Source organism: Massilia sp. YIM B02769 (assembly GCF_030411995.1).
In the GTDB taxonomy this organism is placed as follows: Bacteria; Pseudomonadota; Gammaproteobacteria; order Burkholderiales; family Burkholderiaceae_D; genus Telluria.
In genome coordinates this window covers 170,167-225,416 of the sequence record NZ_JASNRC010000010.1, presented here as the reverse complement: position 1 = coordinate 225,416, position 55,250 = coordinate 170,167, and the positions used below count along the sequence as shown (strand labels likewise).

The 55,250-nt window shown below is 65.9% G+C and carries 53 protein-coding genes and 2 tRNA genes (2 of these 55 only partly in view); 30 read left to right on the top strand and 25 right to left on the bottom strand.

Features of this window, described 5'->3' with window-relative positions:
* Nucleotides 1-747: the 5' portion of a GNAT family N-acetyltransferase gene (locus QPK31_RS17810; RefSeq protein ID WP_313174885.1), read on the bottom strand. It extends 417 nt beyond the left edge of the window; 747 of the gene's 1,164 nt are visible here — the first part of the coding sequence; its start codon is at nucleotides 745-747; the stop codon falls past the left edge of the window.
* A 62-nt stretch (nucleotides 748-809) separates the two neighbouring features.
* Here QPK31_RS17810 and QPK31_RS17805 point away from each other — a divergent pair, with 62 nt between their 5' ends.
* Together QPK31_RS17805 and QPK31_RS17800 are read left to right on the top strand one after the other, a co-directional pair.
* Entirely contained in the window at nucleotides 810-2,867 is a 2,058-nt protein-coding gene (locus QPK31_RS17805; RefSeq protein ID WP_290424235.1) for an NAD(+) synthase, read from the top strand.
* Nucleotides 2,868-2,951: 84 nt separating this feature from the next.
* Nucleotides 2,952-3,290, top strand: a complete 339-nt coding sequence (locus tag QPK31_RS17800; protein ID WP_229434918.1) for a P-II family nitrogen regulator — start codon at nucleotides 2,952-2,954, stop codon at nucleotides 3,288-3,290.
* A 36-nt stretch (nucleotides 3,291-3,326) separates the two neighbouring features.
* Here the strand turns inward: QPK31_RS17800 and QPK31_RS17795 are convergent, their stop codons facing one another.
* On the bottom strand, nucleotides 3,327-3,935 hold the full coding sequence (locus QPK31_RS17795) for a trimeric intracellular cation channel family protein (protein ID WP_290424234.1): 609 nt from the start codon (nucleotides 3,933-3,935) through the stop codon (nucleotides 3,327-3,329).
* Between the two features lie 312 nt (nucleotides 3,936-4,247).
* Between QPK31_RS17795 and QPK31_RS17790 the strand changes: the two genes are divergently transcribed.
* On the top strand, nucleotides 4,248-4,880 hold the full coding sequence (locus tag QPK31_RS17790) for a PEP-CTERM sorting domain-containing protein (RefSeq protein WP_290424233.1): 633 nt from the start codon (nucleotides 4,248-4,250) through the stop codon (nucleotides 4,878-4,880).
* A gap of 145 nt (nucleotides 4,881-5,025) precedes the next feature.
* Here the strand turns inward: QPK31_RS17790 and QPK31_RS17785 are convergent, their stop codons facing one another.
* The 3 genes from QPK31_RS17785 to trxB form a co-directional block, all read right to left on the bottom strand.
* Nucleotides 5,026-7,257 carry an ATP-binding protein gene (locus QPK31_RS17785; RefSeq protein ID WP_290424232.1) on the bottom strand — a complete coding sequence of 744 codons (2,232 nt, stop codon included), beginning with the start codon at nucleotides 7,255-7,257 and terminating at the stop codon, nucleotides 5,026-5,028.
* A 172-nt stretch (nucleotides 7,258-7,429) separates the two neighbouring features.
* On the bottom strand, nucleotides 7,430-8,098 hold the full coding sequence (locus QPK31_RS17780; protein WP_290424231.1) for a Smr/MutS family protein: 669 nt from the start codon (nucleotides 8,096-8,098) through the stop codon (nucleotides 7,430-7,432).
* Nucleotides 8,099-8,110: 12 nt separating this feature from the next.
* Nucleotides 8,111-9,067 carry a thioredoxin-disulfide reductase gene (gene trxB, locus QPK31_RS17775; RefSeq protein WP_290424230.1) on the bottom strand — a complete coding sequence of 319 codons (957 nt, stop codon included), beginning with the start codon at nucleotides 9,065-9,067 and terminating at the stop codon, nucleotides 8,111-8,113.
* A 217-nt stretch (nucleotides 9,068-9,284) separates the two neighbouring features.
* On the opposite strand from trxB, the gene QPK31_RS17770 reads away from it, so the two are divergent.
* The 6 genes from QPK31_RS17770 to QPK31_RS17745 all read left to right on the top strand — a co-directional run bounded on the left by QPK31_RS17770 (nucleotide 9,285) and on the right by QPK31_RS17745 (nucleotide 16,067).
* Nucleotides 9,285-11,837, top strand: a complete 2,553-nt coding sequence (locus QPK31_RS17770) for a DNA translocase FtsK (protein ID WP_290424229.1) — start codon at nucleotides 9,285-9,287, stop codon at nucleotides 11,835-11,837.
* Between the two features lie 128 nt (nucleotides 11,838-11,965).
* Complete coding sequence (gene lolA / locus QPK31_RS17765) at nucleotides 11,966-12,598, top strand: outer membrane lipoprotein chaperone LolA (RefSeq protein WP_290424228.1); 633 nt, start codon at nucleotides 11,966-11,968, stop codon at nucleotides 12,596-12,598.
* 189 nt (nucleotides 12,599-12,787) lie between these two features.
* The gene (locus QPK31_RS17760; protein WP_290424227.1) at nucleotides 12,788-14,098 is read left to right on the top strand and encodes a replication-associated recombination protein A; all 1,311 of its coding nucleotides are present in this window, start codon (nucleotides 12,788-12,790) and stop codon (nucleotides 14,096-14,098) included.
* 123 nt (nucleotides 14,099-14,221) lie between these two features.
* Complete coding sequence (gene serS, locus QPK31_RS17755; protein ID WP_290424226.1) at nucleotides 14,222-15,517, top strand: serine--tRNA ligase; 1,296 nt, start codon at nucleotides 14,222-14,224, stop codon at nucleotides 15,515-15,517.
* Nucleotides 15,518-15,623: 106 nt separating this feature from the next.
* Nucleotides 15,624-15,713 (top strand) — tRNA-Ser (locus QPK31_RS17750).
* 264 nt (nucleotides 15,714-15,977) lie between these two features.
* Nucleotides 15,978-16,067 (top strand) — tRNA-Ser (locus QPK31_RS17745).
* A 201-nt stretch (nucleotides 16,068-16,268) separates the two neighbouring features.
* Here the strand turns inward: QPK31_RS17745 and QPK31_RS17740 are convergent.
* Nucleotides 16,269-17,186 carry a LysR family transcriptional regulator gene (locus QPK31_RS17740; RefSeq protein ID WP_290424225.1) on the bottom strand — a complete coding sequence of 306 codons (918 nt, stop codon included), beginning with the start codon at nucleotides 17,184-17,186 and terminating at the stop codon, nucleotides 16,269-16,271.
* 160 nt (nucleotides 17,187-17,346) lie between these two features.
* Here QPK31_RS17740 and QPK31_RS17735 point away from each other — a divergent pair, with 160 nt between their 5' ends.
* The 3 genes from QPK31_RS17735 to QPK31_RS17725 all read left to right on the top strand — a co-directional run bounded on the left by QPK31_RS17735 (nucleotide 17,347) and on the right by QPK31_RS17725 (nucleotide 21,469).
* The gene (locus tag QPK31_RS17735) at nucleotides 17,347-18,123 is read left to right on the top strand and encodes a sulfite exporter TauE/SafE family protein (protein ID WP_290424224.1); all 777 of its coding nucleotides are present in this window, start codon (nucleotides 17,347-17,349) and stop codon (nucleotides 18,121-18,123) included.
* Between the two features lie 132 nt (nucleotides 18,124-18,255).
* Nucleotides 18,256-20,316, top strand: coding sequence for a TonB-dependent receptor (locus QPK31_RS17730; protein WP_290424223.1), 2,061 nt, complete (start codon nucleotides 18,256-18,258; stop codon nucleotides 20,314-20,316).
* 10 nt (nucleotides 20,317-20,326) lie between these two features.
* Nucleotides 20,327-21,469, top strand: a complete 1,143-nt coding sequence (locus QPK31_RS17725) for a DUF1624 domain-containing protein (protein WP_290424222.1) — start codon at nucleotides 20,327-20,329, stop codon at nucleotides 21,467-21,469.
* A gap of 262 nt (nucleotides 21,470-21,731) precedes the next feature.
* Here QPK31_RS17725 and QPK31_RS17720 read toward each other — a convergent pair whose 3' ends face one another.
* Nucleotides 21,732-22,673 carry a class I SAM-dependent methyltransferase gene (locus QPK31_RS17720; protein ID WP_290424221.1) on the bottom strand — a complete coding sequence of 314 codons (942 nt, stop codon included), beginning with the start codon at nucleotides 22,671-22,673 and terminating at the stop codon, nucleotides 21,732-21,734.
* 212 nt (nucleotides 22,674-22,885) lie between these two features.
* Between QPK31_RS17720 and QPK31_RS17715 the strand changes: the two genes are divergently transcribed.
* From QPK31_RS17715 to QPK31_RS17695, 5 genes are all read left to right on the top strand, one after another.
* Nucleotides 22,886-23,062 carry a hypothetical protein gene (locus tag QPK31_RS17715; protein ID WP_290424220.1) on the top strand — a complete coding sequence of 59 codons (177 nt, stop codon included), beginning with the start codon at nucleotides 22,886-22,888 and terminating at the stop codon, nucleotides 23,060-23,062.
* Nucleotides 23,059-23,952 (top strand): neutral zinc metallopeptidase, encoded by an 894-nt coding sequence (locus QPK31_RS17710; protein WP_290424219.1) that lies wholly within the window; start codon nucleotides 23,059-23,061, stop codon nucleotides 23,950-23,952. The genes QPK31_RS17715 and QPK31_RS17710 overlap by 4 nt, the downstream gene beginning before the upstream one ends.
* Before the next feature lie 198 nt (nucleotides 23,953-24,150).
* The gene (locus QPK31_RS17705; RefSeq protein ID WP_290424218.1) at nucleotides 24,151-25,335 is read left to right on the top strand and encodes a zinc-dependent alcohol dehydrogenase; all 1,185 of its coding nucleotides are present in this window, start codon (nucleotides 24,151-24,153) and stop codon (nucleotides 25,333-25,335) included.
* 10 nt (nucleotides 25,336-25,345) lie between these two features.
* Complete coding sequence (locus QPK31_RS17700; RefSeq protein WP_290424217.1) at nucleotides 25,346-26,002, top strand: hypothetical protein; 657 nt, start codon at nucleotides 25,346-25,348, stop codon at nucleotides 26,000-26,002.
* Between the two features lie 153 nt (nucleotides 26,003-26,155).
* On the top strand, nucleotides 26,156-27,961 hold the full coding sequence (locus tag QPK31_RS17695; protein WP_290424216.1) for a M4 family metallopeptidase: 1,806 nt from the start codon (nucleotides 26,156-26,158) through the stop codon (nucleotides 27,959-27,961).
* 305 nt (nucleotides 27,962-28,266) lie between these two features.
* On the opposite strand, the gene QPK31_RS17690 is transcribed toward QPK31_RS17695, so the two are convergent.
* Nucleotides 28,267-28,980, bottom strand: a complete 714-nt coding sequence (locus QPK31_RS17690) for a M23 family metallopeptidase (protein WP_290424215.1) — start codon at nucleotides 28,978-28,980, stop codon at nucleotides 28,267-28,269.
* A 41-nt stretch (nucleotides 28,981-29,021) separates the two neighbouring features.
* Nucleotides 29,022-30,029: a L,D-transpeptidase gene (locus QPK31_RS17685; RefSeq protein ID WP_290424214.1), complete on the bottom strand. Its 1,008-nt coding sequence runs from the start codon at nucleotides 30,027-30,029 to the stop codon at nucleotides 29,022-29,024.
* Nucleotides 30,030-30,160: 131 nt separating this feature from the next.
* On the opposite strand from QPK31_RS17685, the gene QPK31_RS17680 reads away from it, so the two are divergent.
* Complete coding sequence (locus tag QPK31_RS17680; RefSeq protein ID WP_290424213.1) at nucleotides 30,161-30,457, top strand: 2Fe-2S iron-sulfur cluster-binding protein; 297 nt, start codon at nucleotides 30,161-30,163, stop codon at nucleotides 30,455-30,457.
* Here QPK31_RS17680 and QPK31_RS17675 read toward each other — a convergent pair.
* A complete protein-coding gene (locus QPK31_RS17675) occupies nucleotides 30,420-31,331 on the bottom strand; it encodes a S9 family peptidase (RefSeq protein WP_290424212.1) in 912 nt (303 codons plus the stop codon). The genes QPK31_RS17680 and QPK31_RS17675 overlap by 38 nt on opposite strands.
* Nucleotides 31,332-31,461: 130 nt before the next feature.
* On the opposite strand from QPK31_RS17675, the gene QPK31_RS17670 reads away from it, so the two are divergent.
* Both QPK31_RS17670 and QPK31_RS17665 read left to right on the top strand, forming a co-directional pair.
* Nucleotides 31,462-31,644, top strand: a complete 183-nt coding sequence (locus QPK31_RS17670) for a hypothetical protein (RefSeq protein WP_290424211.1) — start codon at nucleotides 31,462-31,464, stop codon at nucleotides 31,642-31,644.
* An 89-nt stretch (nucleotides 31,645-31,733) separates the two neighbouring features.
* The gene (locus tag QPK31_RS17665; protein WP_290424210.1) at nucleotides 31,734-31,907 is read left to right on the top strand and encodes a hypothetical protein; all 174 of its coding nucleotides are present in this window, start codon (nucleotides 31,734-31,736) and stop codon (nucleotides 31,905-31,907) included.
* A gap of 52 nt (nucleotides 31,908-31,959) precedes the next feature.
* Here the strand turns inward: QPK31_RS17665 and QPK31_RS17660 are convergent, their stop codons facing one another.
* Nucleotides 31,960-32,124 (bottom strand): hypothetical protein, encoded by a 165-nt coding sequence (locus QPK31_RS17660; RefSeq protein WP_290424209.1) that lies wholly within the window; start codon nucleotides 32,122-32,124, stop codon nucleotides 31,960-31,962.
* Nucleotides 32,125-32,335: 211 nt separating this feature from the next.
* On the opposite strand from QPK31_RS17660, the gene QPK31_RS17655 reads away from it, so the two are divergent.
* On the top strand, nucleotides 32,336-32,473 hold the full coding sequence (locus tag QPK31_RS17655) for a hypothetical protein (protein WP_290424208.1): 138 nt from the start codon (nucleotides 32,336-32,338) through the stop codon (nucleotides 32,471-32,473).
* A 96-nt stretch (nucleotides 32,474-32,569) separates the two neighbouring features.
* Entirely contained in the window at nucleotides 32,570-32,938 is a 369-nt protein-coding gene (locus QPK31_RS17650; RefSeq protein ID WP_290424207.1) for a hypothetical protein, read from the top strand.
* A 228-nt stretch (nucleotides 32,939-33,166) separates the two neighbouring features.
* On the opposite strand, the gene QPK31_RS17645 is transcribed toward QPK31_RS17650, so the two are convergent.
* From QPK31_RS17645 to QPK31_RS17635, 3 genes are all read right to left on the bottom strand, one after another.
* Nucleotides 33,167-33,376 carry a hypothetical protein gene (locus QPK31_RS17645; RefSeq protein ID WP_290424206.1) on the bottom strand — a complete coding sequence of 70 codons (210 nt, stop codon included), beginning with the start codon at nucleotides 33,374-33,376 and terminating at the stop codon, nucleotides 33,167-33,169.
* A gap of 89 nt (nucleotides 33,377-33,465) precedes the next feature.
* Entirely contained in the window at nucleotides 33,466-36,318 is a 2,853-nt protein-coding gene (locus QPK31_RS17640) for an EAL domain-containing protein (protein ID WP_290424205.1), read from the bottom strand.
* 125 nt (nucleotides 36,319-36,443) lie between these two features.
* Nucleotides 36,444-37,238, bottom strand: a complete 795-nt coding sequence (locus QPK31_RS17635; protein WP_290424204.1) for a fused MFS/spermidine synthase — start codon at nucleotides 37,236-37,238, stop codon at nucleotides 36,444-36,446.
* A gap of 142 nt (nucleotides 37,239-37,380) precedes the next feature.
* On the opposite strand from QPK31_RS17635, the gene QPK31_RS17630 reads away from it, so the two are divergent.
* The 4 genes from QPK31_RS17630 (at nucleotide 37,381) to QPK31_RS17615 (ending at nucleotide 40,752) form a co-directional block, all read left to right on the top strand.
* Nucleotides 37,381-37,656, top strand: a complete 276-nt coding sequence (locus QPK31_RS17630; RefSeq protein ID WP_290424203.1) for a hypothetical protein — start codon at nucleotides 37,381-37,383, stop codon at nucleotides 37,654-37,656.
* Between the two features lie 5 nt (nucleotides 37,657-37,661).
* Complete coding sequence (locus QPK31_RS17625) at nucleotides 37,662-38,822, top strand: GGDEF domain-containing protein (RefSeq protein ID WP_290424202.1); 1,161 nt, start codon at nucleotides 37,662-37,664, stop codon at nucleotides 38,820-38,822.
* 222 nt (nucleotides 38,823-39,044) lie between these two features.
* Nucleotides 39,045-40,022, top strand: a complete 978-nt coding sequence (locus QPK31_RS17620) for a hypothetical protein (RefSeq protein WP_290424201.1) — start codon at nucleotides 39,045-39,047, stop codon at nucleotides 40,020-40,022.
* A 40-nt stretch (nucleotides 40,023-40,062) separates the two neighbouring features.
* Complete coding sequence (locus tag QPK31_RS17615) at nucleotides 40,063-40,752, top strand: hypothetical protein (protein ID WP_290424200.1); 690 nt, start codon at nucleotides 40,063-40,065, stop codon at nucleotides 40,750-40,752.
* 74 nt (nucleotides 40,753-40,826) lie between these two features.
* Here the strand turns inward: QPK31_RS17615 and QPK31_RS17610 are convergent, their stop codons facing one another.
* The 6 genes from QPK31_RS17610 to QPK31_RS17585 form a co-directional block, all read right to left on the bottom strand.
* Nucleotides 40,827-41,114, bottom strand: a complete 288-nt coding sequence (locus QPK31_RS17610; RefSeq protein WP_229434978.1) for a hypothetical protein — start codon at nucleotides 41,112-41,114, stop codon at nucleotides 40,827-40,829.
* 169 nt (nucleotides 41,115-41,283) lie between these two features.
* Nucleotides 41,284-41,940 (bottom strand): ABC transporter ATP-binding protein, encoded by a 657-nt coding sequence (locus QPK31_RS17605; RefSeq protein ID WP_290424199.1) that lies wholly within the window; start codon nucleotides 41,938-41,940, stop codon nucleotides 41,284-41,286.
* A gap of 6 nt (nucleotides 41,941-41,946) precedes the next feature.
* A complete protein-coding gene (gene phnE, locus QPK31_RS17600; protein ID WP_290424198.1) occupies nucleotides 41,947-42,735 on the bottom strand; it encodes a phosphonate ABC transporter, permease protein PhnE in 789 nt (262 codons plus the stop codon).
* Nucleotides 42,732-43,559, bottom strand: a complete 828-nt coding sequence (locus QPK31_RS17595; protein ID WP_290424197.1) for an ABC transporter permease — start codon at nucleotides 43,557-43,559, stop codon at nucleotides 42,732-42,734. Before QPK31_RS17595 ends, phnE begins: the two co-directional genes overlap by 4 nt.
* A 3-nt stretch (nucleotides 43,560-43,562) precedes the next feature.
* Nucleotides 43,563-44,375 carry a phosphonate ABC transporter ATP-binding protein gene (locus QPK31_RS17590; protein ID WP_290424300.1) on the bottom strand — a complete coding sequence of 271 codons (813 nt, stop codon included), beginning with the start codon at nucleotides 44,373-44,375 and terminating at the stop codon, nucleotides 43,563-43,565.
* A gap of 21 nt (nucleotides 44,376-44,396) precedes the next feature.
* Nucleotides 44,397-45,275 (bottom strand): putative selenate ABC transporter substrate-binding protein, encoded by an 879-nt coding sequence (locus QPK31_RS17585; RefSeq protein WP_290424196.1) that lies wholly within the window; start codon nucleotides 45,273-45,275, stop codon nucleotides 44,397-44,399.
* Nucleotides 45,276-45,431: 156 nt separating this feature from the next.
* Between QPK31_RS17585 and egtD the strand changes: the two genes are divergently transcribed.
* The 4 genes from egtD to QPK31_RS17565 all read left to right on the top strand — a co-directional run bounded on the left by egtD (nucleotide 45,432) and on the right by QPK31_RS17565 (nucleotide 48,901).
* The gene (egtD, locus tag QPK31_RS17580) at nucleotides 45,432-46,391 is read left to right on the top strand and encodes an L-histidine N(alpha)-methyltransferase (protein WP_290424195.1); all 960 of its coding nucleotides are present in this window, start codon (nucleotides 45,432-45,434) and stop codon (nucleotides 46,389-46,391) included.
* Between the two features lie 10 nt (nucleotides 46,392-46,401).
* The gene (egtB, locus tag QPK31_RS17575; protein ID WP_290424194.1) at nucleotides 46,402-47,607 is read left to right on the top strand and encodes an ergothioneine biosynthesis protein EgtB; all 1,206 of its coding nucleotides are present in this window, start codon (nucleotides 46,402-46,404) and stop codon (nucleotides 47,605-47,607) included.
* Nucleotides 47,604-48,545, top strand: coding sequence for a YihY/virulence factor BrkB family protein (locus QPK31_RS17570; protein WP_290424193.1), 942 nt, complete (start codon nucleotides 47,604-47,606; stop codon nucleotides 48,543-48,545). Before egtB ends, QPK31_RS17570 begins: the two co-directional genes overlap by 4 nt.
* A 182-nt stretch (nucleotides 48,546-48,727) precedes the next feature.
* Nucleotides 48,728-48,901 carry a hypothetical protein gene (locus tag QPK31_RS17565; RefSeq protein WP_290424192.1) on the top strand — a complete coding sequence of 58 codons (174 nt, stop codon included), beginning with the start codon at nucleotides 48,728-48,730 and terminating at the stop codon, nucleotides 48,899-48,901.
* Between the two features lie 3 nt (nucleotides 48,902-48,904).
* Here QPK31_RS17565 and QPK31_RS17560 read toward each other — a convergent pair whose 3' ends face one another.
* The 5 genes from QPK31_RS17560 to QPK31_RS17540 all read right to left on the bottom strand — a co-directional run.
* Entirely contained in the window at nucleotides 48,905-50,074 is a 1,170-nt protein-coding gene (locus QPK31_RS17560; RefSeq protein ID WP_290424191.1) for a GGDEF domain-containing protein, read from the bottom strand.
* 183 nt (nucleotides 50,075-50,257) lie between these two features.
* A complete protein-coding gene (gene selD, locus QPK31_RS17555; protein ID WP_290424190.1) occupies nucleotides 50,258-51,307 on the bottom strand; it encodes a selenide, water dikinase SelD in 1,050 nt (349 codons plus the stop codon).
* Between the two features lie 25 nt (nucleotides 51,308-51,332).
* Nucleotides 51,333-52,313 carry a selenoneine biosynthesis selenosugar synthase SenB gene (gene senB / locus QPK31_RS17550; protein WP_290424189.1) on the bottom strand — a complete coding sequence of 327 codons (981 nt, stop codon included), beginning with the start codon at nucleotides 52,311-52,313 and terminating at the stop codon, nucleotides 51,333-51,335.
* A gap of 450 nt (nucleotides 52,314-52,763) precedes the next feature.
* Entirely contained in the window at nucleotides 52,764-54,314 is a 1,551-nt protein-coding gene (locus tag QPK31_RS17545) for a DEAD/DEAH box helicase (protein ID WP_290424188.1), read from the bottom strand.
* 419 nt (nucleotides 54,315-54,733) lie between these two features.
* Nucleotides 54,734-55,250 carry the 3' end of a transglycosylase SLT domain-containing protein gene (locus QPK31_RS17540; RefSeq protein ID WP_290424187.1) on the bottom strand. The gene runs 770 nt beyond the window's last position, so the window shows 517 of its 1,287 coding nt (coding positions 771-1,287); its start codon lies beyond the right edge, outside the window — the gene reads right to left on this strand; the stop codon is at nucleotides 54,734-54,736.

The window sequence follows — 55,250 nt, the reverse complement described above, 5'->3', positions numbered from 1 at the left end:
CAGGTTCAGGTAGGGCGTCGAGTAATGCGCCGCATACGTGTGGCGGTAGCAGCGGTTGAAGAAGCGCCATTCCTCATCGGTGATGTCGGCGCCGCGCACCCGGCGCAGCAGGACGCCGGCTTCCTTCACCTTGCGCCGCTCGGCGCGGATGTTCTTGCGCTTCTTTTGCTCCAGCGTCGCGAGAAAGGCCTCGAAATCGGCATAGCCCGGGTTCAGCCAGTGGAACTGTACGCCGCTGCGCAGCAGGAAGCCGGCATCCTGCAACTGGCGCGCGTGTTCTTCGGGCGGGAACAGGATGTGGGTCGACGAGACCTCGGTTGCCGCCTGGGTGGCGCGCAACACCTCGATCAGGGCGGCGCGCGCCGCGTCGTCGCGCGCCAGCAGGCGCGGGCCGGCCACCGGCGTGAACGGCACCGCCGACAACAGCTTCGGGTAGTAATCGAGGCCGTGACGCTGGTAGGCATCGGCCCAGGCCCAGTCGAACACGTATTCGCCGTAGGAGTGGCCTTTCACGTACAGGGGCAGGGCGGCGGCGAGCGCGTCGCTGCCGTCATAGAGCGCGATGTACTGCGGCTGCCAGCCGGTCTCGGGGCAGGCGCTGCCGGATTCGTGCAGCGCGTGCAGGAAGGCGTAGGACAGGAAGGGATTGGCTTCGCCCTGCAGGGCCAGCAAGCCGTCCCAGGCGGCCTGGCCTATTTCGGACAAGGATGAAACAATATGCGTGCGATAATTAAAAGTGGCGTTCAAGATGACGTCCAGATTGCTTCGATACGATGAGAAAGATGACTTGCCATGCGAAAGACCACGAGATGAACAAGCCATTCTATAACCTCTACTCGCACCAGTTCGCCCGCGTGGCGGTTGCCATCCCGCGTTGCCGCATCGCCGACCCGGCCTACAACGTCGAACAGACCCTCGCGCTGGCGCGCCAGGCGGCCGACGAAGGCGCGGCCCTGGTTGCGTTTCCGGAGCTGGGCCTGTCGGCCTACAGCTGCGAAGACTTGTTCCACCAGCGCGCGCTGCTCGATGCCTGCGAAGCGGCCCTGGCCGCCGTGGTCGAGGCTTCGACCTCGCTGCCCCTGGCGATGGTAGTGGGCCTGCCGCTACGGGTCAATCACCAGCTGTTCAATTGTGCGGCGGTGGTCGCGAACGGCCGCGTGCTCGGCCTGGTGCCGAAAAGCTTCCTGCCGAACTACGGCGAATTCTACGAATCGCGCCAGTTCTCGAACGCCGACAGCGCGAATGTCGATTACGTCGAGCTGTTCGGCGAAATGATTCCTTTCGGTGCGAACCAGGTGTTCGAGGTCGAGAACCTGCCGCTGCTGCGCTTCCACGTCGAGATCTGCGAAGACGTCTGGGTGCCGGTGCCGCCGTCCTCGTTCGCGGCGATGGCCGGCGCCACCGTGCTGGTGAATCTGTCGGCCTCGAACGTTTTGGTGGGAAAAAGCACCTACCGCCACCAGCTGGTGAGCCAGCAGTCGGCGCGCTGCATGGCGGCCTACCTCTACACCTCGGCCGGACGCGGCGAGTCGACCACCGACATGGCCTGGGACGGCCAGGCCATCATCTACGAAAAGGGAGAATTGCTGGCCGAGTCGCCGCGCTTCCTCGACGAGTCGCACATCATCTTCGCCGACGTCGACCTGGAACGCCTGTCGCAGGAGCGCATGCGCGCCACCACCTTTGCCCAGTCGGCGGCGCGCCATGGGGCCGAGGTGAGCAAGTTCCGCGTGCAGCGCTTCGAATTGGCGCTGCCGCTGGAGCGCACGCTTCTCCTGAATCGCGAGATCGAACGCTTCCCCTACGTGCCGGCCGACCGCGCCTTGCGCGACGAGCGCTGCACCGAGGTCTACAACATCCAGGTGCAGGCCCTGATCCAGCGCCTGTCGTCGAGCGGCATCCAGAAAGTGGTGATCGGCGTCTCGGGCGGCCTGGACTCCACGCATGCGCTGCTGGTGTGCGCCGCAGCCATGGACCGCCTCGGCCTGCCACGCACGAACATCCTGGCCTATACCATGCCGGGCTTCGCCACCAGCGGGCGCACCCTGAAGCAGGCGCACGACCTGATGCGCGTGGTCGGCTGCTCGGCCCAGGAAATCGACATCCGCCCGAGCTGCATCCAGATGCTGAAGGACCTGGGGCACCCGTTCGCGGAAGGGAAGGAGCAGTACGACATCACCTTCGAAAACGTGCAGGCGGGCGAGCGCACGAACCACCTGTTCCGGCTCGCGAACCACCTGGGCGCGATCGTGATCGGCACCGGCGACCTGTCCGAGCTGGCGCTGGGCTGGTGCACCTATGGCGTGGGCGACCACATGTCGCACTACAACGTGAACGCCAGCGTGCCGAAGACCCTGATCGCCCACCTGGTGCGCTGGGTGGCCGAAACCGAATCGGTGGTGGCCGGCGGCGCCGAGGTGCTGCTGAACATCCTGGGCACCGAGATCAGCCCGGAACTGGTGCCGGGCAAGACCGGCGAAGACGGCAACGAGCAGCCGGCGCAGGTGACGGAAAGCGTAATCGGACCCTACGAGCTGCAGGACTTCAATCTGTACTACATCCTGCGCTACGGCTTCGCGCCGACCAAGGTGGCCTTCCTGGCCTATAGCGCCTGGCGCTCGCGCCTGGAAGGGCGCTGGCCGGACGAACACGGTGCGCGCAACGAATACGACCTGGCCGCGATCAAGCGCAACCTCGGGATCTTCCTGTGGCGCTTCTTCAAGACCAGCCAGTTCAAGCGCAGCTGCGTGCCGAACGGACCGAAGGTCGGCAACGGCGGTTCGCTGTCGCCGCGCGGCGACTGGCGCGCGCCGAGCGATTCCGAGGCGACGGTCTGGCTCGACGACCTGGCCAGGATTCCAGATTGAATGCGCCAGATTGAATGCGCCAGATTGAATGCGCCGGATTGAAGCGCCGGACCGAACACCATTATTAGAAGAAAGGGAGTATCCATGAAGCAGATTACCTGCGTGATCAAGCCATTCAAGCTCGACGAAGTGCGCGAGGCGCTGGCGGACGTGAATGTTACCGGCCTGACCGTCACGGAAGTGAAGGGCTTTGGCCGCCAGAAAGGGCATACCGAGCTGTATCGCGGCGCCGAGTACGTGGTCGACTTCCTGCCGAAGGTGAAGATCGAAGTGGTGGTCGACGATGCCATCACGGACCAGGTGGTGGACGCCATCATCAAGGCCGCGCGCACCGGCAAGATCGGCGACGGCAAGATTTTTGTTCAGGATGTGCAGCAGGTGATCCGCATCCGTACCGGCGAGACCGGGCCGGACGCGGTGTAGCAGGGCGCGTTTCAACGGTGGGTTCGAGAACCCACCCTACCGTCCCATCTGGATATCGAACTTCCAGGTGATCAGGCGCAGCGCACTGATGAACAGCGCGCTCGTCCACAGCGCGAAGTCGTGCGACAGGTCGGTGTATAGCCCCATCATCAGGAACATCCAGTTGCCGAGGAAGGCGCACAGGGCATACGGCTTGCCGTCCCTGAACACCATCGGCACTTCGTTGCAGACGATGTCGCGCAGCACACCGCCGAAGATCCCCGTGATCACGCCCATCATCGAGGCGATGAAGATCGGCATGTTGGCGTCCAGCGCGGCCGAGGTGCCGGCAATCGAGAACAAGCCCAGTCCCACGGCGTCGGCGATCACGATCAGGCGTTCCGACACCATGTGGCGCAGCGTGCGGATCAGAGGAGAGGCGATCAAGGCCAGCACGAAGATGGCGATCGCGTATTCCTGGTGCGTGACCCAGAACAGCGGACGGCGGTCGAGCAGAATGTCGCGCAGCGTGCCGCCGCCAAATGCGGCGATGAAGGCCACCGTGAATACTCCCACCAGGTCCATGCGCTTGCGGCGCGCTTCGATGAAACCGGAAAAGGCGCCGACCAGGATTGCCACGATTTCGATGAACTTGATGAGGGTCATGCATGCACTGGGCTGTTGGTAAGTTGCTAGCCTAACATGCCAACAGCTTAAAGCGATAGGACGCTGCGTGCGGAGTGCGTGTGCAGGCTGTGCTTAAGAATATTTGCCGAATAACTTGCTTGAAATGTTCTTTTTGTGTCGATTCAGATACGTAACGAGCCACATTGATCACACGTATTTTAGTCGAGAATTTTTACACGTTAGACGGTGATGTAGTTTATAAGCTTGTAAGGGTTTGATTCATTGAAGAGTTTCTATCAGGCACGGTGATTGCTTATCCAAGGCGTTACTTACAAAACTAGGGATTCGACCATGATGAAGAATGTTATTGCACTCGCCGCTACGGCTTTGTTTTCACTAAACGCATCGGCCAGCTACACAATGTATGACATTGCTGGCGACGACAGGCTTTCCGGGTACTTTATCCAGAATGACGAAGATCTTTCCATTGCTGCCTACACGTTTATCATTCGCTCGTCGCAGATTTCACACTCCATGCAACCTGGCATGCATTACGGCAACGTTATGTGGGCACAGGCACGCTACAACAATCAGGGACCAACCCGATTCGGCGTATACGATGCACGATCGGAGGCATACTATAGTGAGATTTCGTTCAATTTCTCGGCTACGCAGACTCCGGGCACTTATAGCTTCACCTCGTATTTCACAGCAGTTGAAGATTTTACGTGGCCCGATTGGGCGGACGAACTCAAACCAGTTACTCACTACTTTAGCGGGACAGTATCCGGCTCGCCTTTGTCAGCTGGCTATGCCGACCTTCTTGATACTTCTTTGGCCTATGGTGACGGTTATTATTTAGACGGCGTCAATCACATCGCTCCGAAACTCAATGCGATTCCCGAACCTACTAGTCTTGCGCTATTCATCTGTGGCGCGGCTGGCCTCGTCAGCGGCGTGCGCCGGCGTAAGTCTTCGAAATAAGGAAGATGGCGTGCTGATTTACTCGACACGCAAATTTCCCGATCTCCGGCATGCAAATCGACTCTATTTAGTCCGGTTCGCAGACTTTGCCAATTCCTATTTCGGACGGAGATCGAGCAAGTTATCTCGCTGAAGTGCCGCCGGCTCAGGTCGGGCCGGCGCGTTCCATTTCCGCCAGCGGCAGGCGCACGCTGAAGATCACCTGGCCGCCGGCCTGCCCGCTTATTTGGCTGTCCTGATAGCGGTAGGCGATCTCGCCCTCGTGCTCGCGCACGATCTGCGCCGCGATGTACAGCCCCAGGCCCATGCCGGTGCGATTGCGCGGGTTGTGCAGCGAGGTGCGCTTGAAAGGATTGAACAGCGATGCCGCCACGTCCGGCGCAATCGGCGCGCCCGCATTCGACACCGTCAGCTCGGCCCAGCCATGTTCGCTGGCCAGGCTGGCCACGATCGGCCGGCCGACTTCGCCGTGGTGGCGTGCGTTGCTCAGCAAGTTGGTCAGCACCTGGGCCAGGCGCCCGCCGTCGGCGCGCACGAAGACCGGGCCCGGATTGGCGAACACGTAGTCGATGGTCGGATAGGCCATGCGCGACTCGTCGATCACGTCGTCCACCAGCGCCGACACGTCGAGCGGCGCCAGCGTCATGCCCAGGCCCATGCCGCCGTCGATGCGGCTCATGTCGAGCACTTGCCCGATCAGGCGCTGCATGCGGTTGCTGGACGACTGGATGCGCCGTCCCAGGGTCGACTGCGTGCTGCCGCGTTCGATCAGGGTGCCGGCCATGTTGATCGAGTGCAGCGGATCGCGCAGGTCGTGTCCCAGCATGGCCAGCAACTGGGCACGCGTAGACTCGGTCTGGGCGCGCCGTGCGTTCGAGGCGCGCAGCAGCTCCGATTGGGTCAGGCGCGCATTTTCCAGCACCGCTGCTTCCCACGGGTGCGAGCGGCCAAGCACGGTTTCATGCCAGGCGTCGAAGGAACCGCGCGGGGTCAGGCGCGCGCCCAGCGGGCCGTACCGGGTGGTCTTTTCCGGACGGCCGCCCCAGGACACGTGTTCGATCTGCTCGGTGCGCAGCAGCAGGCACCAGCCGCCGCCGGGCGGATCGAAGGGCAGGGCCAGCAGGCCGACCCACTTTCCCAGGCTGGCCTGCGCCACCAGCGGCCATTCGTCCAGCGCATCGTAGGTAAGGATGTCGCTCGCTTCCGCCGGCAGCGCGCGCACGATGGCTTCGGCGATGTCGCGCTCGATCGGACCGTGGCTGAAGACCTTGCCGTTGTGGACCGCCACCAGGGCCTGCGAGCGGGTTGCCGCCAGCAGGGCCCCGGCGTGGTGGGCCAGGGCGTCGAGCGGCTCTTCGTCGATCAGCAGCGACTCGACCAGGGCGGTGCGCACGCGCGCCGACTGCTCCACCAGTTCGGCGTCGGCGCGTGCCTCGATGCTTTGCACGGTCGAGGCCATGACCTGGGCCAGCACGTCAGCCGCCATGCGGATCGCATGCGGCACGCGCTTCGGCGTCATGTGGTGGCAGGCGATCAGGCCCCAGAGGCGGCCGTTGATCACGATCGACACGCTCATCGACGCGTGTATGCCCATGTTCTGCAGGTATTCGACGTGGATCGGCGAGACGCTGCGCAGCACGCCGAAGCTCATGTCGAGCGGTGCGCCGCCCGGCGCGCCGAGCAGCGGCACCGGCGTATAGCCGATGTCGGCGATCATGCGCAGGGTGTTCAGCACGTACAGACGGCGCGCCTGCGCCGGGATGTCGCCGGCCGGGTAGCGCTGGCCGAGGTAGGGCACCAGGTCGTCGCGGCGCGCCTCGGCCACCACGTCGCCGCTGTCGTCCTCGCGGAAGCGGTAGGCCATCACGCGGTCGAAGCCGGTGAAATCGCGCACCTGGCGCACCGCCGTCTCCAGCAGGCCGTCGATGCTGCGCTGGCGCCGCACGCGCTCGATCGAGCTGTGTGCGCGCACGGCGAACAAAGCGACTTCGTCGGCCGGCACGTCGCGCGATTCGAATTCGGCCACGATGCGCGTACCGGCGCCATGCACGATGGCGTCGTAGCCGCGGCCATCAACCGTGACCGCCACCACCATGGGCGCGCATTCGCAGTCGGCGAGCGCGCCGGCACATTCGTCGATCAGCTCGGCGCAGGCGGGGGGCAGGGGAAGTTCGGTGTACGGACGGCCGAGTTCGAGCGCCGCCATCAGCTCGGCGGGCACATTCGCGCTCCAGCCTTCGACGCGCCCTTGCGCATCCATGAACAGGAGGAAGCCATGCGGCTGGATCGATCCTGGAACGTGGATGGGCTCTTCTGCGCAGTTGGCCAGGTCGACCTGGGCAGGGACAGGCATCGGGACGGCCGCAATCGACTTCAATGTATTCCCTTCTATCTTAGGGGGGGGCTGGACAGCTACGCGCGCATTTTACAACGCGAATCGAAGGCAGAGCGCACTGGATTGTTTCAAGTGGTTATCAAAATGGACGAATCGTGAAAGATGACGCAATTTTGACACAATGCAGTGTCAGACCGAGTGCCGGTCAGCATAGTCAGCGATCCAGGGCGGGCTTGAGCAGCACGACCAGGGCGCCGTTGCCGCCGTCGGCGCGGTTCGCCACGCAGAAGGCGACGACTTCGTCCTTCTGCACCAGCCAGCTGTGCACCACCGAGCGCAGCACCGGTTCGCCGCCCGGCGAGCCATAACCGATGCCGTGAATGATGCGCACGCAGCGCACTCCGCGGCGCATGCTGCGGCGGATGAAGTCGCCCACCTGGCCGCGTGCGGTGTCGCGCGTCATGCCGTGCAGGTCGAGTTCGTCCTGCACCGGCCAATGGCGCTTGCGCAGCTTTTTCACCACATCGGGACCGACGCCTTCGCGCGCATAGCTGAGGGTCGGATCGTCGTCGAGCAGGCCGTCGACGTCGAACAGGTCCGACAGCGATTCCTGCAGCACCAGGGCGTCGTCTTCCTCCTGGCTCAGCCTGCGCTGTTCCGGCGTGGCGCGCAGCAGGGCTTCCTGCACGGGGCGGTAGACGTAGCGGTCGGACTCCGGCAGCTTGGTGACGCCTTCCATGGCGCCGCGGAACTCCACGGCACGCTCGCGCGCGATGCGTTCGCGCCGCTCGCGTGCGGCCTGTTCGATGGCGCGCAGGCGCTCTTCTTCCTTGAGCTGGTCGCGCAAGGATTTGAGGTCGGCAAAGTCCTTCATGCCCGCCATCGTCGCTACCGGTTAATCGCCCAGGGCTTCCAGATAACGCTGGGCGTCGAGCGCGGCCATGCAGCCGGTGCCCGAGCTGGTGATCGCCTGGCGGTAGATGTGGTCCTGCACGTCGCCGGCCGCAAACACGCCCGGCACGCTGGTGGCGGTGGCCATGCCCTCGGTACCGCTGCGGGTCTTGATGTAGCCGTTGTGCATGTCCAGCTGGCCTTCGAAGATCATGGTGTTCGGCTTGTGGCCGATCGCCACGAACAGGCCGTGCACGGTGACCTCCTTGGATTCGCCGTTCTCGGTCGATTTCAGCTTCAGGCCGGTCACGCCGCTGTTGTCGCCGACCACATGGTCGAGGGTGTGGTTCAGTTCCAGTGCAATCTTGCCTTCGGCAACCTTGGCCATCAGGCGGTCGACCAGGATCGGCTCGGCGCGGAACTTGTCGCGGCGGTGAATCAAGGTCACTTTCGAGGCGATGCCGGCCAGGTACAGGGCTTCCTCGACCGCCGTATTGCCGCCGCCGATGACCGCCACCTCCTGGTTACGGTAGAAGAAGCCGTCGCAGGTGGCGCAGGCCGACACGCCGCGGCCCATGAACTCCTGCTCGCTCGGCAGGCCGAGGTACTGGGCCGAGGCGCCGGTGGCGATGATCAGGGCGTCGCAGGTGAATTCGTGCGAGTCGCCGACCAGGCGGATCGGCTTTTCGTTCAGGTAGGTCGTGTGGATGTGGTCGAACACGATCTCGGTATTGAAACGCTCGGCGTGCTGCAGCAGGCGCTGCATCAGTTCCGGACCCTGCACGCCCAGCGGATCGCCGGGCCAGTTTTCCACATCGGTCGTCGTCATCAATTGACCGCCTTGTTCGACACCGGTGACCAGCATCGGTTGCAGATTGGCGCGCGCGGCGTAGACGGCGGCGCTGTAGCCGGCAGGACCGGAACCGAGGATCAGGACTTTGGCGTGTTTCTTAGTGGTCATGAGAGCAGAGGAATTGATATGGAAAAATGGAAACTGGGGGCGGGACGCGCAGAATCAAGGCCGGCCGCATCCAGCAAAATCGTTGTCGTTTCGACGCCGAATACAACGCCGATTATAGACGATGATGCGCACAAGCATGAATGATGAGGCCGTCTCGGCAATATATGCCTTAGAATGGATGGATTCCGCAATCGCGAAGATGAATGCACCACGCAGCATGAGCAAGAAGAGTTCCGCCCCTCCCTCGAACGTCCCCCGCAACACGGCCGCCCGCGCCCCGCTGCCGGGCAGGCTTGCGCGCCTGCTGCTGGAAGCGCGCTGGATCGCCCTGGCGGTCGCCTTCCTGTATTTCGTCCTGATCCTGCTGAGCTACAACAAGGCCGATCCGGGCTGGTCGCACGCGAACACCGTGCCGGCCATCGCCAATTTGGGCGGCAAGGCCGGCGCCTGGCTGGCCGACCTGATGCTGTTCATCTTCGGCTTCTCCGCCTGGTGGTGGGGCGTGCTGTTCATGCGCGCCGTCTGGCGCGGCTACCGGCGCCTGAAGGATACCGACCCGGCTCCGCGCGAACCCGAACACCAGGACGAATTCATCATCCGCTGGATCGGCTTCGGCCTGATGTTCGCCGGCAGCGTCGGCCTGGAATACCTGCGCATGTGGTCCTGGGACGTCGACCTGCCGCGCGCCCCGGGCGGCGTGCTTGGGCAATTGCTCGGCCATGCGTCGCAGGTGGCTTTCGGCTTTACCGGCGCGACCCTGCTCCTGCTGCTGCTGTTTGGCCTGGGCTTTTCGCTGTTCTTCCAGGTGTCGTGGCTGGCCGTGGCCGAGCGCATCGGCGAGACGGTCGAGGGCGCGCTGGGCTGGTTCCGCCTGCGCGTGGAAGACCGCGAAGACCGCCGCCAGGGCGAAGCCGCGGCCGTCAAGCGCGACGAAGTCGTGGTGACCGAACGGGCAAAGCATGTCGAGAAGCACCCGGCGCCAAGCGTGCGCGCCGAGCCGCAGCTGGAACTGAGCAAAGCGCCCGCGTCGGCGCCGGCGCGTCCTGCGCTGAAGGAGCCGCGCCTGGAGCCGGACGACGAGGTGCCGGCCTATATCGACCTGGACGAGGACTTCTCGAGCAGCGCCCCGGCCGCCAAGCCGCCGCGCGCGCCGGCGGCGCCAGCCGCGGGCGCCGAGCCGAGCCTGCCGCCGATCAAGATCGAACCGCAAATGATGTCGGTGCCGAAAGGCGAGCGCGCGGTCAAGGAGCAGCAGACCCCGCTGTTCCGCGACTTGCCGGGCGACTCGACCCTGCCGCCGCTGGCCCTGCTGGACGAGGCGCCGCCGGTCCAGGAAACCGTGGCCGTCGACGTGCTGGAATTCACCAGCCGCCTGATCGAGAAGAAGCTCTCGGACTTCGGCGTCGAGGCCGCGGTCGTGGCCGCCTATCCGGGCCCGGTCGTCACGCGCTACGAAATCGAGCCGGCCACCGGCGTGAAGGGCAGCCAGATCGTGAACCTGGCGCGCGACCTGGCGCGTTCGCTGTCGCTGACCTCGATCCGCGTGGTCGAGACCATTCCGGGCAAGAACTACATGGCACTCGAACTGCCGAACCCGAAGCGCCAGATCGTGCGCCTGACGGAAATCGTCGGCTCCAAGGTCTACAACGACTCCGCCTCGAACCTGACGGTGGCGCTGGGCAAGGACATTGCCGGCAAGCCGGTGGTGGCCGATCTCGCCAAGATGCCGCACCTGCTGGTGGCGGGCACCACTGGCTCCGGCAAGTCGGTGGGCATCAACGCCACCATCCTGTCGCTGCTCTATAAATCCGACCCGGCGGACGTGCGCCTGATCCTGATCGACCCGAAGATGCTGGAAATGTCGGTGTACGAAGGCATCCCGCACCTGCTGGCGCCGGTCGTGACCGACATGCGCCAGGCCGGCCACGCCCTGAACTGGGCCGTGAACGAGATGGAGCGCCGCTACAAGTTAATGTCCAAACTGGGCGTGCGTAACCTGGCCGGCTACAACGCCAAGATTGCGGAAGCAGCGAAGCGCGAAGAACACATCCCGAACCCGTTCTCGATCATGCCCGACAATCCCGAGCCGCTGGAAAAGCTGCCGACGATCGTCATCATCATCGACGAACTGGCCGACCTGATGATGGTGGTCGGCAAGAAGGTGGAAGAACTGATCGCCCGTATCGCCCAGAAGGCGCGTGCCGCCGGGATCCACCTGATCCTCGCGACCCAGCGTCCGTCGGTCGACGTGATTACCGGCCTGATCAAGGCAAACATCCCGACCCGTATCGCGTTCCAGGTGAGCTCGAAGATCGACTCGCGCACGATTCTCGACCAGATGGGCGCCGAAACCCTGCTCGGCATGGGCGACATGCTGTACATGCCGCCGGGCACCGGCCTGCCGGTGCGCGTGCACGGCGCCTTTGTCTCGGACGACGAAGTGCATCGAGTTGTAAAACATCTTCAATCGATGGGCGAGCCGAATTACATTGAAGGCATCCTGGAAGGCGGCACGCTGGAAGAGGGCGGCGCCGGCGGCGATGCCGCGGCCGGCGAAGGCGGCGGCGAGTCCGACGCCATGTACGACCAGGCAGTACAGGTCGTGCTGAAGAACCGCCGCGCCTCGATCTCGCTGGTCCAGCGCCACCTGCGCATCGGCTACAACCGCGCCGCGCGCCTGCTCGAGCAAATGGAGCAGAGCGGCGTGGTGTCACCAATGCAGTCGAACGGCAACCGCGACATCCTCGTGCCCGCCACCAGCGCCGAGTAATCCAGGCGGTACTTGACCCATCCTGCCCGGGCGGCATGCATACCGCCCTTGTAGGGTGGGCTCTCGAGCCCACGCGGTCGTACTCCTGCACACCCCAACGCAAAAAAAGGACCACGATGAAGAACAACATGAAAACCACCCTCGCCACCCTGATCGCCACTGCCACCCTGGCCCTAGCAGCCGCCGGCACCGCCCACGCCGCCGCCCTCGACCAATTCAAGACTTTCGTCGCCAACACCAAATCCGCCAAGGGCGAATTCACCCAGCAACAGCAACGCAAATCCACCAACGGCAAGGCCACCCCCGCCTCCAGCGGCAGCTTCGTCTTCGCCCGCCCCGGCAAGTTCATCTGGAACTACCAGAAACCCTACGAACAACTGCTGCAGGCAGACGGCGACCAGCTCTACATCTACGACAAGGACCTGAATCAGGTCACCGTCAAGAAGCTGGGCAACGCGCTCGGCTCCTCGCCGGCCGCCATCCTGTTCGGCAGCAACGACCTGGAAAAGAATTTCACGCTGTCCGAAGCGGGCACCCGCGACGGCCTGGAATGGCTGAACGCCGTACCAAAGGCGCGCGACACCACCTTCGAGCAGATCAGCATCGGCCTGCGCGACGGCATTCCGCAGGCGATGGAGCTGAAGGACACCTTCGGCCAGACCTCGGTGCTGAAATTCACCAACTTCCAGCGCAACCCGTCGCTGGGCGCCCAGCAGTTCAAGTTCGAGATCCCGAAGGGCGCGGACGTCATCAATAACTGACGAGTCCAGCCGCCCGTTCGCCGGGCGGTTTTTTCATCGAAAGGCGGTGCACGGCTGCGATTGCATCAAGCGTGTGCAGCGGCACGCATGGCGTGTGCTTCGCGGCGCAGGCAGGCATCGGCTACACTAGCCGCATGCACAACCATTCGCACCATTTCGCCACGCCATCGTGCCCGCCGGAGGCCTGCCGTGGATGACCTCTTCAAGCACGAACCCGCAGCCCCGCTGGCCGAAGCCCTGCGCCCGCGCACCATCGACGAGGTAATCGGCCAGAGCCACCTGCTCGGCCCCGGCAAGCCGCTGAATTTGGTCTTTAAATCCGGCAAGCCGCACTCGATGATCCTGTGGGGGCCGCCCGGCGTCGGCAAGACCACGCTGGCGCGCCTGACGGCCTATGCCTTCGACTGCGAATTCATCGCCCTGTCCGCCGTGCTGTCGGGCGTGAAGGACATCCGCGCCGCCGTCGAGCAGGCCGAGCAGTACCTGGCGCGCGGCAAGCACACGATTTTGTTCATCGACGAGATCCACCGCTTCAACAAGTCGCAGCAGGATGCCTTGTTGCCCTTCGTCGAGTCCGGGCTCGTCACGCTGATCGGCGCCACCACCGAGAATCCGTCGTTCGAGGTGAATTCGGCGCTGCTGTCGCGCTCGCAGGTGTATGTGCTGAAGGCCCTGAACGACGACGAGATGCGCCAGCTCCTGAAGCGTGCGCAGGAGCGGGTGCTGAAGCACCTGACCTTCGACGAGGTGGCTGTGAACACCCTGGTCGGCTATGCCGACGGCGATGCGCGCCGCTTCCTGAACTTGCTGGAGCAGACCAAGACCTCGGCCGAAACCTCGGGCATCACCACCATTACCGGCGAGTTCGTCGACAACGCGCTGACCCTGAATTCGCGCCGCTTCGACAAGGGCGGCGACAATTTCTACGACCAGATCTCGGCGCTGCACAAGTCGGTGCGCGGCTCGCACCCGGACGCGGCCCTGTACTGGCTGTGCCGCATGCTCGACGGCGGCGCCGACGCCAAGTACCTGTCACGCCGCATCGTGCGCATGGCCTGGGAAGACATCGGCCTGGCCGACCCGCGCGCCCTGCAGATCGCCAACGACGCCGCCACCACCTACGAGCGGCTCGGCTCGCCCGAGGGCGAACTGGCGCTGGGCCAGGCCGTGGTCTACCTGGCCATTGCGGCAAAGAGCAATGCCGGCTACAACGCCTTCAACGCGGCCATGGCTTTTGTGCGCAAGGACAAGTCGCGCGAGGTGCCGGTGCACTTGCGCAATGCACCGACCAAGCTCATGAAGGAGCTCGGCTACGGCCACGAATACCGCTACGCGCACGACGAGCCAAACGCGTATGCGGCCGGCGAAACCTATCTGCCCGATGGCATGCCGGAACCGCGCTGGTACCAGCCGGTGCCGCGCGGGATCGAGGCCAAGGTGGCGGACAAGCTGGCCTTCCTGCGCCAGCTCGATGCCGACGCGCAGAACGAGGATCGTTGAAGCGAGAAAGCTGAAGGCGGCGACCCCGGGGCAGCGCATCCGTTGCATGTATAAATCACGCTTTGGAAAAGCTGCCCCCTTGGTACAATTGCGTTTTCGACATACGCCTCGCAGAAGCCGACAATGATAGATATCCAACTCCTCCGCAAAGACATCGACAACGTCGCCGCCCGACTGGCGACCCGCAAGTTCCAGCTCGACGTGAATGCCTTCAACGCCCTGGAAGCCGAACGCAAGGCCATCCAGATCCGCACCGAAGAGCTGCAGGGCAAGCGCAACTCGCTGTCCAAGCAGATCGGCATGCTCAAGGGCAAAGGCGAAGACACGAGCGCCGTAATGGCCGAAGTGGCCGGCCTGGGCGACGAGCTGAAGGCCAACGAGGTGTCGCTGGCCGAGGTCCAGCGCAAGATGGCCGAGTTCATGGAAGCCATCCCGAACCTGCCGCACGAATCGGTCCCGGCTGGCCAGGACGAAACCGGCAACGTCGAGGTGCGCAAGGTCGGCACGCCGCCGAGCTTCGACTTCGAAGTGAAAGACCACGTCGACATCGGCGAAAAGCTGGGCCTGGACTTCGACACCGCGACCAAGCTGACCGGCTCGCGCTTCTCGGTCATGAAAGGCGGTATCGCGCGCCTGCACCGCGCGCTGGCCCAGTTCATGCTGGACACCCACACCGACAAGCACGGCTATACCGAGTGCTACACGCCTTACATGGTGAACGCCGATTCGCTGCGCGGCACCGGCCAGCTGCCGAAGTTCGAGGAAGACCTGTTCTCGGTGAAAAAGGGCGGCGCCGAAGGCGAGGGCGAGACCTTCTACCTGATCCCGACGTCGGAAGTCTCGCTGACCAACATCGTGCGCGACGAGATCGTCTCGCTCGACGCGCTGCCGATCCGCATGACCGCGCACACCCCGTGCTTCCGTTCGGAAGCCGGCAGCTACGGCCGCGACACGCGCGGCATGATTAGGCAACACCAATTCGACAAGGTCGAATTGGTGCAAGTTGTCCATCCGGAGCAGTCATACACGGCGCTGGAAGAGATGGTCGGCCAGGCCGAGTTCATCCTGCAATCGCTGGGCCTGCCTTACCGCGTGATGGCGCTGTGCACCGGCGACATGGGCTTCGGCGCGGCCAAGACCTACGACCTGGAAGTCTGGCTGCCGGCGCAGAACACCTACCGCGAGATTTCCTCGCTGTCGAACACCGAAAGCTTCCAGGCCCGCCGCATGGGCGCACGCTTCCGCAATGCCCAGAACAAGCCTGAGCTGCTGCACACGCTGAACGGTTCGGGCCTGGCGGTCGGCCGTACGCTCGTCGCCGTGCTGGAGAACTTCCAGCAGTCCGACGGCAGCGTCGTGGTTCCGGAAGTGCTGCGTCCGTACATGGGCGGCCTGGAGAGCCTGGCGCCAGCTGCCTGATGGCTTTCGGAAGCGCTGCGTTCGATTGAACGAATTAGCTCTTCCGTTTTCGGTAGAGGCTGGCTATAATGCGTGTCTCTTGCAGCGACCACGCCGCAACGAAGTAGGAGAGGTGGCAGAGTGGTCGAATGTACCTGACTCGAAATCAGGCGTACGGGTGACCGTACCGTGGGTTCGAATCCCACCCTCTCCGCCAAGGTTTAAGCGAAAAAGGCTTCCGAAAGGAAGCCTTTTTTATTTTCGTGCTCGTGTACGAGCGTAGGGTGGTCGGCTCCACCCGAACCGTTGTGCATACGGACCGTGTGCGCCGCCCACGCGTCCAACGCACGTTTGCGCGGCCACCGCGTTTTCAGAGTGCTTCCAGAGAAACTTTATGCTCTCGACATCTTTCTCCTTCCACAAACGGAAATGACCCGCTATAATGCGGCCTCGCTTGCAGCGACCGCAACGCACCGAATAAGGAGAGGTGGCAGAGTGGTCGAATGTACCTGACTCGAAATCAGGCGTACGGGTGACCGTACCGTGGGTTCGAATCCCACCCTCTCCGCCAGTAAATGAAAAAGGCCCCGTATGGGGCCTTTTTCATTTACTGGCGGAGAGGAGCAAAGCCCCTGCGGGCTTTGCATGTGGAATTCGAAGACGTGCGCATACTTGCGCACGGGCGGCCCGCAGAATGTGGGCGAATCCCACGCTCTCCGCCAGTAGTAAGGAAAAGGCTTCCGAAAGGAAGCCTTTTTTTGTATCTGCCGTTTTACTCGTCTTTACCTATGGTCCAGGTCGCATCCCGCTTGAACCATTCCACCAGGAAGTCGATAAACGCGGTTACTTTCGCCGACAGATTCGCCCGCTCCGGATACACCGCAAACACATCCGCACTCGGCAGCTCCCAGTCCTCCAGCAGCGGCACCAGCTTCCCCTCGGTCAAGTGAGAGTGAATGTCCCACTCCGAGCGCATCAGGATGCCGAACCCGGCCAACGCCCATAGCACTCCCGTCTCGCCATCGTTCGTACTCAGCACGCCACGCACCTTCACCGTTTCCTCCTTGTTCCCGCGCACGAAGTGCCAGGTGCCGAACGCCGTCGTGCTTTCGCGCAGCACGATGCAGTGGTGATGTTGCAGATCGCGCGGCTTGCCTGGGATGCCATGCTCACGCAGGTAGTCTGGCGATGCGCACAGCACTCTCCGGTTGGCAAGGATGCGCCGTGCAACCATGCGCGAGTCCGGCACGGTGCCGAACCGGATGCCAAGGTCGAAGGCCTGGTCCGCCAGCTTGGCGGGGCGGTCGGTGAGGTCGAGCTGGACGTCGACCTGCGGATAGCGCCGCGCGAACGCGATAATGGCCGGCGCGATGTGCCGGCGGCCGAAGCCGAAGGTGGCATTCACCCGCAGCAGTCCCTTGGGTACGGCGCGGCTGCTCGAGACGGACTGTTCCAGTTCCTGCAGCTCGGACAGCAGGCGTGCGCCGGTTGCCAGGTAGACCTCGCCCTCATGGGTGACGCTGATGCGGCGCGTGGTGCGGTTCAGCAGGCGCACACCCAGACGCTTTTCCAGCGCCGCCAGGCGGGCCGTGATGGCCGGCGGCGTCACGCCCCACTCGCGCGCCAGCGCTGCCAGCGAACCCCGCTTGACCAACTCGACAAAAAAGGCCAGGTCGGAAACACTGTCCATTATTCAGTTTGATTTAAGAATGGATAAAGTTGCAGTTTATTATGAAAGTGGAGCGAATGGTTACACTATGGTCTGCGGCAGGACGGCGGCGCGCCGGCCTGTCCGCACGCTTTCATGAACCAGCGCGCTGCCCGTGTCACGGCCGGCAGCCATTGCACCAATGACAAACATCCTGCCCGCCATCCTCCTGAACACCGCCCTCGGCGCCGGCCTCGGCTTTGCCGGCGGCCTGCTCGGCATCGGCGGCGGCCTGATCGCCATTCCCGTGCTGGCCTGGCTGTACGGCATGGACCAGCACCTGGCCCAGGGTACGGCCCTGGTCATGATCGTACCGAACGTGCTGATCGGTTTTTTCCGCTACCACCAGAAACACCGCATCGACCTGCGCGCGGTGGCCGCGATCAGCGTGTTCTCGATGGTGGCGGCCTACGTGGCCGGGCGCCTGGCGAGCGGCATCGAGTCAAGCGTGCTGCGCATCGCATTCGCCCTGTTCCTGATCGCCCTGGCCCTGTACTTCGGCAGCGGCGTGCTGCGCCGTGCGCGCGGCGGCGCCGAGGCGCCGGCCCTGGCGCCGCGCCAGATGACGCGCTCGGCCTTGCCCCTGCTCGGCATTGCCAGCGGCGCCATGTCCGGCATCTTCACCATCGGCGGCGGGCTGGTGGTGGTGCCGGCCCTGGTCAGCCTGTTCCGCATGGAGCAGACCCGTGCGCAAGGGACGGCGCTGGCGCTGGTGGTGCCGAGTTCGGCCATCGCCCTGTTCGCCTACGCCCAGGGACAGCACGTGGCCTGGGACGTGGGCGTGCCGATGGCGGTCGGCGGCATCGCCACCGTGTCGGCCGGCGTGGCGCTGGCTTACCGCTTTCCGGCGGCGCGTTTGCGGCTGCTGTTCTGCGCGGTGCTGCTGGTGACGGCCGGGGCGATGCTGGTCACCGGGTAAGCTCGCCATCTTTTCTTGATATCAATAATGCGTTATCATTAAGATCGCCGCGGCTGCGATGCCTCCCTGCATGCGCCGTTCCGATCCACCTACGCATGCCGGCAGCGCCGGCGCCGGAAAGATATCTGGTTCATGAAACGCACCCTTCTGCCGCTGGCCCTGTTGTCGGCTTTTCCCATCCTGACGTATGCGAATGAGGCGGCCGAGGCCGAAGAACCCTCGACGGTGATGGGCGAAGTGCGCATCAGCGCCGCACGCAATGCCGGCGCCTTGCTCAGCAACCGCATCCTGACCTCGGTCGACGTGCTGGGCAGCGAGCAGATCGAGGACAAGACTGTCGGCAACAGCTGGGAATTGGTCGGGCAATTGCCCGGCGTGCAGCTGACGGAGTTCCGCATGGGCGCCGAGTCGGGCAAGGCGACCTTCCGCGCGTTTAACGGCGAAGGCTACATCAACGGCATCAAGGTGCTGATCGACGGTATCCCGAGCAACGTCAACAGCGGCAACCAGCGCTTCATCGACATGGTGTTTCCGCTCGAGATCGATTACATCGAAGTCGTGCGCGGCACCAACGATCCGCGCTACGGCCTGCACAATATCGGCGGCAACATCAACCTCGGCACGCGCCAGGGCGGCAACTACACCGACAGCCGCTTGACGGCCGGCAGCTTCGCTACGCGCGAGCTGCAGTTCGCGCTGGGCCGCGAGAGCGACGGCTTCGCCCAGAACTATTTTCTGGCGAAGCAGGACAGCGGCGGTTACCGCGCCCACAGCGACTCCGACAAGTATTCGTTTGGGGCCAAGTGGTTTCTTACTTCCGATGACAAGCGCGTCAAGGCCGGCCTGGTACTGCGCACCTACCGCCACGATGCGGAAGAGCCCGGCTTCCTGACGGCTAGGGAAATGGCCGAGGACCGCGACCAGTCGCCACGCAAGAACGCCAACGACGTCACCGAGCGCGAGATGAAGCACGCCAGCGTCCACCTCGACTGGCAGATCACGCCCGACGCCTTCCTCAGCAACAAGCTCTACTTCAACGATTACCAGGACGACCGCCGCGTCACCTTCACCGGCAACCCGGCCGGCACCGCGCCGCGCCAGCGCCGGCTGTGGGACGAGGAGCAGGTCGGCCTGCTGAGCACGCTGACCTTGCGCCTGGACGAGCACGCCACCATCGAAACCGGCGTCAATACCGAGCGCCAGGACAACCGCTATGGCCGCCTGCGCTATGCCTACGCCATCCCGAGCGACTTCACGACCCCGGCGCAGATCCAGAACGACGACCGCTATGCCCTGAACAATGTCGGCGCCTATGCCCAGGCCATCCTGAAAGTCGGCGAGACCCTCAGGATCGTGCCGGGCTTGCGTGTGGACCGCTTCACCGGACACATGCCGCTGAAGAACGGCACTTCACTCGGCCTGCAGGAATCCGGATGGATCAGGCAGCCGAAGTTCAGCATGGTCTACAGCCCTTTGCCGAACCTCAGCGTGTACGGCAACTGGGGCCGCACTTTCCAGGTACTGACCGGTTCCGGCGCGCCGGCCTACCTGGCGCCGGGCCAGGCGCGCTTTGCGCCGTCGATCAATACCGGCAAGGAAGTCGGCGTCAAGTTCAAGCCCGCCGCGCAAACCGAACTGCGCCTCGCGGCCTGGCGTCAGGATGCCACCGACGAAGTGGCCAACATGCCGGCAACCGGCACCACGGTCGGCCTGGGCGAGACGCGCAGGGAAGGGATCGATGTGCAGGTGTCGAGCAAGCCGACCGAACAACTCGACCTGTGGTTCTCGCACTCGCTGCAGAAAGCCGAAGTGAGGCGCGCGTTCACGGCCGAGGGCGTGTCGCTGGCGGGCAAGGAAGTGTTCGCCACGCCGCGCACCATCACGAATGCGGGCGCCGGGTACCGCGTATCAAGCAAGTGGCGCCTTGGCCTGCAAGGGCGGGCGCAGGGCAGCTATTTCATCGACAACCTGAATGCGCAAGGCAAGTTCGGCGGCTTCGTGCTGTTCGATGCCAACCTGCGCTATGCGATGTCCGAGCGCGCCAGCATCGACTTCCAGGTCAAGAACCTGGCCGACCGCCGCCATGCCTACGCCTGGTACGACAATTTCTTCTGGCCAGCTGCGGATGCGCAGGCGATGTTCGCGCCGGGACCGGGCCGCGCCGCCTACCTGTCGCTGAACCTGACACTGTAAGGGCAGGCGGATGCAGACATTACCAGCCCAGGCCCAGCGCCGCATCCTCGGCATCGACGCACTGCGCGGCCTCGTCATGGTCTTCATGATGGCGGACCACGTGCGCGAGACCTTCCTGCTGCACCTGCAGGTGTCCGATCCGATGGACGTGGCGACCACGCCGGCGCCGCTTTTCTTCTCGCGCCTGATCGCCCATGTATGCGCACCGGTCTTCGTGTTCCTGACCGGGCTGTCGGCTTTCCTGTATGCCTCGCGCCAGGCCGATGGTCCGCGTGCGGCAGCAGGCTTCCTCGCCAGGCGCGGGCTGTTCCTGGTCGTGCTGGAACTGACCGCCATCAACTTCGCCTGGACGGCGACTTTCCCGCCACAGGTGGTCTACCTGCAAGTGATCTGGGCCATTGGCTTGTCGATGCTGGCGCTGGCAGCCCTGGTGCAGCTGCCGCGCGCGGCGTTGATCGTGCTCGGTTTCGCGATCGTGGGCGGGCACAACCTGCTCGATGGGCTGCACGTCGCCGCCGGTCACCCGCTGCACGCCGTCTGGGCCGTGCTGCACGACCGTGGCTGGATCGAGGTCTCGGAGACATTGCGTCTGCGTACCTCGTATCCGGTGCTGCCCTGGATCGGCATCATCTGCCTGGGTTATGCCTGCGGCCCCTGGTTTGCCGGGGGCTGGACGGCGCCTGCGCGCCAGCGTCGCCTGCTTGCCTGGGCCGCAGTTGCGCTGGGCCTGTTCGTTGTGCTGCGCGCGCTGAATGTCTACGGCGACCGGCCGTGGGTGGTCGGCGCGTCAAGCGGCGAAACGCTGATGCGCTTTTTGAATGTGACCAAGTACCCGCCGTCACTGCTGTTCGCGGCGCTGACGCTGGGCATCGGCCTGCTGTTGCTGGTGCTGCTGGAGCGTAGGGATGGGCGCCTGATCGCCTGGCTGGCGGTGCTCGGATCGGCGCCGATGTTCTTCTACATCCTGCATCTGTACGTGCTGCAATTGATCGCGCGTGGACTGGAAGCGGGCGGCATTGCGCCGCGCATGGATGGCGTGTGGCAGGTCTGGGCGCTGACGGCCGTGCTGACGCTGGCGCTGTATCCCCTTGTGGGCGCCTTTGCGCGCTTCAAGGCGCGGCGGCGCGACCTGGCCTGGCTCAAGTATTTGTAGGCGTATAGCGGACCCGGCCTGATGCCGAGGTCAACGCCGGGCGCCGGTAGGCAGGGCGGGGGGGCCGTCCAGCCTCCTCTCTCAAACCGTCTCATTCCGCGATCTCATTTGTTCTCTTTTTCTCTCGTTTCGTTCTTGTCGAAACGGAAGGGAGAAAAAGAGAAGAAAAGAGAAGAAATGAGCACGCCAAAAGAGACAGCTTGGCAGACGGCGGGATTCGTGTGCCCCGCACGGGGAGCCAGCTGCGGACTCAGCCGCAGACTCAGCCGCGCACGGTCGCATGCAGCCAGACGGCCGCGATCCGCTCGACATCTTCGTAGCCTTCGCAATCGAGCTGCCCGCCGAAGATGTCGGGGTCGAGTTCCTCGTAACGCCAGTTCGAGCAGCGCGCATCGAGCTTCGACCGGACCGTTTCCAGGAATGCGTCGCGGCCCTCGACGATTGCAATCCCCGTGTACAGCAACAGCGTGCCGCCCGGCCGCAGCCGTTCGAGCGCGGCGTCGACGATATCGACCGAAAAGGCCGCCCCGTGCATGCCGCCGCCATGCCGGTAGCGCAGTTCCGACGGGTCGAGGATGTAGGGCGGATTCGACAGCACCAGGTCGAAGCCGCCGTCCAGGTCTTTCAGCAGATCGCTGTGCAGGGTGGGCACATGCGCCGCACCGGCCAGGCGCGCGTTCACCGCAGCCAGGCTCAGCGCGAAGGGATTGATGTCCGCCCCCACCGCTTCGCAGTCCGGGAAGCGGCAGGCGACCTCGATCGCGCCGGCGCCGCTGCCGGTGCCGATATCGACCGCGCGCGCCGGCGGCGTCATGGCTTCCATCGAGCGCTTCAGGGCGGCGACATAGCGGTAGGTATCCGGCCCGAAGAACACCGCGTCGTCCTCGCGCGTCGGAAACGCCGAGTGGAAGTAGAGCCGCTCACCGACCGTCGAGGCGCGCACGGTGGCGCACAGGTGGCCGTCGCGCTCGCGCAGTACGCCGGCGCGCCGCATCAGGTCCAGCATCCCGGCCGGCACCACGTCTGCGGAAAACGGCCGGCTCCAGCCGAACACGCCGCGCAGGTCGCGCGCGCGCTCGTTGCCGTCGCGGCCATTCACGCGGCGGTGGCTGGCGGGGGTTGTGGTGACGAATTGGTAGTCTGCCTGTTGCAGGGCCTGGCCCAGCTCGAACAGGGCGTCGGGGTCGCGGAGGGAAGAGGTCATGACCCGAGCATCGTGGATTCGCCCCGGCTACTCTGTTCGCTCGCGCACATAGCGTGCAGGAGCAGGCGCCGCAATGCCTGACCCGGCAGTAAGAGGATTATGTGAATGCCCGAACATACCGGCGCCCGGGCCGCATCCATACTGCTACCATGCCCAGACCGGCAAGCCGCCGGCTGCGCGTTGGGGTAAACATTTCCAGCACAAGGATCATCATGAAGCCACTGTTACCGGACCAGGAACACGCGCGTATCGACCGTGAAGTCGAGCGCGAACGCAACGAACGCCAGCTGAACGACGAGGCCCGCGCCGGCCTCGCCGTCGACGAGGAATTCCGTACCAAGGATGCCCGCGAAAGCATGAACTCTACCAACCTGCGGCGGTCGCGATGAGGTGGGAAGGTGACCGCGAGAGCGACAACGTCGAGGACCGCCGGGGCCAGGGCGGCGGCGGGGGCGGCTTTGGCGGGTTTGGTTTGGGCGGGCGCTCGATCGGCCTCGGCACGGTGGCGATCGCGCTGGTGGCGTCGATCTTCTTCGGCGTCGATCCGCGCGTGGTGCTCGGCCTGCTCGGCGGCGGAGGCGGCGCTCCCGCGCCGCAGGTGCAGCGAGCGCCCCAGGCCGATGCGCCGCGGGCCACCGACCGCGAGTCGCGCTTCGTGCGCACCGTGCTGGCCTATACCGAGGAAGCCTGGACCCCGCTGTTCAGCGAACAGGGCAAGACCTACCAGCCGCCGCGCCTCGTATTGTTCGAAGGCCGCACCGACACCGCCTGCGGCGCTGGCAACAGCGCCACCGGTCCCTTCTATTGCCCGCCGGACCAGACCGTCTACATCGACCTCAGCTTCTTCCGCCTGATGCAGCAGCGCTTCAACGTCGCCGGCGAATTCGCCCAGGCCTACGTGATTGCCCACGAAGTCGGGCACCACGTGCAGAACCTGCTCGGCATTTCCGACCAGGTGCACAACGCCCAGCAGAACGCCTCCGAGAAGCAGGGCAATGCCTTGTCCGTGCGCCTGGAGCTGCAGGCCGATTGCCTGGCCGGCGTCTGGGCCAACCGCACCAATCAGAAGAAGGCGATCCTGGAAAGCGGCGACGTCGAGACCGCGCTGGCCGCCGCCACCGCCATCGGCGACGACGCCCTGCAGCGCCAGTCGCAGGGCACCGTGGTGCCGGATTCGTTCACGCACGGCAGCTCGGCGCAGCGGGTGCGCTGGTTCCGGCGCGGCATCGACAGCGGCGACGTCCAGCAGTGCAATACCTTCGACACGCGCCAGCTGTAGCGAGCGAGGAAGGTGGCGCTGCCACGTGGAATGGGTGATTTCCTGACGTGAATAAAATATGCAGATATGTCCGTTGCGCCGACAAATATTTGCATATTCTATCTTGAGGGTAACGTGCTCCTTGGTGTTCTGGCATAAGCTTGGAAGAACTGGATGCCCGCATGACGCGGGCATTTCGCACACTTTCGAGGAGGAATTATGCTGGCAATGAATTACCGCGGACCCTACCGCGTGCGCGCCCAACACAAGCCCGACCCGGTCATCGAACATCCGGGCGACGCCATCGTGCGCGTCACACGCTCCTGCATCTGCGGCTCCGACCTGCACCTGTACCACGGCATGGTGCCCGATACCCGTGTCGGCCACACCTTCGGCCACGAGTTCATCGGCATCGTCGAGGACGTCGGCTCCGGCGTGCAGAACCTGAAGGTGGGCGACCGCGTGCTGGTGCCGTTCAATATTTTCTGCGGGTCCTGCTTCTTCTGCCAGAAAGAACTCTACAGTAACTGCCACAACGTGAACGCGGAAGCCACCGCCGTCGGCGCCATCTACGGCTACTCGCACACGGCCGGCGGCTACGACGGCGGCCAGGCCGAGTACGTGCGCGTGCCGATGGCCGATGTCGGCCCGATGATCATCCCCGACGACATCGTCGACGACGACGCCGTCCTGCTGACCGACGCGCTGCCCACCGGCTACCAGGCCGCCGAGATGGGCAGCATCAAGGAAGGCGACACCGTGGTCGTGTTCGGCGCCGGCCCGGTCGGCATCTTTGCCGCCAAGTCGGCCTGGCTGTTCGGCGCCGGCCGCGTGATCGTGGTCGACGAACTCGAGTACCGCCTGGAATTCGTCAAGCGCTATGCCCAGTGCGAAGTCGTCAATTTCAAGGACGTGGGCGACATGGCCCTGCACATCAAGAAGATGACCGACTGGCTCGGCGCCGACGTCTGCATCGACGCGGTCGGCGGCGATGCGGCCGGCAGCGTGGCCCAGACCGTCACCGGCCGCCTGCTGAAGATGCAGGCCGGCGCCGCCACCGTGCTGCACTGGTGCATCAACTCGGTGCGCAAGGGCGGCAACGTTTCGATCGTTGGCGTGTACGGCCCGACCTTCAACGCCGTGCCGATCGGTAACGCCCTGAACAAGGGCCTGACCCTGCGCATGAACCAGGCCAGCGTCAAGCGCCACCTGCCGCGCCTGATCGAGCACATCCGCGCCGGGCATATCGATCCGAAGCAGATCATCACCCACCGCATTCCGCTGGAAGAAGTGTCGGACGCCTATCACATCTTCTCGAGCAAACTGGACAACTGCATCAAGCCGATCCTGATCCCGCCCCGCGCCCACGAGGTGCGGGCGGTGACGGCGAGTGCTGCGAAATAAGGAGTCAAGCATGGAAAACCGAAGCACGGAAAACCGCAGCATGGAAACCCCTGCCGGCCTGAACAAACTCGACGGCCACGCGGGCTGCAGCCACGACCTCGACCAGCCCTGCCACCACGGCCACACGAGCGAGGTGCAGCCGCAGGTACGGGCGAATCGTCCGACCCGCGAGCAGCTGAGCCACATCAAGGGCTGGGGCGCCGACCTCGAGCGCGAAAACCGTCCCGCCGTGCCGATGGAACGCACGCCGCCGCGCTACACCCCGGCCGACATCGCCGAACCCTCGCCGCAGCCGCAGAACGTCGAGGTGCTGGTCTCGACCGAACGCCCCGGCATCACCCAGGTGTTCGGCACCGTCCAGCCGCCGTCGGGCGTGTCGGGCATGATCCGGCGCGCCGCCTTCAGCATGACCGAGAACGATATCCGCCGCTGGCTGCTGTTGCTGGCCGCCGACCGCGTGCAGGTGGTCGAGGGCGTGGTCGACGACCTGGCCCATGGCCACGTGCCAAACATCCTCGGCGAAATGGGGATCAAGTCCGAATGGCAGCACAACAAGGCGGGCCTGGCCAAGAAAGTCGCGATTGCCGGCGCCATCGGCGCCGCGGCTTATTTCCTGCTCAAGCGGAAGGACGACGACCGTTACCAGCGTCACGAGCGCTGGGACTGATCCGGGCAGTGTAGCGGGAAAGCCCCGTCCGTTGCGCCCAGGCGCAAGGGACGGGGCTTCTTGCGTTTAAGCAATAAGTTCGAATGAAGCTCGTCCACACTTCGAGGGTTACCGGTTCGCCTGTGCGGCCGGCGCGATTCGAAGGGAGACGAGATGACTCACCGTAGAACACTGCCTGCGGCGCTGCTGTGCGCGTCGCTGTGCGCCTTGCCGCTTGCCGACGCGACGGCGGCGCCGATGATGAGTTCGCCCAAGGCTGCCTCCGCGCAGGCCAACGCGGCCCTGGTGTCGGCACTGGCGGCGGCGCGCGCCAGCCGCGGACTCGACAACAACCACAGCTTCGTCGTGACCCGGCAGCACCCGGGCGTGCAGGGCACCCAGGTAGTGCGCGCCGCCCACACCTACAAGGGCCTGCGCATCTTCGGCTCGGAATCGGTGGTGGTGCTCGACACGGCCGGGGCCATCGTCTCGGAGGCCGCCTCGGAACGGCGCCTGCACCTGGGCCGCGGCAGTGCCAACCGCCTGCGTCCGATGACGGCCGATTTCAGCGTCAAGCCGGCGATCTTTTCCAGGGCCGCCATCGATGCCGCCGTCGCCGCGACAGTGCCGGCAACTAGCGCCGCCGCCAGCGGCGGCGCCCCGGCAGCCACCCACGTGGCACCGCCAACCGCCGAACTCCTGATCTACCCGGTGATGCGCATCGAGCGCACCCCCGGCGCCGCCGACAAGCTGGAAGCCGAGCTGAACGCCGTCGACGTGGTCGAGGTGGTCGACCATTACGAACTGGCCTACCTGGTCCGCACGCGCATGCAGCAGAACGGCAGGCCGCTGTACTACGACACCATCGTCAGCGCGAAGGATGCCCGCATCATCGACCGCTGGAACATGGTGCAGAGCGTGATCGGCGTCGGCAAGAGCCAGTACAACGGCGACGTCCCGATCAGCACCACGCTGGCCGACGGCAGCTACCGCATGCTCGACCCCGAGCGCGGCACCGGCGGCGCCCATGGCGCGATGGCGATCACGAACGCCAACAACAGCAGCAGCGCCGGCAAGATGTACACGAATTCCACCAACACCTGGGGCGACGGCAAGCAGTACGTGCGCGGCGGCAGCACCACGAACGAGAACGGGCAAACCGCCGCGGTGAATGCCATGTGGGGCCTGATGAACACCTACGACGCCCTGAAGAACGTGCTCGGCTGGCAATCGCTGGACGGCCACAACACCGCCACCTACATCGCCGTGCACGTCAACACGGCCTACGACAACGCCTATTACAGCGACACCTGCGCCTGCATGTTCATCGGCGACGGCTCCAGCTTCACCAGCCTCGGCTCGATCGACGTGATCGGCCACGAGATGGGCCACGGCGTGACGGCCGCCACCTCGGATCTCGTGTATTCAGGCGAATCTGGCGGCCTGAACGAATCGAGTTCCGACATCGGCGGCGAGATCGTCGAAGCCTACGCGCGCGCCGGCGGCAAGGGCGAGGCGATCCCGAACGCCGGCAACGACTGGATGCTGGGCACCGAGCTCAGCCGCGAACAGATGCCGCTGCGCTGGATGTTCCGCCCCAGCAAGGACGGCAGCAGCCCGGACGCCTGGAGCACGTCGTTGCGCCGCCTCGACGTCCACTACAGCAGCGGGCCGAACAACCGGATGTTCTATTTCCTGTCGCAGGGCTCGAAGGCGGACAAGGACGGGGATTACTACAGCAAGTACCTGGTCAAGTCGCCGCTGGCCATGAGCGGCATCGGCACCGACAAGGCGTTCCGGATCTGGTTCAAGGCAAATACCACCAAGTTCACCTCCAGCACCAACTACGCCCAGGCGCGCGAGAAAATGGTCGAGGCGGCGCAGGAGTTGTATGGCGTGGCGAGTGCCGAGGCGATTGCGGTGCAGCGCGCCTATGCCGCGATCAATGTCGGCGCGGATGTGGATGAAGTGGCGCCATAAAATGGATGTCGTTCACCGCGACCTCGCGGCGATGTTCCATCGTTTGCGCCTCCCGTAGGGTGGGCCGGGCCGCGCTAGGCACCCCGTGCCCACGCGGTGACGTGCTCCAAGCCCGGACACGTGTCGCGAATCATCGCTCGCTTCGCATCCTGCGGCCACGAACGATCACGGCTTCCGGAGACGTCGCGAGCGACACATCTCTACACGTAGCCGCAAGGAGACGCCCGTCACCGCGTGGGCACGGAGTGCCCACCGTACGAATATCCGTCCCCCGCCAGCATGAATTCCCCGGCCAGGCGAAGCCTTCAATCCCCCAACATCGGATACGGATTCACCGGCGTCCCTTTCCACCACTGCTTCTCCGGCGTCAAGGCCACCACCGCAAAATGCAGATGCGGCGCATTCGGATCCGCATTCCCGCTCGCCCCCACATACCCGATCACATCCCCGCGCTTGACCTGCATGCCTTCCTTCACACCCTCCGCATACCGCTCTAGATGCGCGTAATAATAGGCATGCTTCTCGGCAGGATCGAACTGGTACAGCGTAATCCCACCCGGCTTGCTGTTAAACAGCTTCACCACCCGCCCATCGCCGGCCGCGCGCACCGGTGTCCCGGTCGGCGCCATGATATCCAGCGCTTCGTGATGCCGTTCCTGCCCACGCGGCTGGTCGAAGGTATCGGTCAATTGCGCAAACGCGATGCCTGCGACCGGCACCAGCAGCTTGCCCGGGATGTCGCCATCGGCGGTCAGCTCCGGCGCGGACGGGGTGCCGGTCGAGGCTTGCGGGGCAGGGCGGATCGGCAGGTCGGCGTCGACCAGGTCGGTCTGCACGGTGTCCGCCGCAGCTGCACCTGGCGCCGCAGCGGCCCCCGCCGCCGGGGCGGACGGCGGTGCGGGCAGGGCGCCGCCATCGGTGATGATCGGATCCGGTGCATCCGCGATCTCGCGCAGGTAGACGAACAGCCCACCCGCACCCACCAGCACGCCCAGCAAGAAAGTGACCAGCCACCTCATGACCTACCTCCGCTCAGTAAAACGACTTGTGATTGAAGCGCTTATTCCTGCAACACGACGTTGGTGCCCGCACCCACCACCTGCGCCACCGCGGCGGCGCTCCAGTTGGTCAGGCGGATGCAGCCGTGCGACTCCGTCTTGCCGATGAACTTTGGCACCGGCGTGCCGTGGATGCCGTAGTGCGGCTTCGACAAATCGATCCAGGCCACGCCCACCGGGTTGTTCGGGCCGGCCGCGACGGTTGCCTTCTTGTGGCTCGGGTCGGCATCCCAGAACAGTTTCGGGTTGTAGTGGTAGGTCGGGTTCGGGTGCACGCCCTCGATGGTCCAGTTACCCACCGGCAGGGGATCGTGCTCGCTGCCGGTCGAGGCCGGATACTGCGCGATCAGGCGCTCGGCGCTGTCGAACAGCATCAGCACCTTGCGGCTGTCGCTGACTACTACCTTGGCCGCCTGCGGCAGCGGGGCGCCGCCGTGCACGGCCGGCACCACGATCTGCTCGCCGGCGCGGTTGAAGTTCTTGCCCGGGTTCAGGCGCGCCAGCAGGTCGGGGCTGGCGTGGAATTTCTCGCCCAGGCCTTCGAGCGGCGAGGCATAGCCCAGCTTGTCCAGCTTGGACTTTTCCATCATGTCTTCGGGAATTTTTACAAACGGACCATTCACATCCTCGCCGGTCAGCACGTAGGCCGTGAGGGTGGGCGTGGTGTCCGCGTTGAGGGCGTTCCAGGTCGCGTCGTCGAGCTTGCCATGGGCGTCGAGGTTGCGGGTTTTCTGGAAGGTGGCCAGGGCCTGGCGCATGTTCGAGCCATAGGCGCCATCGATTTCGCCTGGCGAGAAATGCAGGCGGTCGAGCAGGACCTGGGCGCGCAGCAGGCGCTCGAATTCGGCGCGTTCGGCGGCGGCGTCGAGCGGCGCGGCCTGGCCCGGCTGGGCGGCGGGAGTCGCCTGGGCAGGGGCCGCAGCTTGGGCGGGAGCCGCAACCTGGGCAGATGCGATGGAAGCGGCGCCGGCAAAAGCGGCGGTGACGAGCGTGGTAATGATTTTTTGCATGGGGCACCTGCGTACTTACTGAAGGAAACTCCAGCGTAGGCGCGCCGCCATGTTCGGTCTGTGCGGAAACGAACTGAGGCATTTCCCGCCGCACCGCCGCCCACACGGCCCCAGGCGCTACAATCGCCGGCATGAGCCACGATGCCACAATCACGCTGCAACCGCTTGCCTGCGCCTTTCCCGCCGATGGCAAGACCATCCTGCACGCGGCCGAGGCCGCCGGCTTCGTGTTGCCCAGTTCCTGCCGCAACGGTACTTGCCGCACCTGCATCTGCCGCCTGGAAAGCGGCGCGGTGCGCTACCTGGTCGAGTGGCCGGGCCTGTCGATCGAGGAAAAGCGCGAGCACTACCTGTTGCCCTGCGTCGCCGTGCCCCTCGGCGACGTGGTGGTCAGCGCGCCTTTGGCGAAGCGGCAGCCCCGGTCCTAGCCAGCGCGCGCTCGATGGCGCCCAGCACCTGCGGCCAGGCGAACGAGGTGGCGGCCACCTCGTCGTAATGGCTGGCGCCCGGCAGGATGACGACCTCGGCGCTGTCGCCGGCGGCCAGCGCGCGCCTGGCATAGTCGTGGGCCACGCGCGGCGGCGAAATAGTGTCCAGTTCGCCCGTCACCAGGATGGTGTGGGTGCCGTTCGGCATCAGCTCGGCGGCATTCGTGTCGGCGTACACATCCGGCCGCTCCCTGCTCGGTTCGCCGGCCAGTTCCGGCGTATCGCGTCCGCAGCTTTCCTTGATCAATGCGCGTTCGCGGCGCAGGTCGGCCAGGCCGCCCAGGCTGACCACGGCGCGCACCGGCAACACGTCCTTGCGGTACAGCACGCTGCTGGCGGGCAGGCGCGCGCGGCCGGCAATCCACTGCACCAGCTGGCCGCCGGCCGAATGGCCGACCGCGATCACGCGTTCCAGGTCGAGCGGATGCGCGGCGCCCTGTTTCGCCAGGGCGGCCAGGGCGTCCTGCATGTCGAGGTACATGCCGGGATAGCCGCCGCCGGCTTCGTCGACGCGCCGGTATTCCACGTTCCACACCGCGATGCCGCGTTCGCGCAGGGCGCCGGCCATGTTGCGCAGCTGGCCGATGCCGCCGAACTTCGCGGTCCAGCAGCCGCCGTGCACCAGCACCGCCACCGGGAAGGGGCCGGCGCCTTGCGGCACGAACAGCTCGGCATACTGCGAGGGCGCCGGGCCGTAGGCGACATGGGCGTCGGGCGCCGGGCCGGTCAAGGCCATGTAGTCGGCCAGCTGCATCGGCGCGGCGGCGCCCATGCCGGGGAGCAGGGCGGCGAGGATCAGGAAGGGAAGCTTCATCGCAAGAAATGTGGTTGGAAAAGCATCCACTATACCGGGCTTTGCCGCGCGCGCACGATTGAAAACCCTTGCGGTTCTTCCATGCTAGGCTGCACCAAACGTCACCCTTTCACAACCACGGAGGATCAGGATGAGCCAGTCCAAATCGGGCGGCAGCCCGCAGAACAAGCAGTCGGACAGTCTGTCGGAACAAGACCAGCAGAAACAACGCGCCGGCAAGGAAGACAAGAGCAGCCACGACGAGAAATCGCGCGTGCGCGCCGGTACCGGCGAAGGCGCCGGCGGCGGCGCCAAGCAGAAGCAGAATCACTGAAACAACCATGACCCTGGCGCCCCGGCGCGGCCCCCGCGGCCTGGCTGCCGGCGCCTCCAACACAATGCAACAGCACAGAAAGGACGATGATGGAACTACACGACCCGCGCGCCGAAGCTGACGCGCTGCGCGCCCACTCGACGCCCGATCCGGAACAGACGCCCACGCCGCCGACCATTCCGGTGCCCGACGACGTACCCGACCCGGCCCATGCACCGGTCGAGGAGCCCGTCATCCCCGAGCCGCCGATCCGCGCGCAATAAAAAACAGGGCGGGAAGTTCCCGCCCATCGTGATCGCTATCCCTCCGCCCGGATCAGGACTTGTCCTGCTTGTCGTCCGACTTCAGGGGCGGGATTTCCTTGATCATCTCTTCGGTTTCTTTCTCTCCCGGCGTTTTTTCGCCGCTGCCGATATCGTCCTCGTGCAGGATGGCGCCGCCTTGCGCGGCCGGGTCGGTGGTCTTGTGTCGGGTGTTCATGGTGCGCTCCTTGCGTTGCTAAAGTTGGAACAATCCTAACAGCCGCATCCCGCAACCGGCGCGCGTTAGGGTGCCCGCCAAGCTGGCCCGCATTTGGCAACACTGTTGTAATTCACACAAAGTTACAATTATGTTCGGTGCCGAACGTTCCCCGTTTATGGATTTTTTTATAATATCCATTCATAGATGATCGAATTTCGGAGTCAGACAGATGGGCAATTCCCTGCATAACAAGATTTACCTCGGCCGTCACCACGGCTTCACCTCGCGCCGTTTCCAGGGCGCGCTCGCCGTGGCCGGCATCATCGGCGCCGGCCTGGTCTGGATCGCCCTGCGCACCCTGCGCTGAGTTGTGTCGCCGCCTGGTGGTGCAACACGGCGGCAAGCTTGCCCTCAGGTCGTGCGCCGTTTACCATGACGGCCGCAACGAACCTTGAAAGTGGCAATGAAGAACGAAAAACTGTCGACCGACGAATACAACGCGCTGGGACTCATCCGCGGCGGCGTGGCCAACGACCGGGTCAATGCCTGCGTCGGCCGTAACGCCAAGCGCCTCGCTGGCCTGAAAATGGTGGCCTATGCCCGCAACGGCCGGCTCGACCTGACCGAGAAGGGGCAGCAGGTGCTGTTCCTGCGCGGCTGCGTCGAAGCGCTGAAGGCCTTGACCCAGGATGCCGCGGCGCCGGTCGCGCCCGACGTCGCCCAGTTCCTGATGCGCAAGTCGCACATCGCCGCGCGTGAAGAGGGTGGTTTCGAGGTGACGGCGAAAGGCCAGGAATCGCTGGCGGATATCCTGGCGCAAGAACCGCGCTGATTTAACGTGTTGGCCCTGTGCTTGGGCTAACGCCGTTCATGTTTCACGCGTGGGCACAGGAGCGCCCACCCTACCGATTCGAAGCCAACAGCGTTTGCACACGTAGGGTGGGCACTCCGTGCCCACGCGTGAACGCCGAACATTGTTGACTGTCGCCGGCGCTCCGTGCCCACGCGTGAACGCCGAACATTGTTGACTGTCGTTGGCGCCTACGCGACGCAAGTGCTCCTACCCCCGCCGCCGCCGATTCGGATACACCAGGGTACGCACCGCAATCTCCGCCGGCACATTCATCGCCGCCAGGAACTCCGCCGCCCGTTGCAGCCCCAGGGTCGGAACCGAAGCCACCGCCTGGTTCACCAGGTCGCGCGTGCGCAGGTCGGTCCGGACGACCCGCACTTGTGCCGGCGCCGTCGGGCGGGTTTGTACATCTTCCATGTTCATCAACTCCGTCAATTGCACTCGAATGCGCGCAATTTTAGTGGAACGATGTAGAAATTACTACAAAGATATAATTATTCTATGGCTCAGGCCACGGTTTCCGGCTCGGCCGGGGCGGCGATGAGTTCGTCCGGCTGCAAACCGCGTCCCTCCACCAGCAACTGCTCGAAGTCCGCGGCCGGCAATGGGCGGCTGAAGTAATAGCCCTGCATTTCGTCGCAGCCATGGCGGCGCAGGTAATCGAGCTGCTCGCCGGTTTCCACGCCCTCGGCAATCACCGCCAGCTTCAGGTTGTGGGCCAGGGCGATGATCGAGGTCACGATGGCCTCGTCGTTGGCGTCGCGCGTGATGTCGGCGACAAACGAGCGGTCGATCTTCAGCACGTCGATCGGGAAGCGCGACAGGTAGGACAGGCTCGAGTAGCCGGTGCCGAAGTCGTCGATCGACAGGTTCACGCCCAATGCCTTCATGCGGTGCAGCAGCTCGACCGCCGGCGTGACGTCGCTCATGAACAGGCTTTCGGTCAGCTCGATTTCCAGGTATTTCGGTTCCAGGCCGGTGTCCGCCAGCACCCGTTCCAGGCCCTCGATCAGGTCGGGCGCGCTGAACTGGCGCGCCGACAGGTTCACGGCCACGCGCAGCTTGTCGAAGCCGGCATCCTGCCAGGCCTTGTTCTGGGCGCAGGCGGTGCGCATCACCCAGGCGCCGATCGGCACGATCAGGCCGGTTTCCTCGGCAATGCTCACGAAACGGCCCGGCGGCACCATGCCGAGTTCCGGATGCTGCCAGCGGATCAGCGCTTCCATGCCGCAGATCTTGCCGGTCTTCATGTCGAGCTGGGGCTGGTAATACAGCACGAACTCGTCGCGCTCCAGCGCATTGCGCAGCGCGCTTTCGATGCGCACGCGCTCCAGCGACTCCTCGTTCATGGCCGGGGTGTAGAACTGGAAGTTGTTGCGGCCGAGTTTCTTGGCGCGGTACATCGCGATGTCGGCGTGCTCGATCAGCTCGTCCGCGCCCGTGCCTTCGCTCGGGAACACCGCCACCCCGATACTGCAGGTGACGAAGAATTCCTTGGTGCCGAGCATCACCGGCTGGGCCACGGCGTCCATCACGCGCTGCACGATGTCCGGGCTCAGGGTCTGCTCGCCGTGCTCGGACAGGATCACCACGAATTCGTCGCCCGACAGGCGCGCTACGGTGTCCGAATCGCGCAGCGAGGAGCGCAGGCGCGCCGCCACCGTCATCAGCAGCACGTCGCCGGCCTTGTGGCCCATGCTGTCGTTGACGAACTTGAAGCGGTCGAGGTCGATCAGCATCACCCACACCGGGTTGCCGCTGCGGCTGGCGTAGGCCACGGCCTGGCCCAGGCGGTCCTGCAGCAGCGATCGGTTCGGCAGGCCGGTCAGCACGTCGTGCTGGGCCACGTGGTGCACGCGCTGCTCGGTCAGCTTGCGCGCGGTGATGTCGGAACCGGTGCCGCGGTAGCCGTTGAACACGCCGCGTTCGTCGAAAACCGGCTGGCCGCTGACCAGGAACCAGCGGGTGTCGCCGTTGTCGTCGCTCAGCTGGTACTCGAAGTTGCTGAAGGCCTCCCGGGCCTTGATCTGGGCGACATGGGCGCGTCCGGCCTCGGTCGCCTCCAGGCCTTCCATGTATTCCCAGCGCGTCTTGCCCAGCACGCGGTCCACCGTCACGCCCGACTTCTCGGCAAAGCCGCCGGTGATCATGGTGAAGCGATAGTCGCGGTCCTGCTCCCAGTACCAGTCCGAGGACATCGCCACCAGCTGGCGGAAGCGCTGCTCGCTTTGCTGCAAGGCTTTCTCGGTGCGCTCGCGCGCCACCATGTCGTCGACCAGGCGCCGGTTGGTGCGTTTCAGGTCCGCGGTGCGCTTGCGCACCAGCTGCTGCACCCGGCGCGTGCGCACGCTCGAGGCCTGCACCCAGGCCGCGGTGAGCAGGCTCAGCAGGATACCGCCGGCCAGGATCGCCAGCGAAGCCAGGTGGTCGGCCGCGAACGGCCGCGGCACCGACGTGACTTCCACCAGCCAGGGGCGGCCGGCAACGTCCAGGCTGCGCACCAGGCTGGAACGGTGCTCGGGCGCCAGCCAGTCGGCCATGGTGTCGTTCGGCAGCGGCGTGTCTTCGTTACGCGTGCTGAACACCAGGTTGGCCGGCTCGGGACGTGCCGAGGCATACACCGACATCACGATCTGTTCGTCGCCCAGCAGGTTGGCGCCGGCCAGGGCATTCTTCACCAGCTCGCGTGCGCGCACCACGACGGCGGTGTCGCCGAGCAGCTTGCCGTTGCGGTCGAGCACCGGCATCAGCACCTGGAAGCTCGGCTGCGGCTGCGGATCCTGCACCAGCGGGAACAGCGCGGTGGCGGCGGCGCGGCCGTCCGCCAGGGCGCGTGCCAGGGCGCCGGTGATCTGCGGACGCACGCTCGAATCGAAACCGAAGGCCGCCTCGTTGCCGCGCAGCGGTTCCAGGTAGTACACGACGTTGTAGCGGTCGCGCCGCTCGGCCGGCACGCGCATGCTGTCGCGCACCTCGCTGATGACGGTGCCGGGCAAGACACTTTGCAGCTCGGCCTCGACCGCGCCGCGCTCGGCATGGTCGACCACGCGGTGGAAATTGAAGGCCTGGATGAAGGGATGGCGCGCCAGCAGCGGCGAGGTGAAATCGTGGAATTCGGCGCGCGTGACCGGGGAGCCGAGCGCGAACAGGCGGTTGGTGACATTCACCACTTCGACCGCATCGTGCAGGCCCTGGCGCACGGTGGCAACGCGCTGGTCGGCGCGCTGGCTGAAGGAAAGGGCAAGGTTGTCGTATTCGAGGTGGCTCACGCCCACGAACAGCGCGCACGAGGCGGCCAGCCCGGCCCCGAGGGTGAGGACGGTTGCGCGGGTGAGGGAAAACGACAGGCGACGCACCATGTACTGTTCCAGAAAAAAATTTCCTTGCCCGGAGGCACCAAAGCCCTGAAGTGTGTCATACAACGCCGCTTTTCGCCAGACACTTCCTCCGAGGACGCCTTCGGCGCGCCGGCCTGTCGCCCCGATCAGACACGGCGGCGTGCCAGCCAGGCAACCACGGCATGCGCGAGCAGCCGGTTCAGCCAGCCGACGCCCAGCCCGCGCCGTTTCGTCCAGCGCGCATGGCGGGCCAGGGTGCGCGCCAGCGCCGCATCCGGCGGCACCTTCGCCGCCGGATGCGGCGCGCGCAGGGCGAACAGAATGTGGTTGTTGCCGGCGATGCCGTCGAACTGGCAGACGCGCTCCCCGAAAGCGCTGTCGATGCGCGCGCGCAGCGCCGCATACTGCGGGTCGTAGCTGAGCAAATTGGCCACCAGCACGCCACCGTCGCGCAGGGCGCGGCGGCAGGATGCGTAAAAGGCGGCGCTGCCGAGTGCGGGCGGCATGCCGGCCGCGTCGAAGCCGTCGACCAGGATCACGTCGCAGCTGCCGGGCGCCGCCGCGATGAAGCCGGCGGCGTCGGCGTGGATGATGCGCAAGCGCGCATCGTCGGGCGGCACGTGGAACTGGTCGCGCAGGGCGATCACCTCGGCGCTGATTTCAAGCACCGTGATGCGCGCCTGCGGAAAATGGCGGTGGCAGAACTTGACCAGCGAGCCGCCGCCCAGGCCAGCCATGACGATGTGGCGCGGCCGCGGCGCGAACAGGGCGAAGCACATCATGGCGCGCGCGTAGGCGAGCACCAGGGCGTCGGGACGCGAGAGCAGCATCTCGCTCTGGATATCGCCGGGCACGAACTCCAGCGTGCGGCGGTCGCCCTCGGTGCGCACCAGGGGCGCGGTGCGGGCGGGCTGTGGTCCTGGATCGGATTCGGAAGGCATGGCGCCAGTATAGCGATGGGAATGCAGGCGATGGGAAGGCGGGCGATGCGAAGGCAGGCGACGGCGGCCGCGCGCCGTCCTCGTCTTGTTTGCAGGCATTAAATTCTGATAAGCTGGCCCTTGCCGCCATTCGGAGTTCTTCATGTTCCTGGATCACCCGACGATCACCGCCACCAACAGCTTGACCGAGCCCGACCGCATCGAGCGGCTGAACCGCGTCTATGGTTACGCGATGGCGCTGGCCGACAGCGAAAACAACCCCGGCTTCGTCGACAAGCTGACCCAGCTGCACGACCACAAGGGCACGCTGATCGTTTTCTGGCACGAGGCCCCGAGCGAACACGACCGCAGCTGCTGGGCGCGCGCCTGGGCCAGCCGCGTCGGCGACGGCACCACCAACGTCGAACACGAATTCTGAACACCATGATGACCCTCGATTCGACCACCATGGTGCTGGTCCTGGCACTCGGCAACCTGGTCCTGTGCAGCCTGCTGTTCTTCTTCGACTATGGCGCCGCCCGTGCGCCCGCGCCGGCCGCCGGCAGCTGGGGCCTGTCGAAGCAGGTGCAGGCCGCGGCCTGGGTGCTGCTGGCGCTGGGCGGCGCGCGCGTCGTGCCGGAGCCGCTGGCGCTGCCGGCCGGCTGGGCGCTGCTGATCGGCGGCGTGGCCCTGGAAACGGGTGCGCTGTGGGAAGCGGCCAGGCAGCCGCGCTGGCGCCGCGCGATGGTGCCGCTGGCGATCGTGGCCATCGTGGTGTTCCTGGTCTGCTACCTGATCGACGACAGCGGCCTGCGCAACCTGGCCGCCTTGCTGCTGCTCGGCGGTTTCTACCTGCTGGCCGCCGCCGCGCTGGCCCAGGGCTGGCGCGGCATCACCATGCTGCAGCGCGTGCTGGCCGTCGTCATCGCGCTGCTGGCGCTGGTGGTCGCCGCGCGCGGCCTGCTGGTGCTGGTCATGCCCGACGGCTGGCGCTGGCTGTCGAACGAGCTGCTGCGCCAGCTGTCCAGCGCGGCGCTCTACCTGCTGATGCTGGTGGGCGGCTTCGGCTGGCTGCTGCTGGCGCGCGAACGCCTGCAGGCCGAACTGGCGCGCCTGGAAACCGTCGACACCGTGACCGACGTGCCGAACCGGCGCGGCTTCTTCGCGGCGCTGGCGCCGTGGATGGCGCTGGCGCGCCGCCCCGGCCAGCCGACCGCGCTGGTGGTGCTCGACCTCGACGCCTTCAAGCGCGTGAACGACGGCTATGGACACCCGGCCGGCGACGTCGTGCTGCGCCACGTGGCCGGCTTGTGCAAGCGCCAGCTGCGCGACAGCGACCAACTGGCGCGCCTGGTCGGCGGCGAATTCGCCATCCTGCTGCCGCGCACCGGCATCGAGGAAGCGGCGCTGGTGGCCGAACGCATGCGAGCCGCGATCGAGGCGACGCCGGTCAAACTTGATCGTGCGATGATCTCGATGACGGCCAGCTTCGGCATCACCACCATTCGCGCCGACGACAGCAACGTGATCCTGCTGCAGCGCGCGGACGAGGCGATGCGCGGAGCAAAGGCAGCAGGGCGCAACCAGGTACGCCAGGCGGCTTGAGGGTTAGGCCGACGCCGGCCACCGGAACAACACCTCATCGCGTGGAGACGCCGGTAAAGCCGGCTTTGTTTGCCGGCGCCTGCGGTCCTGGCGCCTGCTGGACCGGCGTCCCGGCCCAGGCGTTCAAGGTCGTCACAAACCCTGCATTCTTCGTCATCGCCCGGTCACAAACCGCTTGCATACTGCGTGTCTATTCGCCAACGCGCGCCAACACGCCCACTGATGACCAACCAGCCCAACGCAGTGCCCCTGTACGCCGCCGTGGAACTCGGCTCGGACAGCTTCCGCCTGCATGTGGCCAGCTGCGAAGGGGGCAGCGTGCGCGTGGTCGCCACCCTGAGCGAACCGATCCGCCTGGGCGCCGAACTCGATGCCGGCGGCGGCATCGGCACCGCCGCCATGGCGCGGGCATTGGCCTGCCTGCGCCAGTTCCGCACCGCGCTCGCACTCTGGCAGCCGCGTGCGGTGCGCGTGGTGGCCACCGCCGCACTGCGCATCGCCCGCAACGCCCCGGCCTTCGTGCCGGCAGCGGAGAATGCAATCGGCTACCCGGTCGACGTCATCGGCGGCGAGGAAGAGGGGCGCCTGGTTTACTTCGGCGTTGCCGCCGCGCTGGACCACACGCCAGGCGGCGCGCCGGAGCGGCGCCTGGTCCTCGACATCGGCAGCGGTTCGACCGAGCTCGCCGTCGGCCGCGGCGCCGAGCTCGAACGCGTGCAGTCGTTCGGCGTGGGTGCGCTGCGCCAGGGCCTGGCCTTCTTTGGCGAGGGCATCGACCCGAGCGCCTTCGACGCCGCGCTGGCATCCTCGCGCAGCCGCTTTGCCGATGCCGGCGCGCTGCCCGGCATGCGCGGCTGGCCGCGCGCCTATGGCGCTTCGGGAAGCGTGCGTGCCCTGGCCGAACTGGCGAACGCATTGCTGGCGCCGGCGCCGAGTCTCCCCGTCGGACGCCTGCTTGCCTTGCGCCGCGCGGCGATCGAGGAAGGCGGCCTGGCGCGCGTGGCCGCGCAATGGCCGCAGCCGGGAAGGGCGGCGCAGATCGCCGGCGGCCTGGCGATGCTGCTGGCGCTGGTCGAGGATCTCGGCATCGACGAGCTGGTGCCGGTGCAAGCCGGCCTGCGCGCCGGCGTGATCCGCGAGCTGCACGGGCGCTTCCAGGACAAGGCATCCTGCGGGACGCCCTACCGGGAATGCGTGTGATCGACTATATTGTTTACCTTGTTAAGCAGTGGAATACCCCATGACCAGAAAATCGGTTCCCGACGCGGCGGCAAGCAAGCCGTCGGCACGGGCGACATCGGGCGCACGCGCGTCCGCCGGCGCGGCCAGCAAGCCGGCGCCAAAGACCACCAGGGCCCTGAAGGCCACCGCGGCCGACGTCGCCGTGGCCAAGGCGAATACGAAGAAAACCAGGGGCACGGCCAAGGCCGAACCGGCGAAGCGCAGTGTCAAGGCTGCGCCGAAGGCTGCTGACAAGGCGCAGCCGAAAGCCGCCAAGCCTGCCGCGCGCGCCGCCGTGAAGCCCGCCAAGCCGGCGAAATCCGAAGCCAAAGCGGGCGTCAAACCGGCCGCGCGCAGCGCAGCGCCGAAAGGCCCCGCGCTGGCGGCCAAGACCGCGGCGAAGGCGCTGGTCAAGGCATCCGGCAAACCGGCTGCCGGCGGCGCGCGTGGCCGCAGTGCCGTGCCGGCGCCGGCCGCCAGCGAATCGGCGCGCCCGGCGCTGGTGCGCGACAGCTTCACCATGCCCGAACAGGAATACGTGGTGCTGGCCGACGTGAAGCAGGCCTGCCTGAAGGCCGGCTTCGAGGTCAAGAAGAGCGAGTTGCTGCGCATCGGCGTGGCGCTGGTGGGCCGTCTCGACATGGCGACCCTGCGCCAGGTGCTCGACGGCTTGCCCCAGCTGAAAACTGGGCGTCCGCCCAGCCAGTGAGGTCCATCACCGCCAGGCCGACGCCCCGGTAAGAACGCACCGGCCGTGATGGCCCGGCGCCGCCAACGGGTATGTCAGTGGATCGACGCGCTGGTCAGCTCCTTCAGCTCGCGAATCGGAATGTTCGACTTCTCGTGCATGCGCAGCAGGATCGTGGCGCCGACATTCAGCTTGCGGTGCCGGATCTTGCTGATGATCGGGGGCTGGACTTCCAGCACCCGGCACAATTCCGCGTCATTCTTCAGGTGCAGCTTTTCGATGAGGGTGTCGAGCAGCTTGTTGGGGACGAAGCTCGACGGCTCGAGGGCGCGCGCGCGGTGCATCGCGGCGAGCATTTCCTGTTTTTTTTGGCGTACGTTCATGTACTCCTCCAAATACTGAATCTGGTTGAGGGGACAGGACCGTCTTGGATGCGCCCGATGTTGTGTTAGCTTATGCGTGCGGGTCGTTGTGATATTACTACGGCTTTGCGCCGCACGTTGCACCAATCATGCGTAACGTGCGGGCAACATCGTTCTTTCCGCTGGGAACTTACGCCAATTTCAAACCGGAACGGGTCAGGAGCCAGACCTGGTCCGCCATCTCCGCCGCCGCATGCGAGTGCGTGACCATGATCGCGCCGGCCCCGTTCGCCTTGATTTCCGTGCGCAGCAGGCGCAGGATGCCTTCCGCCGTTTCCGGATCGAGGTTCCCGGTCGGCTCGTCGGCCAGCAGCAGGGCAGGCTTGTGCACCAGGGCGCGCGCGATCGCTACCCGCTGCAATTCGCCGCCCGAGAGCTGGCGCGGGAAGTCGTCGCCGCGCCCGGCCAGGCCGACCGCCGCCAGCATGTCGACGGCGCGTGCGCCGGCGTCGCGCTCAGTCAGCCGATTCAGCAGGAGCGGCAGCGCCACGTTCTGCTGCAGCGTCAGATGCGGCAGCACGTGGAAGGCCTGGAAGATGAAGCCCATGCGCGTACGGCGCAGGCGGGTGGCGGCATCGTCGTCGAGCGCCGACATGGCCGTGCCGTCGACCAGCACCTGGCCGCCGTCGGGCGCGTCCAGGCCCGCGATCAGGTTCAGCAGCGTCGACTTGCCGACCCCCGATTCGCCCATGATGGCGATGAACTGGCCCGGCTCGAAACGGTGCGACAGCTGGCCGAGGACGGTGCGTCCGCCGTAGGTCTTGGTGAGGTCGCGCAGTTCGAGCATGGGTATTTACCGTGTGAGGGCGCGCCGCAGCGCGAAACTGACCGCATCGACCAGCGCCACCAGCAGCAGCATCGCGATCACCACGGTGGCGGCGCTCGGCATCTGGAACAGCGACAGGTGGTACTTCAGCATCTGCCCCAGGCCGCCGGCGCCGACCACGCCCAGCACGGCGGCGGCGCGGATATTGTTCTCCCAGCGGTACAGGGTATACGACAGCATTTGCGGCAGGGTCTGCGGCAGGGTCGCGTAGAAAAAGGCGGCCAGCGCGCCCGCGCCGTTCGTGCGCAGGGTCGCTTCCGGCAGTGGCGCCGCGTTTTCCAGGGCGTCGGCGAACAGGCGCCCGAGCACGCCGGCCGTGTGCGCGGCCAGCGCTAGGGTGCCGGCAAACGGACCGAGGCCGGCGGCCACCAGCAGGATCGCCGCCCACACCAGTTCCGGGATCGAGCGCAGCACGTTCAGCACCAGGCGCACCGCGCCGCGCGGCGCCGCGCCCCAGCGTCCGGCCGCCGGCAGCGCCAGCACCAGGCCGGCGATCACGGCCAGCAGGGTGCCGAGGGCCGACATCGACAGCGTCTCGACGGCGGCATTCAGGGTCTTCAGGAGGAAGGGCGTGGCCATTTCCGGCGGCGCGAAGCCGGCCAGGAATTCGAGCGTGGTATCTACTGCCTCGGGCGTGAAGAAGGCGGCGACGTCGAGCCGCAGCGTGGCGAAGCTGGCCACCACCAGGGCGACGAGCGCCAGCACCAGCAGCGGCGTGCCCCAGTCGCGGCGTGGCGGCGCAGGCATCCGGCTCATCCCAGCCTCCGGCGCAGCAGGGTGGAGACGAGGTCGGCCGCCGCCACCAATAATACGAACATGATCAGCATGGTGGCGACTTCGCCGCCGGCCATCATCTTGGTCGATTCGTCCATGCGCTGGCCAAGGCCGCCGGCGCCGACGAAGCCCATGATGGCCGAGCCGCGGATCGCGCATTCCCAGCGGTAGACGGTGTAGGACACGAGTTCGGCCGCCGCTTCCGGCAGGGCGCCGTACAGCAGGGCCGGCAAGCGCCCGGCGCCGTTGGCCAGCAGACTGTCGCTGGCGTGGGCGTCGCTCGACTCGAGGATTTCGGCATACACCTTGGCCAGCATGCCGCAATAGGTGAGGGCGATCGCCAGCACGCCGGCGGTCGGCCCCAGGCCCACCACGCGCACGAACAGCAGCGCCCACACCAGTTCCGGCACGCTGCGCAGCAGCACCAGCACCCAGCGCACGGCCTGGCGCAGGAGCGCGGCCGGACGGCGCATGCGGCCGGTGCCGAGGGTCGAGATCGACAGGCGCTCGGTCACCAGCAGGGTGGCGGGAATCGCACCCAGCAGGGCGAGAAAGAGGCCGCAGGTGGCGATCGCCACCGTGATCCAGGTTTCGCGCAGCACCATCGCCAGGAATTCGGCGGAGTGGGCGGGCTTCAAAAAATCGGACAGGAAGTTGCCGGCCGCGGCCAGGCTTTGCAGGTCGAACAGGATCCAGGGCTTGAATTCGCTGTAGACCAGCATCGGCCACAGCAGGGCGAGGCCGAGGCCGCAGGCCAGCAGGCGGCCGCGCCAGGCCGGATCGGGGTGCAGGACAGCCGTCGCCATGAATCAGAAACAGGCGCCGACGGCGATGCGTTCGGGCGATTCGTGGGGGTGGTCCTGCGGCGGCTGGACCGTTTCGTTGGCGTAGAGCGCGGCGATCATCTCGTCGGTCACCGCTTCGCGCGGCAAATCGAACACGATGCGGCCCGCGCGCAGGCCGACAATCCGGGCGAAGTGGGCGCGCGCCATCTCGACCTGGTGCAGGCTGCACACCAGGGTCGCCTTGCGCGCCGCCGCCTCGCCCTGCAGGGTGGACAGCGTGAGCTGGGCCAGGGCCGGGTCGAGTGCGGAAATCGGCTCGTCGACCAGGAAGACCTCGGCGTTGGAGAGCAGCAGGCGCGCCAGGCTGCAGCGCTGGCGTTCGCCGCCGGACAGGCGGTCGACGCGCGCATACAGCTTGTCGCCGAGGCCGAAGCGGCTCAGGGCATCGAAGGCGGCATCCGGGTCGGACGGCTTGAAGAGAGAGGCGAGGGCCTTCCCCAGACTCCACTGCGGCAGGCGCGCCGCCAGCACGGCGGTGATCACGCGCTGGCGCGGCGGCAGCGGCGGCGTCTGCGGCGCCAGGAACAGGCGCGCGCGCAACGCATGGCGCGCGGCCTGCGACAGCGTCCACGGGTCCTGGCCGAATACGGTGAAACCGCCCTCGGCCGGCTGGTGGGCCAGCGCGAGGGTCGACAGCAGGGTGGTCTTGCCGGCGCCCGACGGCCCGATCAGCGCCAGCTGCTCGCCGGGCGCGATGGCCAGGTCGAGCGCCTGCAGGGCGGGCGCGCGGCTGCCCGTCAGGTGGCGCACCGTCAGTTTGTCGAGCGTAAAACTCATCGGCAAGATCTCTCCGGCAGATTACTTCAGCAGGCCGGCGTTACGCGCGGCCGCTTCGATCGCCTTGTAGTTCTCCGGCTTGGTGGCGATGAACTTGCTGGCGCGCTGCAGTTCCAGGATTTCCTTGCCTTCCGGGGTGGAATCGTTCAGCGCCAGGAAAGCGTCGCGGATTTTCTTTTGCAGGGCCGGGCTCATGTCCGAACGCACCGACCAGTTGTAGTCGAAGTAGCCAGGGGTGGTGTAGAACACGCGCACGGTCTTCGGGTCGACCTTGTTGGCTTCGACCAGCTTTTCCCAGACCGAGATGTTCAGCGCGCCGGCATCGACCTTGCCGCCGGCAACGGCCGCCACGGTGGCGTCGTGCGCGCCCGAGAACGAGATGCGCTTCAGGTCGGTGTCCGGGTTGATCTTGGCGCCCAGCAGGAAGGAACGCGGCATCAGGTGGCCCGAGGTGGACGATTCCGAACCGAAGGACAGGGTCTTGCCCTTCAGGTCGTCCAGCTTGTTGATGCCGGGCTGGGTGGTGATGAAGACCGAGCGGAATTTTTCGTCCTCGGCGCGCTGCACCAGCGGCGTGATCTGGCCCTTGCTGCGCACGTTGGCCTGCACGAAGGTGAAGCCGCCGAACCAGACCATGTCGAGCTTCTTGTTGACCAGGCCTTCGACCGAGGCGGCGTAGTCGGTCACCGGGGTGAACTCGACCTTCAGGCCGGTGGCCTTGGCCAGGTAGTCGCCCAGCGGCTTGAACTTGCGCTGCAGTTCGGTTGGCGCTTCGTCGGGAATGGCCGATACTTTCAGCACGCCGGGCGTGTTCTGGGCCGAGGCGCCTGGAGCGGCGAACAGCAGGGCGGCGGCGACGGAGCCAGCCAGCAGGGATTTCAGGGTCGAGATGGGCGACATGGATAGGCTTTCTTGTTAGTGGTGTCTGTATGGCCTGCACGCTTGCGCGCAGGCGAACGCGGAGATTCGGCGCTTCGGGCTATGATAGCAAAAACGGCAACATCCCCAGGCCAGGGCGCATCCGGCGCTTCGGCGGCACGAATGATAAACCCTATGATGACTTCCTGCATAACCGAACAGCCCGAGACCCTGGCCAGCGCCCACGTTCCCGCCGAACTCTACGACGGCCTGGGGGCGCGCCACGCCACCATTTCGCCCAAGTTCCTGTACGACGCGCTCGGCTCCAAGCTGTTCGAGGCGATCTGCGAACTCCCGGAATACTATCCAACCCGCACCGAAGCGGCGATTTTCGCACGCCATGGCGCCGAGATGGCGCGTGCGATCGGCCTGGGCAGCACCCTGATCGACCTCGGCGCCGGCAATTGCGCCAAGGCGGCCTCGCTATTCCCGCTGCTGCGGCCGAGCCAGTACGTGGCAGTCGACATTTCCGTCGAGTTCCTGCACGACGCCTTGAACCGGCTGCGCCAGCGCTTTCCGCACATCGCCATGGAGGCGCTGGGGCTGGACTTTTCCAGCGGCCTCGAGCTGCGAAACAATGTACGGGCCGAAAAGCGCCTGTTCTTCTATCCCGGCTCCTCGCTCGGCAACTTCACGCCGCCGGAAGCGCGCGCCTTCCTGCGCCGCCTGCGCCGCAACTGCGGGCCCGACGGCGGCCTGCTGATCGGCATCGACCTGGTCAAGGACAAGGCCGTCATGGACGCGGCCTACGACGACGCCCTCGGCGTCACCGCCGCCTTCAACCTGAACGTGCTGCGCCACGTGAACGGCCTGCTCGACGCCGACTTCGACATCCGCGGCTGGCGCCACGTCGGCTTCTACAACGAAGCCATGGGCCGGGTCGAGATGCACCTGGAAGCGAAGACACCGCAGCGGGTGCGCTGGCCGGGCGGCGGGCGCGACTTCGCGGCGGGCGAACGCATCCACACCGAAAACAGCTACAAGTATCGCCAGGCCGATGCGATGTCGCTGCTGGAAACGGCAGGGTTCGAGGCGACCCGCGTCTGGACCGATCCGCACTGTCCGTTTGCCGTGATCCACGCGCAGGCTGCCAACTGAGCGTTTCATCATGCCGCACGAATTTCATACCGTCCGCCAGCGCTCGCTGCACCTGGCCGAACCGCTTTCCAGCGAAGATTGCTGTGCCCAGTCGATGCCCGACGCCAGCCCGATCAAGTGGCACCTGGCGCACACGACCTGGTTCTTCGAGACCTTCATCCTCGAAGCCTATGAAGACAACTTCGCGCCTTTCCACCCGGCCTTCCGGGTGCTGTTCAATTCCTACTACAACGGTGTCGGCGCCAAACACCCGCGTGCGCACCGGGGCCTGCTCACGCGCCCTTCGCTGGACGAGGTACGCGCCTACCGCCGCGACGTGGATGCGCGCATGCTGCGCCTGCTGGGCGCGCGCGCCGGCGATGCCCGCCTGGCCGAACTGGTCGAGCTCGGCCTGCAGCACGAGCAGCAGCACCAGGAACTGGTACTGACCGACCTCAAGCATCTGCTGGCGCAGAATCCCCTGTACCCGGCGTATGCGGCCGAGCCGCTCGGCGCCGAGCCCGCGCCCGGCGCGCTGGAATGGATCCCCTGCGCCGGCGGTCTGGCCGAGATCGGTTTCAACGGGCGCGGCTTTTGCTTCGACAACGAATTGCCGCGCCACCGTGCCTACCTGGCGCCGTTCGAGATCGCTTCGCGCCTGGTGACGAACGGCGAATACCTGGCCTTCATCGAGGCCGGCGGCTACCGCGATCCGGCCTTGTGGCTGGCCGAGGGCTGGGACAAGGTGGCATCCGGCGAACTGGCGCAGCCGTTCTACTGGCGCCAGCTGGACGACGGCAGCTGGCACGAATTCACCCTGCACGGCCTGCTGCCGCTCGATCCGGCGCGGCCGGTCACGCACGTGTCGCTGTACGAGGCCGACGCCTATGCGCGCTGGTGCGGGGCGCGCCTGCCGACCGAGTGCGAATGGGAATTCGCGGCGCGCCAGGCCAGCATCGAGGTTGGCCGTTTCCATCCGGGCGCGGCCGCCGGCGCAGGGCTGACCCAGATGTTCGGCGCCGTTTGGCAATGGACCAGCAGCAGCTACGCACCTTACCCCGGCTATGCGCCGGCGCCCGGCGCGATCGGCGAATACAACGGCAAGTTCATGGTCAACCAGTATGTGCTGCGCGGTTCGTCCTGCGCGACCCCGTCCGGCCACGCGCGCGCCAGCTATCGCAACTTCTTCCCGGCAGGAGCGCGCTGGCAATTCACCGGGATCAGGCTGGCGCGATGAGTCGGCTGCGCTGGCAGTCCGTGCGCCGCGCGCGCATCCGGATCCTGAACCGGCGCGCGAATGCCTACATCCTTTCCCATCCGCTGGCCTTTACCCTCAGCTGCCTGCGCGGCTTTCGCGCCAACCAGGGCTTGCTGCTGGCCGGCGCCGTGGCGTATTACGCGCTGCTGTCGATCGTGCCCTTCCTGATGCTGGTGGTGGTGGCGCTGTCGCACTTCATCGACCAGGCCGAGCTGCTGGAAACCCTGCGCCGCTACCTGGAACTACTGGTGCCGGGGCAATCGCGCTCGATCGTGGCGGAAGTCGCAAACTTCCTCGACAACCGCGACCTCATCACCTGGGTGCTGGGGATTACCATGCTGTTCTTCAGCTCCTTTGCCTTTACCGTGCTGGAAAACGCCATGAGCGTGATCTTCGTGCACCGCGTGGCAATCCGGCGCCGCCATTTCCTGGTGTCGGCGGTGCTGCCTTACTGCTACATCCTGGCGCTGGGTTTCGGCGTGATGCTGGTGACCCTGGTCGCCGGCACGCTGCAGGTGATGGGCCAGGAAAGCGTCGACCTGCTCGGCTACAGCTGGTCGCTGGGCGGGGTGTCGGGCGCGCTGCTGTACCTGTTGGGCCTGGGCGGCGAGATCCTGGTGCTGACCTCGATCTACCTGGTGATGCCGGTGGGGCGGCTGTCGCTGTCGCATGCGCTGGTCGGCGGGGTCACGGCGGCGCTGCTGTGGGAACTGGCGCGCCATGTGCTGGTCTGGTACTTCTCGACCCTGTCGCAGGTGAATGTCGTGTATGGGTCGATGACCACGGCCATCGTGGTGATGTTCAGCCTCGAGATCGGCGCCACGCTATTGTTGTTCGGCGCACAGGTGATTGCCGAGTATGAAAGGGTGGGCAAGGGCAAGCCGGAGCGGGCGCAGCCGATGTCGACGGCGGCTTGACGCGCGATCTACGACAGCATGCTGGCGACAGTTCAGTACATTAAGGGTAATTGAACGCGTGGACGGCGTAGCCGTCCACCCTACCTTCTTGAGATCGCTCAATTTCCAGCAGGAATAGAACTGGCACATTACGTTCTTGCGTTCGGTTAATGCCGGACGTTTCCAACAGAACGGGAGGTGTCATGGATCATCAGGGCGCATTCTTTGGTTTGCCGCTGCCGGTCGTGCTGGCCTTTGTCGTGCTGCTGCTGGGGCTGGTGCTGATGGCGCGCCTGCTGCATGGTCTGCGCCGGCCTGCCGTGGTGCGCCATGCCGCCAGCCATGCCGACCCGCGCCGTTCCCAGGAACGCGACTGATTCCTAGAGCACCACGCTGCGGTTGCGCCCGGCCGACTTGGCCGCGTACAGGGCGCGGTCGGCGCGTTCGATGGCCTGGTCGATCGGCTCGCCGTCTTCGTAGCGCGCGAAGCCTGCCGAGAAGCGTACGCGCAGGTCCGGCAGGCTGGGGCTGGCCGGCATCACGGCCAGGGTATCGCGCAGGCGCGCCACGCCGAGGGTCGGTTCGCCCGGCGGGGTTTCCGGCAACAGCAACAGGAATTCCTCACCGCCCCAGCGCCCGATCATGTCGGTGTTGCGCAGTACCTGCTGGGCCTGGTTGGCAAAGGCGCGCAGCACGGCGTCGCCGGCCGCGTGGCCAAAGCTATCGTTGATGCTCTTGAAGTGATCGAGGTCGATGATGCAGACGTAGAAACGCGGGCCGCCCCGGGCGTGACGGGTCGCGTGTTCCTGCAGCAAATTCATCATGCGGCGCCGGTTCGGCAAGCCGGTCAGTTCGTCGCGCGCCGCCATCTCCTTGATGTGGGTCAGCGCCTGTTCCAGCGCGATCTTCTGCGTCTTGACGCGCGTGCGCATGTCCATCAGCTGGCCGGAGAGCTGGGAAATCGCGATCATCACGACCGCCGTCAGCGCGAAATTGAAGAGTTCCAGGCGTGCCGGATAGTGTTCCGGCTGGTGCCGCACGCACCAGTACATGACCGCACCCATCACCGCCACGGTAAACAGGCTGGCCACGCGCAGCGCCGCCGGGCGCAGGCTGAACATGCCGAACACCATCACCAGCGACAGCATGATGACGGTGGCGCCATGCACCGGGCCGGTCATGGCATAGCCGGTGGCAATCAGGCTTTGCGCCGACATCACCTGGGGCAGGGCCAGCGTCGGATCGCTGAAACGCCGGTTCAGGCCGCTGCGGATGGTGGCGTAGAAGCCGACCATGAAGATGCCGAAGAAGCCGGCCAGCCAGCCGATGTGGCGCGCCTGGGCCACGCCGATCGCCGTCGCATACACCAGCAGCGCCACCACGGTCGCGGTGACGAGCGCAGCCAGCAACAGCAGGCCGAGGGTACGGCGCTGGCGGCTGTCGGTGGTGAGAACGGCATTGCCCAGACGCGTGAACCAGTCGTGGTCGTCGTCATGGCGTGGCTCAGGGCTGGATTCGGGCGGCGCGGAGGCGCCCACGGACGTTGGCATTGTCTCTGGGATTTTGTCAAGAATGTCGAGGCTGGTCTGCGCCAGCGCTGCAATTATACAACCGACAATTCTCAAGATACTAATTTGTTGCCCTGCGGATGCAAAATAATTGCGTTGACAGTCGAGTAAAGTGTGTCAGCCGCCACAATTGCGCTCCGCCGGGCGAACCGGCACGAAAGAGACTCAGGCGTTCACCACGACGCGGGCGTTGCCTTCGTCCATGCGGCCGATGACCCGCGCCTCGCCGAAGCCTTCGCGCGCGAACAGGGCCAGCACGGCCTCGGCCGCTTCCGGTGCGCAGGAGACCAGCAGGCCGCCCGAGGTTTGCGGATCGGTCAGCAGGGCGCGCTGGGCCGGCGTGATGCTGTCGCCCAGCACGACGTCCTTGCCATAGGCATCCCAGTTGCGGCTTGAAGCGCCGGTGAAGTAGCCGTCGTGCGCCAGTTGCAGCACGCCCGGCAGCAGGGGAATGGCGTCCATGTCGAGCCGGGCTTCCAGCCGGGCGCCGCGCGCCAGTTCCAGCAGGTGGCCGAGCAGGCCGAAGCCGGTGACGTCGGTCAGCGCGTGCACGCCGTCCATCTCGGCCAGCAGCTTGCCCGGCTTGTTCAGCTTGGTGGTGTTGGCGATCATCGCGGCATAGCCGTCCTCGCCCAGCACGTCTTTCTTCAGCGCCGCAGAGAGCACGCCCACGCCCAGCGGCTTGCCCAGGATCAGCACGTCGCCGGCGCGGGCGTCGGCATTGCGTTTCACGCGGTCCGGGTGCACCAGGCCCATCACCACCAGGCCATAGATCGGCTCGACCGAGTCGATGGTGTGGCCGCCGGCAATCGGAATCCCGGCTTCGGCGCAGACCGATTCGCCGCCGCGGATGATGTCGCCGATGGTTTCCAGCGGCAGCTTGTTGATCGGCATGCCGACCAGTGCCAGGGCCATGATCGGGGTGCCGCCCATGGCGTACACGTCGGAGATGGCGTTGGTGGCGGCGATGCGGCCGAAGTCGAAGGGATCGTCGACGATCGGCATGAAGAAGTCGGTGGTGGCGATCAGCGCCTGCTCGTCGTTGAGCTTGTAGACGGCGGCGTCATCGGCGGTCTCGATGCCGACCATCAATTGCGGCGGCACGGGGAAGCCGCTCGACTTCTTCAGGATCTCGGCCAGCACGCCGGGGGCGATCTTGCAGCCGCAGCCGCCGCCGTGGGAGAAGGAAGTCAGTTTGATGGTCTGGTCGCTCATGTTCAATTCCAAGTTGTTGACGTATTCAGGTCGCGCTCGCGCGCAGCAGATTATCCACCAAGTCGCACAAGGCTGCTTGCTCGGCGCCTGGTGCGAACAGGGGCGCGCGGGCGGCGCACTGGCGGCGCAGCAGGGCGTCGAAATCCGGGTCGCAGGCGAGGCGGTCGAGCAGGCGCGCCAGGGAGTCGGCGTCGCCGGGCGGGAAGTAGCCGGCGTAGCCGTTTCCCAGCATGCCGCGGTTGCCGTCGATGTGCGAGGCCAGCACCGGCACGCCGCTGGTGACGGCCTCGATGATGACGTTGGCGCCGCCTTCCATGTGGGATGCGATGACCATGGCTGCGCAGCGTTTCAGGCGCTGGCGGGTGGCGGCGTGGGTCATCGGGCCGAGCCAGCGGTAGCGCGGGCTGGCCTGCTCCGTGCTTCTTGCCGCCTCGGCCAGGGCGGGGTCGAGGGCGCCGCCGATGTGCAGCAGGCGCAGGCGCGGGTCGTGCACCAGCCCTGCGGCGCGCATGAAGGTTTGCGGGTCTTTTTCAAGGCGCAGGTGGCCGATCATGCAGATGTCGAGGCGGCGCCGCTGCTTGTCCGGCGCCGGCAGCAGGGCGGGAGCCGACTGGTAGATGACATGGGTCTTGGCGCGCAGCCGCGGCGGCAGGCGTTCGGGGCCGGCTTCCTGGAGGACGACAAGGGCGGTGGCGCTTTCCAGCGAGGTCCTGGCCTCGGGCGCGGTGTCGATGTCGCGGTAGAGGTCGGTGCCGGTCAGGACCAGGATGCGCGGCCGGTCCGGGTAGTGCTCGCAGAAGGCTGCCAGCGCGGCGGCCGAGCGGCGCGCATGCAGGGCAATCAGCAGGTCGGGTTCGGGCTGGTCTGCTCCAGGCCAGGCGCCCATGACCTGTACGCGGAAGCGCTTGTCCAGGAAACGCGCCCAGCGGCTGGCGGTCTGCCAGTTGCCGTTGTTGTCGCTGGCGGCGGCCGGGCTGACGATGGCGATGCGGGGGCGGGTGGACACAAGAAGAGCAGGCAGGATGACGAGGGCGCGATTATAAGATGCATGCGGCAGACGCGTCGTACGGCCATGAACGGATGAGGTCGCATCCCGACGACGTGTCGTAAGATCACGAACAGAGCCCGTAGGGTGGGCCGGGCCGCGCCAGGCACTCCGTGCCCACGCGGTACGCACGTGCCCGCAGTCGATACAAGGGAGGCATCGCTCGAAACGCATGAGATGGCCACAAACACCAATGACGGTGTGGCCTGGCGCAACGGTGCGGGCGACAGGTCGCCGCCATGGGTGCAAGGAGGCACACGTACCAGCGTGGGCACCTTCGTGTTTGAGGCCCCGCCTCAAACACCCCACCGTACGGGCGACGTCTCGGTCAAGCGCAGCCGGATCAATGTGAACGCGGACGAAAAAAACGGCCGCCGAAGCAGCCGTTTTCCATGCAGACCGCGTCAGCGATCAGTTGTCGCCAAAGGTACGGCGCGCGCCTTCGAACGAACGCGGATGCGCGTTGCCGCTGCGGAAGCCGCCTTCACGGCGCTGGCCGCCTTCGCGTGGGGCTGCATCGCGGTTGTAGCCGCGGTCGCGGTTGTAGCCGCCTTCGCGTGGGGCCGACTCACGGTTGAAACCGCCTTCACGCGGCGCCGAGTTGTAGCCACCCTCGCGGTTGTAGCCACCACCCTGCGGTGCGCCATCCCGCTGGCCGTAAGGCTTGCTGAAGCTGCGCTGGCCCGGCTTGGCGGCGCTGCGGCCGTCACCTGGTTTCCAGCCCGGACGGGCGCCGCCGCGCGATGCCGGTGCGGCACGCTTCGGTTCGAAACCTTCCACCACATTGACCGGAATCAGCTGCTTGGTGAAACGCTCGATGCGCTTGACGTTGATGCCCTCGGCATGGTTCACCAGCGAGATGGCGAGACCGTTGCGGCCGGCACGGCCGGTACGGCCGATACGGTGCACGTAGTCTTCCGGGAACTTCGGCAGGTCGTAGTTCACCACGTGGGTGATGGTCGGCACGTCGATGCCGCGCGCGGCGACGTCGGTGGCCACCAGCACGCGCACCTGGCCGCGGCGCATGCTGTCCAGGGTGCGGTTGCGCGCGCCCTGGTGCATGTCGCCGTGCAGCGCGGCGGCGGCGAAGCCGGCGATGTTCAGGCGGTCGGCGATCATGTCGGCGTCGCGCTTGGTGGCGGTGAAGACCACGGCCTGGTCCATCGTGTCGTCGCGCAGCAGGTGGTCGAGCAGGCGGTTCTTGTGCGACAGGTCGTCGACGAAGTGCACGCGCTGCACGATGTTTTCATGGCGGTTGGCCGCGCTCATGATCTGGATCGTCTGCGGGTTCTTGGTGATGCGGCGCGCCATGTTGCCGACGACGCCATCGAGCGTGGCCGAGAACAGCATGGTCTGGCGGGTTTCCGGGGTCGCGGCGACGATCTTCTCGATGTCGTCGATGAAGCCCATGTCGAGCATGCGGTCGGCTTCGTCCAGCACCAGGATTTCCAGTTGCGAGAAGTCGATCTTGCCCGATTCCATGTGGTCGATCAGGCGGCCCGGGGTCGCGACCAGGATTTCAGGGTTCTTGGCCAGCAGCTGCATCTGCTTCGGGTAAGGCATGCCGCCCAGGATCGAGACGGCGCGGATGCGGCGCATCGAGGTGGTGTACTGCTCGGTGGCGGTGGTGACCTGCAGCGCCAGTTCGCGGGTCGGGGTCAGGACCAGCATCTTCGGCTGGGCCGGCTTGAAACGGACGCGTTCGCCGCGTGCGCGGGCAGCCTGCGCTTCTTGCGCAGGGGTGCGGCCGGCAGGGGCCGGCTCGGCGCTGGCCAGCTTGTGCAGGGCCGGCAGCATGAATGCCGCGGTCTTGCCGGAACCGGTTTGCGAAGAGACCAGCAGGTCGCGGCCGCCGATGGCGGCAGGGATGGCCTGCTCCTGGACCGGGGTCGGCTTGGTGTAGCCGGCTGCGGCAACTGCCTGGACGAGGGACGCGTGGAGACCTAGTGCTTCAAAACTCATTGTTCAATTTTCTTTCGGTAGAAATCAGCGCTCATGGGTGATTTCGGAGCGCAAAATAGCAACGCGAACCAACACAACGAAATGACTCAAAAATGAAAGAAATTTCGGCACAAAAGCTTTGCGCCGGGACGGTGTCAAGGTGCGACACGCAGGGCGGGAGGGCTTTATGGGAGGGTATCGGATCGATACGCCTGGCTTGCGAAGCTGCTAGTAAACCTGTGCTTGCACTGCTGCGATCATGAGCCTGTAGCCCAGAAGTCGCGTTCATTTTGCAGCGCACAAACGACACTATACAGCAGAATCAACTTGCTTGCACAGCGAGGGTGATTTGATGTTGCGCAAACAGCGGACTTGATGGAAGTCCGCTGCCCGGCATGGAGGCGAGGCCGGCGCGGTGTGCCGGCCTCGATGACAGCTTGTTAACGGTGCTTGCGCTTGCTCGACACCGCCACCGACTTGCTCTTGTAGCGCTGGGTGCGCGCGCCGCTGCGTTTCTCGCCGCGGTCGGCTTCCAGGGCCATGACGGCATTGTCGACGATATTCTCGGCGATGTCGCTGTGCATGCTGGCCGAGGTCTTCGGCACCAGGATGGTCGAGCCGGCCTTCAGGCGGGTTTGCGCCGGGATGTTATTGGCCTGGCGGATGATTTCCGGGGTGGTGCCGAACTTCGAGGCCAGCGAGGTGATGCTTTCCTTGGCGCCGGTGATCTTGTGCGTGGTCCAGCTCGACAGCGCCTGGCCCCACTGTGCCAGGTTCAGGTGGAACTTCTCGGCGTTTTCCTTCGGCAGCAGGATCTTGGTTTTTTCGTCGCCGGTGATGACCGGGCGCTTGAACTGCGGGTTCAGGGCCTTGAACTCGGCCAGCGACATTTCGGCCAGCTGGGCGGCAACCGCCAGGTCGATGTCGCTGGTCTTGTCGACCGCGGTGAAATAAGGC

Bases quoted from the DNA above. Each gene is read 5' to 3' on its own strand.
- QPK31_RS17805 (WP_290424235.1), top strand. From the start codon at position 810: ATGAACAAGCCATTCTATAACCTCTACTCGCACCAGTTCGCCCGCGTG.
- QPK31_RS17800 (WP_229434918.1), top strand. From the start codon at position 2,952: ATGAAGCAGATTACCTGCGTGATCAAGCCATTCAAGCTCGACGAAGTG.
- QPK31_RS17795 (WP_290424234.1), bottom strand. From the start codon at position 3,935: ATGACCCTCATCAAGTTCATCGAAATCGTGGCAATCCTGGTCGGCGCC.
- QPK31_RS17790 (WP_290424233.1), top strand. From the start codon at position 4,248: ATGATGAAGAATGTTATTGCACTCGCCGCTACGGCTTTGTTTTCACTA.
- QPK31_RS17780 (WP_290424231.1), bottom strand. From the start codon at position 8,098: ATGGCGGGCATGAAGGACTTTGCCGACCTCAAATCCTTGCGCGACCAG.
- trxB (WP_290424230.1), bottom strand. From the start codon at position 9,067: ATGACCACTAAGAAACACGCCAAAGTCCTGATCCTCGGTTCCGGTCCT.
- QPK31_RS17770 (WP_290424229.1), top strand. From the start codon at position 9,285: ATGAGCAAGAAGAGTTCCGCCCCTCCCTCGAACGTCCCCCGCAACACG.
- lolA (WP_290424228.1), top strand. From the start codon at position 11,966: ATGAAAACCACCCTCGCCACCCTGATCGCCACTGCCACCCTGGCCCTA.
- serS (WP_290424226.1), top strand. From the start codon at position 14,222: ATGATAGATATCCAACTCCTCCGCAAAGACATCGACAACGTCGCCGCC.
- QPK31_RS17740 (WP_290424225.1), bottom strand. From the start codon at position 17,186: ATGGACAGTGTTTCCGACCTGGCCTTTTTTGTCGAGTTGGTCAAGCGG.
- QPK31_RS17735 (WP_290424224.1), top strand. From the start codon at position 17,347: ATGACAAACATCCTGCCCGCCATCCTCCTGAACACCGCCCTCGGCGCC.
- QPK31_RS17730 (WP_290424223.1), top strand. From the start codon at position 18,256: ATGAAACGCACCCTTCTGCCGCTGGCCCTGTTGTCGGCTTTTCCCATC.
- QPK31_RS17725 (WP_290424222.1), top strand. From the start codon at position 20,327: ATGCAGACATTACCAGCCCAGGCCCAGCGCCGCATCCTCGGCATCGAC.
- QPK31_RS17720 (WP_290424221.1), bottom strand. From the start codon at position 22,673: ATGACCTCTTCCCTCCGCGACCCCGACGCCCTGTTCGAGCTGGGCCAG.
- QPK31_RS17715 (WP_290424220.1), top strand. From the start codon at position 22,886: ATGAAGCCACTGTTACCGGACCAGGAACACGCGCGTATCGACCGTGAA.
- QPK31_RS17710 (WP_290424219.1), top strand. From the start codon at position 23,059: ATGAGGTGGGAAGGTGACCGCGAGAGCGACAACGTCGAGGACCGCCGG.
- QPK31_RS17705 (WP_290424218.1), top strand. From the start codon at position 24,151: ATGCTGGCAATGAATTACCGCGGACCCTACCGCGTGCGCGCCCAACAC.
- QPK31_RS17700 (WP_290424217.1), top strand. From the start codon at position 25,346: ATGGAAAACCGAAGCACGGAAAACCGCAGCATGGAAACCCCTGCCGGC.
- QPK31_RS17695 (WP_290424216.1), top strand. From the start codon at position 26,156: ATGACTCACCGTAGAACACTGCCTGCGGCGCTGCTGTGCGCGTCGCTG.
- QPK31_RS17690 (WP_290424215.1), bottom strand. From the start codon at position 28,980: ATGAGGTGGCTGGTCACTTTCTTGCTGGGCGTGCTGGTGGGTGCGGGT.
- QPK31_RS17685 (WP_290424214.1), bottom strand. From the start codon at position 30,029: ATGCAAAAAATCATTACCACGCTCGTCACCGCCGCTTTTGCCGGCGCC.
- QPK31_RS17680 (WP_290424213.1), top strand. From the start codon at position 30,161: ATGAGCCACGATGCCACAATCACGCTGCAACCGCTTGCCTGCGCCTTT.
- QPK31_RS17675 (WP_290424212.1), bottom strand. From the start codon at position 31,331: ATGAAGCTTCCCTTCCTGATCCTCGCCGCCCTGCTCCCCGGCATGGGC.
- QPK31_RS17670 (WP_290424211.1), top strand. From the start codon at position 31,462: ATGAGCCAGTCCAAATCGGGCGGCAGCCCGCAGAACAAGCAGTCGGAC.
- QPK31_RS17665 (WP_290424210.1), top strand. From the start codon at position 31,734: ATGGAACTACACGACCCGCGCGCCGAAGCTGACGCGCTGCGCGCCCAC.
- QPK31_RS17660 (WP_290424209.1), bottom strand. From the start codon at position 32,124: ATGAACACCCGACACAAGACCACCGACCCGGCCGCGCAAGGCGGCGCC.
- QPK31_RS17655 (WP_290424208.1), top strand. From the start codon at position 32,336: ATGGGCAATTCCCTGCATAACAAGATTTACCTCGGCCGTCACCACGGC.
- QPK31_RS17650 (WP_290424207.1), top strand. From the start codon at position 32,570: ATGAAGAACGAAAAACTGTCGACCGACGAATACAACGCGCTGGGACTC.
- QPK31_RS17645 (WP_290424206.1), bottom strand. From the start codon at position 33,376: ATGGAAGATGTACAAACCCGCCCGACGGCGCCGGCACAAGTGCGGGTC.
- QPK31_RS17640 (WP_290424205.1), bottom strand. From the start codon at position 36,318: ATGGTGCGTCGCCTGTCGTTTTCCCTCACCCGCGCAACCGTCCTCACC.
- QPK31_RS17635 (WP_290424204.1), bottom strand. From the start codon at position 37,238: ATGCCTTCCGAATCCGATCCAGGACCACAGCCCGCCCGCACCGCGCCC.
- QPK31_RS17630 (WP_290424203.1), top strand. From the start codon at position 37,381: ATGTTCCTGGATCACCCGACGATCACCGCCACCAACAGCTTGACCGAG.
- QPK31_RS17625 (WP_290424202.1), top strand. From the start codon at position 37,662: ATGATGACCCTCGATTCGACCACCATGGTGCTGGTCCTGGCACTCGGC.
- QPK31_RS17620 (WP_290424201.1), top strand. From the start codon at position 39,045: ATGACCAACCAGCCCAACGCAGTGCCCCTGTACGCCGCCGTGGAACTC.
- QPK31_RS17615 (WP_290424200.1), top strand. From the start codon at position 40,063: ATGACCAGAAAATCGGTTCCCGACGCGGCGGCAAGCAAGCCGTCGGCA.
- QPK31_RS17610 (WP_229434978.1), bottom strand. From the start codon at position 41,114: ATGAACGTACGCCAAAAAAAACAGGAAATGCTCGCCGCGATGCACCGC.
- QPK31_RS17605 (WP_290424199.1), bottom strand. From the start codon at position 41,940: ATGCTCGAACTGCGCGACCTCACCAAGACCTACGGCGGACGCACCGTC.
- phnE (WP_290424198.1), bottom strand. From the start codon at position 42,735: ATGAGCCGGATGCCTGCGCCGCCACGCCGCGACTGGGGCACGCCGCTG.
- QPK31_RS17595 (WP_290424197.1), bottom strand. From the start codon at position 43,559: ATGGCGACGGCTGTCCTGCACCCCGATCCGGCCTGGCGCGGCCGCCTG.
- QPK31_RS17590 (WP_290424300.1), bottom strand. From the start codon at position 44,375: ATGAGTTTTACGCTCGACAAACTGACGGTGCGCCACCTGACGGGCAGC.
- QPK31_RS17585 (WP_290424196.1), bottom strand. From the start codon at position 45,275: ATGTCGCCCATCTCGACCCTGAAATCCCTGCTGGCTGGCTCCGTCGCC.
- egtD (WP_290424195.1), top strand. From the start codon at position 45,432: ATGACTTCCTGCATAACCGAACAGCCCGAGACCCTGGCCAGCGCCCAC.
- egtB (WP_290424194.1), top strand. From the start codon at position 46,402: ATGCCGCACGAATTTCATACCGTCCGCCAGCGCTCGCTGCACCTGGCC.
- QPK31_RS17570 (WP_290424193.1), top strand. From the start codon at position 47,604: ATGAGTCGGCTGCGCTGGCAGTCCGTGCGCCGCGCGCGCATCCGGATC.
- QPK31_RS17565 (WP_290424192.1), top strand. From the start codon at position 48,728: ATGGATCATCAGGGCGCATTCTTTGGTTTGCCGCTGCCGGTCGTGCTG.
- QPK31_RS17560 (WP_290424191.1), bottom strand. From the start codon at position 50,074: ATGCCAACGTCCGTGGGCGCCTCCGCGCCGCCCGAATCCAGCCCTGAG.
- selD (WP_290424190.1), bottom strand. From the start codon at position 51,307: ATGAGCGACCAGACCATCAAACTGACTTCCTTCTCCCACGGCGGCGGC.
- QPK31_RS17545 (WP_290424188.1), bottom strand. From the start codon at position 54,314: ATGAGTTTTGAAGCACTAGGTCTCCACGCGTCCCTCGTCCAGGCAGTT.